General features: G+C 73.5%; 52 protein-coding genes (1 of these 52 only partly in view). 7 read left to right on the top strand and 45 right to left on the bottom strand.

Going from position 1 to position 57,083, the window contains the following annotated elements; translation table 11 throughout:
* From ACFFHC_RS07050 to mraZ, 21 genes are all read right to left on the bottom strand, one after another.
* Positions 1-245 carry the start of a hypothetical protein gene (locus tag ACFFHC_RS07050; RefSeq protein ID WP_379804122.1) on the bottom strand. Its footprint begins 901 nt before the window's first position, so 245 of the gene's 1,146 nt are visible here — the first part of the coding sequence; its start codon is at positions 243-245; its stop codon lies off the left edge, out of view.
* Between the two features lie 110 nt (positions 246-355).
* Positions 356-1,285, bottom strand: a complete 930-nt coding sequence (locus ACFFHC_RS07045; RefSeq protein ID WP_070703905.1) for an RluA family pseudouridine synthase — start codon at positions 1,283-1,285, stop codon at positions 356-358.
* A complete protein-coding gene (gene lspA / locus ACFFHC_RS07040; protein WP_237769719.1) occupies positions 1,282-1,782 on the bottom strand; it encodes a signal peptidase II in 501 nt (166 codons plus the stop codon). Before lspA ends, ACFFHC_RS07045 begins: the two co-directional genes overlap by 4 nt.
* 59 nt (positions 1,783-1,841) lie before the next feature.
* On the bottom strand, positions 1,842-2,582 hold the full coding sequence (locus tag ACFFHC_RS07035) for a TraR/DksA family transcriptional regulator (protein ID WP_238138230.1): 741 nt from the start codon (positions 2,580-2,582) through the stop codon (positions 1,842-1,844).
* Between the two features lie 212 nt (positions 2,583-2,794).
* Positions 2,795-3,691 (bottom strand): DivIVA domain-containing protein, encoded by an 897-nt coding sequence (locus ACFFHC_RS07030; RefSeq protein ID WP_101850102.1) that lies wholly within the window; start codon positions 3,689-3,691, stop codon positions 2,795-2,797.
* A gap of 109 nt (positions 3,692-3,800) precedes the next feature.
* Entirely contained in the window at positions 3,801-4,094 is a 294-nt protein-coding gene (locus ACFFHC_RS07025; protein WP_070705481.1) for a YggT family protein, read from the bottom strand.
* 2 nt (positions 4,095-4,096) lie between these two features.
* Positions 4,097-4,645, bottom strand: coding sequence for a cell division protein SepF (locus ACFFHC_RS07020; RefSeq protein WP_070705480.1), 549 nt, complete (start codon positions 4,643-4,645; stop codon positions 4,097-4,099).
* Positions 4,646-4,771: 126 nt separating this feature from the next.
* On the bottom strand, positions 4,772-5,548 hold the full coding sequence (locus ACFFHC_RS07015) for a YggS family pyridoxal phosphate-dependent enzyme (protein WP_070705479.1): 777 nt from the start codon (positions 5,546-5,548) through the stop codon (positions 4,772-4,774).
* A complete protein-coding gene (locus tag ACFFHC_RS07010; protein WP_379804112.1) occupies positions 5,545-6,405 on the bottom strand; it encodes a purine nucleoside phosphorylase YfiH/LACC1 family protein in 861 nt (286 codons plus the stop codon). The genes ACFFHC_RS07015 and ACFFHC_RS07010 overlap by 4 nt, the downstream gene beginning before the upstream one ends.
* A 126-nt stretch (positions 6,406-6,531) precedes the next feature.
* Positions 6,532-7,743, bottom strand: a complete 1,212-nt coding sequence (gene ftsZ, locus ACFFHC_RS07005) for a cell division protein FtsZ (protein WP_101850105.1) — start codon at positions 7,741-7,743, stop codon at positions 6,532-6,534.
* A 261-nt stretch (positions 7,744-8,004) separates the two neighbouring features.
* Positions 8,005-8,799, bottom strand: coding sequence for a cell division protein FtsQ/DivIB (locus tag ACFFHC_RS07000; RefSeq protein ID WP_101850106.1), 795 nt, complete (start codon positions 8,797-8,799; stop codon positions 8,005-8,007).
* The gene (gene murC / locus ACFFHC_RS06995; RefSeq protein WP_141494766.1) at positions 8,796-10,316 is read right to left on the bottom strand and encodes a UDP-N-acetylmuramate--L-alanine ligase; all 1,521 of its coding nucleotides are present in this window, start codon (positions 10,314-10,316) and stop codon (positions 8,796-8,798) included. Before murC ends, ACFFHC_RS07000 begins: the two co-directional genes overlap by 4 nt.
* A complete protein-coding gene (gene murG, locus ACFFHC_RS06990) occupies positions 10,313-11,413 on the bottom strand; it encodes an undecaprenyldiphospho-muramoylpentapeptide beta-N-acetylglucosaminyltransferase (RefSeq protein WP_070704956.1) in 1,101 nt (366 codons plus the stop codon). Before murG ends, murC begins: the two co-directional genes overlap by 4 nt.
* A gap of 68 nt (positions 11,414-11,481) precedes the next feature.
* The gene (ftsW, locus tag ACFFHC_RS06985; RefSeq protein ID WP_141494765.1) at positions 11,482-12,837 is read right to left on the bottom strand and encodes a putative lipid II flippase FtsW; all 1,356 of its coding nucleotides are present in this window, start codon (positions 12,835-12,837) and stop codon (positions 11,482-11,484) included.
* Positions 12,830-14,410 (bottom strand): UDP-N-acetylmuramoyl-L-alanine--D-glutamate ligase, encoded by a 1,581-nt coding sequence (gene murD / locus ACFFHC_RS06980; RefSeq protein WP_101849703.1) that lies wholly within the window; start codon positions 14,408-14,410, stop codon positions 12,830-12,832. The genes ftsW and murD overlap by 8 nt, the downstream gene beginning before the upstream one ends.
* Positions 14,410-15,486, bottom strand: coding sequence for a phospho-N-acetylmuramoyl-pentapeptide-transferase (gene mraY, locus ACFFHC_RS06975; RefSeq protein WP_070703191.1), 1,077 nt, complete (start codon positions 15,484-15,486; stop codon positions 14,410-14,412). The genes murD and mraY overlap by 1 nt, the downstream gene beginning before the upstream one ends.
* Positions 15,483-16,922 carry a UDP-N-acetylmuramoyl-tripeptide--D-alanyl-D-alanine ligase gene (locus tag ACFFHC_RS06970; protein ID WP_101849702.1) on the bottom strand — a complete coding sequence of 480 codons (1,440 nt, stop codon included), beginning with the start codon at positions 16,920-16,922 and terminating at the stop codon, positions 15,483-15,485. The genes mraY and ACFFHC_RS06970 overlap by 4 nt, the downstream gene beginning before the upstream one ends.
* Complete coding sequence (locus tag ACFFHC_RS06965; RefSeq protein ID WP_379804102.1) at positions 16,919-18,892, bottom strand: peptidoglycan D,D-transpeptidase FtsI family protein; 1,974 nt, start codon at positions 18,890-18,892, stop codon at positions 16,919-16,921. Before ACFFHC_RS06965 ends, ACFFHC_RS06970 begins: the two co-directional genes overlap by 4 nt.
* Before the next feature lie 20 nt (positions 18,893-18,912).
* On the bottom strand, positions 18,913-19,515 hold the full coding sequence (gene ftsL, locus ACFFHC_RS06960) for a cell division protein FtsL (protein WP_070703829.1): 603 nt from the start codon (positions 19,513-19,515) through the stop codon (positions 18,913-18,915).
* Positions 19,512-20,507 carry a 16S rRNA (cytosine(1402)-N(4))-methyltransferase RsmH gene (rsmH, locus tag ACFFHC_RS06955; protein WP_070703832.1) on the bottom strand — a complete coding sequence of 332 codons (996 nt, stop codon included), beginning with the start codon at positions 20,505-20,507 and terminating at the stop codon, positions 19,512-19,514. Before rsmH ends, ftsL begins: the two co-directional genes overlap by 4 nt.
* 210 nt (positions 20,508-20,717) lie before the next feature.
* Entirely contained in the window at positions 20,718-21,149 is a 432-nt protein-coding gene (gene mraZ, locus ACFFHC_RS06950) for a division/cell wall cluster transcriptional repressor MraZ (protein ID WP_070703834.1), read from the bottom strand.
* Positions 21,150-21,470: 321 nt separating this feature from the next.
* On the opposite strand from mraZ, the gene ACFFHC_RS06945 reads away from it, so the two are divergent.
* From ACFFHC_RS06945 to ACFFHC_RS06925, 5 genes are all read left to right on the top strand, one after another.
* Positions 21,471-22,424, top strand: a complete 954-nt coding sequence (locus tag ACFFHC_RS06945) for an AAA family ATPase (RefSeq protein ID WP_070703836.1) — start codon at positions 21,471-21,473, stop codon at positions 22,422-22,424.
* A gap of 25 nt (positions 22,425-22,449) precedes the next feature.
* Positions 22,450-23,754: a DUF58 domain-containing protein gene (locus tag ACFFHC_RS06940; RefSeq protein WP_180802244.1), complete on the top strand. Its 1,305-nt coding sequence runs from the start codon at positions 22,450-22,452 to the stop codon at positions 23,752-23,754.
* Positions 23,751-26,138 (top strand): transglutaminaseTgpA domain-containing protein, encoded by a 2,388-nt coding sequence (locus tag ACFFHC_RS06935; RefSeq protein ID WP_379804093.1) that lies wholly within the window; start codon positions 23,751-23,753, stop codon positions 26,136-26,138. The genes ACFFHC_RS06940 and ACFFHC_RS06935 overlap by 4 nt, the downstream gene beginning before the upstream one ends.
* 376 nt (positions 26,139-26,514) lie before the next feature.
* Positions 26,515-26,871, top strand: coding sequence for a hypothetical protein (locus tag ACFFHC_RS06930; RefSeq protein ID WP_379804090.1), 357 nt, complete (start codon positions 26,515-26,517; stop codon positions 26,869-26,871).
* 398 nt (positions 26,872-27,269) lie between these two features.
* Positions 27,270-27,683 carry a bifunctional DNA primase/polymerase gene (locus tag ACFFHC_RS06925; RefSeq protein WP_379804085.1) on the top strand — a complete coding sequence of 138 codons (414 nt, stop codon included), beginning with the start codon at positions 27,270-27,272 and terminating at the stop codon, positions 27,681-27,683.
* A 692-nt stretch (positions 27,684-28,375) separates the two neighbouring features.
* On the opposite strand, the gene ACFFHC_RS06920 is transcribed toward ACFFHC_RS06925, so the two are convergent.
* The 23 genes from ACFFHC_RS06920 to ACFFHC_RS06810 form a co-directional block, all read right to left on the bottom strand.
* Entirely contained in the window at positions 28,376-28,843 is a 468-nt protein-coding gene (locus tag ACFFHC_RS06920) for a hypothetical protein (RefSeq protein ID WP_379804081.1), read from the bottom strand.
* A 15-nt stretch (positions 28,844-28,858) separates the two neighbouring features.
* Positions 28,859-29,701, bottom strand: coding sequence for a phage major capsid protein (locus tag ACFFHC_RS06915; protein WP_379804078.1), 843 nt, complete (start codon positions 29,699-29,701; stop codon positions 28,859-28,861).
* Between the two features lie 172 nt (positions 29,702-29,873).
* Complete coding sequence (locus ACFFHC_RS06910) at positions 29,874-30,449, bottom strand: hypothetical protein (RefSeq protein WP_379804075.1); 576 nt, start codon at positions 30,447-30,449, stop codon at positions 29,874-29,876.
* Positions 30,446-30,715, bottom strand: coding sequence for a WhiB family transcriptional regulator (locus tag ACFFHC_RS06905; RefSeq protein WP_379804129.1), 270 nt, complete (start codon positions 30,713-30,715; stop codon positions 30,446-30,448). The genes ACFFHC_RS06910 and ACFFHC_RS06905 overlap by 4 nt, the downstream gene beginning before the upstream one ends.
* Before the next feature lie 271 nt (positions 30,716-30,986).
* Positions 30,987-32,402, bottom strand: a complete 1,416-nt coding sequence (locus tag ACFFHC_RS06900; RefSeq protein ID WP_379804072.1) for a DNA primase family protein — start codon at positions 32,400-32,402, stop codon at positions 30,987-30,989.
* The gene (locus ACFFHC_RS06895) at positions 32,399-32,770 is read right to left on the bottom strand and encodes a hypothetical protein (protein WP_379804069.1); all 372 of its coding nucleotides are present in this window, start codon (positions 32,768-32,770) and stop codon (positions 32,399-32,401) included. Before ACFFHC_RS06895 ends, ACFFHC_RS06900 begins: the two co-directional genes overlap by 4 nt.
* The gene (locus tag ACFFHC_RS06890; RefSeq protein WP_379804065.1) at positions 32,767-33,054 is read right to left on the bottom strand and encodes a hypothetical protein; all 288 of its coding nucleotides are present in this window, start codon (positions 33,052-33,054) and stop codon (positions 32,767-32,769) included. The genes ACFFHC_RS06895 and ACFFHC_RS06890 overlap by 4 nt, the downstream gene beginning before the upstream one ends.
* Positions 33,055-33,104: 50 nt before the next feature.
* Complete coding sequence (locus ACFFHC_RS06885) at positions 33,105-33,395, bottom strand: hypothetical protein (protein ID WP_379804062.1); 291 nt, start codon at positions 33,393-33,395, stop codon at positions 33,105-33,107.
* Positions 33,396-33,532: 137 nt separating this feature from the next.
* Positions 33,533-34,045, bottom strand: a complete 513-nt coding sequence (locus ACFFHC_RS06880) for a hypothetical protein (RefSeq protein ID WP_379804059.1) — start codon at positions 34,043-34,045, stop codon at positions 33,533-33,535.
* Complete coding sequence (locus ACFFHC_RS06875) at positions 34,042-34,965, bottom strand: tyrosine-type recombinase/integrase (RefSeq protein WP_379804056.1); 924 nt, start codon at positions 34,963-34,965, stop codon at positions 34,042-34,044. The genes ACFFHC_RS06880 and ACFFHC_RS06875 overlap by 4 nt, the downstream gene beginning before the upstream one ends.
* 112 nt (positions 34,966-35,077) lie before the next feature.
* The gene (locus ACFFHC_RS06870) at positions 35,078-36,748 is read right to left on the bottom strand and encodes an RNA polymerase sigma factor (RefSeq protein ID WP_141494406.1); all 1,671 of its coding nucleotides are present in this window, start codon (positions 36,746-36,748) and stop codon (positions 35,078-35,080) included.
* Positions 36,749-37,101: 353 nt separating this feature from the next.
* A complete protein-coding gene (locus tag ACFFHC_RS06865) occupies positions 37,102-37,512 on the bottom strand; it encodes a universal stress protein (RefSeq protein ID WP_070705302.1) in 411 nt (136 codons plus the stop codon).
* Positions 37,513-37,550: 38 nt separating this feature from the next.
* Positions 37,551-38,657: a DUF4192 domain-containing protein gene (locus ACFFHC_RS06860; RefSeq protein WP_070705301.1), complete on the bottom strand. Its 1,107-nt coding sequence runs from the start codon at positions 38,655-38,657 to the stop codon at positions 37,551-37,553.
* Positions 38,658-38,742: 85 nt separating this feature from the next.
* Positions 38,743-39,462 carry an EcsC family protein gene (locus ACFFHC_RS06855; RefSeq protein ID WP_141494400.1) on the bottom strand — a complete coding sequence of 240 codons (720 nt, stop codon included), beginning with the start codon at positions 39,460-39,462 and terminating at the stop codon, positions 38,743-38,745.
* A 53-nt stretch (positions 39,463-39,515) separates the two neighbouring features.
* Entirely contained in the window at positions 39,516-40,589 is a 1,074-nt protein-coding gene (locus ACFFHC_RS06850; protein WP_070705299.1) for a PAC2 family protein, read from the bottom strand.
* A gap of 85 nt (positions 40,590-40,674) precedes the next feature.
* Positions 40,675-44,928: an ATP-dependent RNA helicase HrpA gene (gene hrpA / locus ACFFHC_RS06845; RefSeq protein WP_238329897.1), complete on the bottom strand. Its 4,254-nt coding sequence runs from the start codon at positions 44,926-44,928 to the stop codon at positions 40,675-40,677.
* On the bottom strand, positions 44,921-45,316 hold the full coding sequence (mnhG, locus tag ACFFHC_RS06840) for a monovalent cation/H(+) antiporter subunit G (protein WP_141494401.1): 396 nt from the start codon (positions 45,314-45,316) through the stop codon (positions 44,921-44,923). The genes hrpA and mnhG overlap by 8 nt, the downstream gene beginning before the upstream one ends.
* On the bottom strand, positions 45,313-45,639 hold the full coding sequence (locus ACFFHC_RS06835; protein ID WP_379804048.1) for an MrpF/PhaF family protein: 327 nt from the start codon (positions 45,637-45,639) through the stop codon (positions 45,313-45,315). The genes mnhG and ACFFHC_RS06835 overlap by 4 nt, the downstream gene beginning before the upstream one ends.
* On the bottom strand, positions 45,636-46,148 hold the full coding sequence (locus tag ACFFHC_RS06830; protein WP_070705141.1) for a Na+/H+ antiporter subunit E: 513 nt from the start codon (positions 46,146-46,148) through the stop codon (positions 45,636-45,638). Before ACFFHC_RS06830 ends, ACFFHC_RS06835 begins: the two co-directional genes overlap by 4 nt.
* On the bottom strand, positions 46,148-47,737 hold the full coding sequence (locus ACFFHC_RS06825; protein WP_070705142.1) for a Na+/H+ antiporter subunit D: 1,590 nt from the start codon (positions 47,735-47,737) through the stop codon (positions 46,148-46,150). The genes ACFFHC_RS06830 and ACFFHC_RS06825 overlap by 1 nt, the downstream gene beginning before the upstream one ends.
* The gene (locus ACFFHC_RS06820) at positions 47,734-48,321 is read right to left on the bottom strand and encodes a Na(+)/H(+) antiporter subunit C (protein WP_070705143.1); all 588 of its coding nucleotides are present in this window, start codon (positions 48,319-48,321) and stop codon (positions 47,734-47,736) included. The genes ACFFHC_RS06825 and ACFFHC_RS06820 overlap by 4 nt, the downstream gene beginning before the upstream one ends.
* The gene (locus ACFFHC_RS06815; protein WP_379804038.1) at positions 48,318-51,329 is read right to left on the bottom strand and encodes a Na+/H+ antiporter subunit A; all 3,012 of its coding nucleotides are present in this window, start codon (positions 51,327-51,329) and stop codon (positions 48,318-48,320) included. Before ACFFHC_RS06815 ends, ACFFHC_RS06820 begins: the two co-directional genes overlap by 4 nt.
* A gap of 58 nt (positions 51,330-51,387) precedes the next feature.
* Positions 51,388-52,605 (bottom strand): DUF445 domain-containing protein, encoded by a 1,218-nt coding sequence (locus ACFFHC_RS06810; RefSeq protein WP_238138184.1) that lies wholly within the window; start codon positions 52,603-52,605, stop codon positions 51,388-51,390.
* A 65-nt stretch (positions 52,606-52,670) separates the two neighbouring features.
* Between ACFFHC_RS06810 and ACFFHC_RS06805 the strand changes: the two genes are divergently transcribed.
* Positions 52,671-54,482, top strand: a complete 1,812-nt coding sequence (locus ACFFHC_RS06805; RefSeq protein ID WP_070705890.1) for an AMP-dependent synthetase/ligase — start codon at positions 52,671-52,673, stop codon at positions 54,480-54,482.
* On the opposite strand, the gene ACFFHC_RS06800 is transcribed toward ACFFHC_RS06805, so the two are convergent.
* On the bottom strand, positions 54,473-55,366 hold the full coding sequence (locus tag ACFFHC_RS06800) for a hypothetical protein (protein WP_141494402.1): 894 nt from the start codon (positions 55,364-55,366) through the stop codon (positions 54,473-54,475). The two genes, ACFFHC_RS06805 and ACFFHC_RS06800, sit on opposite strands and share 10 nt — an antisense overlap.
* A 227-nt stretch (positions 55,367-55,593) precedes the next feature.
* Here ACFFHC_RS06800 and ACFFHC_RS06795 point away from each other — a divergent pair, with 227 nt between their 5' ends.
* Entirely contained in the window at positions 55,594-56,970 is a 1,377-nt protein-coding gene (locus tag ACFFHC_RS06795) for an L-serine ammonia-lyase (RefSeq protein WP_379804031.1), read from the top strand.
* The last annotated feature ends 113 nt before the right edge of the window (positions 56,971-57,083 follow it).

Raw genomic sequence — 57,083 nt, 5'->3', positions numbered from 1 at the left:
ACCACGGCGTCGGCGTTCTCCAGACCCGCAGTGGGGTGCTCGGCGACCACGTCCCCGGCATCGTCCACCAGCACCACCTGACCGTGTGGGTGCCCCCCATCGGCGTCCAGGGAGGTCTCGACCACGGCCACCGACCACGGGGGCAGCGACGTGGTCTCCTCCTGGGACCCCTCTCCGCTGCACCCGGCCACCAGACCGACCACCGCCCCCAGACCCACGACCCGTCGTGCCCACACCCATCGCATCGGCGCTCTCCCGTCCCGGCGCACCTCCTGACGGTGCCGCTCGTCCCGAGCAGTAGACGCTGCAGCGCCGGTGGGAGCTCTCCCCCTCAGGGGGGGGCGGCGGGCGCGACTCAGCCGCGGAGCTGGTCGATGGCCGCCTGCAGGTCGTCGGGGTACTCGCTGGTGAAGGTGACCCACTCCCCCGAGCCGGGGTGGGTGAAGCCCAGCTCCACGGCGTGCAGCCACTGGCGCTCCAGCCCGAGCCGCTTGGCCAGGGTCGGGTCGGCCCCGTAGGTGGGGTCACCCGCGCAGGGGTGGCCCATCGCGGAGAAGTGCACGCGGATCTGGTGGGTGCGCCCGGTCTCCAGGTGCACCTCCAGCAGGGAGGCCGCGCGGTGTGCCTCGAGCAGCTCGTAGTGCGTGATGCTGGGGCGCCCGGTGGACATGACGGCGAACCGGTAGTCGTGCCCCGGGTGGCGGCCGATGGGGGCGTCGATGGTGCCGCTCAACGGGTCCGGCAGGCCCTGGACCACCGTGTGGTAGGTCTTCTCGACCGTCCGGTCGCGGAAGGCCTGCTTGAGTACCGTGTAGGCACGCTCGGACTTGGCCACCACCATGAGCCCGGAGGTGCCCACGTCCAGGCGCTGCACGATGCCCTGGCGCTCGGCGGCGCCCGAGGTGCTGATGCGGTAGCCCTCCGCGGCCAGCCCACCCACGACGTCCGGGCCCTTCCAGCCCACCGACGGGTGCGCGGCCACGCCGGCCGGCTTGTCCACCACGATGATCTCGGTGTCCTCGTGCACGACCCGCATGCCGGGGATCGGCTCGGTGCTCGGCAGCACGGGCTGCGCCTGGTTCTCGGCCGGGAGGGTCACCGTCACCAGCTCGCCGGCCAGCAGCCGGTCACCCTTGCCCAGGGCCTTGGAGCCCATGACCACGCCGCCCTCGGCGGCCACGTCGGCCACCCGGTTGCGGGAAAGTCCCAGCAGCCGGGAGAGCCCGGCGTCGACGCGCTCGCCGTCCAGCCCGTCGGGGACCACCACGGTGCGGGTGTCGCTCATGCTCGCTCCTCCTGGTCGGCGCGGGTCGTCGCCTCGGTCTCGTCGGCCTGCGCGGTGGGCTCCACGCCACGCAGGGCCTGCAGCACGATGAGGGCCGCACCGCAGGTGACGCCGATGTCGGCCACGTTGAAGATCGGCCAGTGCGGCAGCATCAGGAAGTCCACCACGTGGCCGCGCCCCACGCCGGGCGCCCGGACGAGGCGGTCCACCAGGTTGCCCGCCGCGCCGCCGGCCACGAGGCCCAGCGCGAGGGCCCACAGCGGGCTCACCACCCGCGTGCTGAACCACAGGATGGCGCCGGTGACCAGCGTGGCCAGCACCGTGAACACCCACGTGGTGCCGGTGCCGAGGCTGAACGCCGCGCCGGGGTTGAACACCAGCCGAAGCTGCAGCAGCTCCCCCAGGAGGGGTCGGGTGACGCCGCGCTCGAGGCCGCTGAGGGCCCACTGCTTGGTGGCCTGGTCGAGGACCACCCACAGCGCGGCGAGACCCGCCACGAGGGGCAGGAAGCCCCCGCGGCGGGTCGTCGGACGAGTGGTCTGGGTGTGGGACGCGTTCAGCGTCGCTCCTGGTGCTGCTTGCATGGCATGCACAGGGTCGCACGCGGGAAGGCCTGGAGCCGCATCTTGCCGATGGCCTGGTCGCAGTTCTCGCACCGGCCGTAGGTGCCGTCGGCGATGCGCCCCAGCGCCGTGGTGGTCTGCAGGAGCATGGAGCGGGAGTTCTCGGCCAGCGACATCTCGTGCTGGCGCTCGCTGCTGAACGACCCGGCGTCGGCCTCGTCGCCCTGCGAGCCCTGGCTGCTGCTCACGAGCTCGTAGAGGTCGCTCTCGGCGATCTCCAGCTCCTGGGTGAGGCGGGCGAGCTCGGACTCGAGCTCGGTGCGCACCTCGGCCAGCTCGGCCTTCGACCAGGGCTCCTCGGCCTGGCCGACCACGAGCTCCTTGGCCTTGGCCGCCTTGCGACCCGTGAGGCGCTCGCCGACGGTGGACTTCTTGGCCGGTGCCTTCTTCGCGGTGGTCTTCTTCGCCGTGGCCTTGGTGGCGGGGGACTTCTTCTCGGCAGCCTTCTTGGCAGCCTTCTTGGCGTCGGCCTTGGCCGTGGACTTCTTGCCGGCGGCCTTCTTGCCGGCGGCCTTCGTGGCGGTCGCCTTCTTCGCCGTCGCCTTCTTCGAGGCCCCCTCGGCCTTCGCGGCCGCCGGGTCCTTGGTGGCCTTGGCGCCGGCCTTCTTCGCCGTCGCCTTCTTGGCGGTCGCCTTCTTCGTCGGCGTCTTCGTGCTCGCGGTCGTCGTCGCCACCGCATCTCCTCGGTTCGGCGGGCCGAACCGATCCGGCAGACCCCTCGCGAGGGGCGTCGCCTGCGGCCCTGGTACCCGTGCTCGGCGCTCCGTTCCCGGAACGATTGCGGGAACCATAGGCCGCAGCAGCGGGTGGGCCAAACCCCTCACCGGATCGTGCCCAAATCGTCACCTCGTGTTCGGCGCGCGTTCACCGGGGACGCGAACCGACCTCAGCCCCAGAGGGAACTGGCCCCCGTGACGCGCGGCGCGGAGGCCGGACGCCCCTCCACCGGGGCCTCGTCGACGCCCTCGACCGGCCCCGAGGACGCCACCTCGGACGGCGCGGGCGCGGGCGCGGGGGTCGGCTCCGGGGTCGACGGGGCGGCCAGGTGACGGCGCTGCTCGGCCGCCCAGTCCGCGAACTCCTGGGCGCGGTCCCGCAGCATCGCCTCGGCCTCACGCAGCCGCTGGCGGGCGTCGGTGATGCGCACCTCCAGGGCCTCCAGCCGCCCGGTGGTGTGCTGCTCGCGCTCCCGGGCGGACTCCTCGGCGGCCCACACGTGCTCGTCGTGCAGACGCTGCGCGGCCCGCAGCAGGTCGCCCGCGGCGGCCCCCTCGTCGCCGGCCCGCTCCACCCGGTCGGCGGCAGCCGCCAGCCCGGCCACCCGCTGCTTCACCCGCTCCAGCTCGGCCTCGGCCCGCTGCTGCTCCTGCCGCACGGCCTGGATGCGGTGGTGCGCCTCGAACTCCGCGGTCTCCGCGGCGTGCATGGCGGCCATCACCCGCTGGTCGGCCTCCTGGCGCGCCGCCTCCGGCGAGCCCAACCCCGCCCCGGCACCCGCCGGAACGAACCCGTCATCGGCCATCTCGGCGGACCCCATGCCCTCGCCCCAGGCGGTCCCGCCCGGCTGCGCGGCCTCCACCGGGCCCTCCCAGCCCCCCGCGAAGGCGGGCGCACCCCCCTGCTCGTACACCTTGTCGCGCAGCGCCTCGTTCTCCGTGATGAGTCGACGCAGCTCGGCCTGCACGCCGTCGAGGAACTCGTTCACCTGCGCCTTGTCGTAGCCGGGGCGCAGACGCGTCTCCTCGAACTCGCGCTCGAACAGGTCGTCGGGGTTGAGGGCCATGCTCGTCCTCCTGAGGGGTCGACTTCCCGGCGAGTCTGCCACGACGACGCCCCGCCGACCGAGGGTCGACGGGGCGCGTGTGGACGGGCACCCGGGGGCGCCCACCTCCTCAGAGGAAGGCCAGCGGGTTCACCAGGTTGAGCAGGAGCATGGTGCCCAGCGCGAGCACGAGGAAGCCCAGGTCCAGCTGGATCTGTCCCAGGTTCAGCGGCGGGATGGCGCGACGCAGCGCCTTGAGCGGCGGGTCGGTGAGGGTGAAGACCCCCTCGGCCAGCACCAGCACCGGACCCGACGGGCGCCAGGACGGGGCGAACGAGCCGACCCAGTCGAACACCATCCGCAGCAGCAGCGCCCAGAGGAACAGGAAGAGCGCCAGGTGCACCAGCGCCAGCACGACCGCCACGGTCAGGACTGGGCGGTCGGGTCGCCCTGGCCGCCCTCGGAGGAGACGCCCTCCGGGGAGAGCAGGAACACCTTGTTGGTGATGCGGTCGATGGAGCCGTACAGGCCGAAGACCAGGCCGGCGGCGAAGTCCACGAGGCGCTTGGCGTCCCCGTCGGAGAGGTCGGTGAGGTTCATGATGACCGGCACGCCCTCACGGAAGCTCTCGCCGATCAGCTTGGCCTCGTTGAACGTGGCCGGGTGGATGGTGGTGATGCGGTGGATGCCACCCATGGGAACTCCTGCGGTGCGACGGGACTCGGGACGGGCCGGGGACGGGGCGTGCTCACGACGGTCCGGGACGGCCGCGACGGGGCGCGCCTCGGGACGGCTGCGGCGCTCGGGATCGGGCTCGTCACCCAGGGCGTGCGCGCCCGAACCCTCCCGGCGGGCGTCGCGCTCGTCGACCTCCACGGCGTCCTCGTCGTAGCGGTCGTAGTCGTCGTAGCGGTCGCGCTCGTCGATCTCGGCGAAGCCCAGCAGCTCCATCGTCCTGTTGAAGACACCGGCCATGTCTCGCTCCTAGCTCCCGGCGGGTCGTGACGGGCATCGGGTGGGTGGTCCGGGCGCCGACCTGCACCCCACCCCGGGGGGGCACGGGCACCGGCACCACCGGGCACGCCGACGCGCGGGCCAAGGCTAGCCCAGCGCCGGACGGGCCCCCATGATTGCCGACCCCACCCTCACGTGTGTCGCCCCGGCGGCCACCGCTGCCTCGAGGTCGCCGCTCATGCCGGCCGACAGCATCGCGGCGCCGGGGTGCTCGGCCAGCACCTCCTGGTGGAGGCCCGCCAACGCCTCGAAGGCCACGGCCGGCTCCACCGAGGGGGGCGCCACCGTCATCAACCCGCACAGGTCCAGCGCCTCGGCCTCGGCCACCTGCTGGCACAGGGCCAGCAGCTCCCCGGGGTGCACTCCCCCGCGGCCGGCATCCTCCTCGGCTCCCTCCAGGAGCGGGGCGAGGTCAACCTGGACGCAGACACCCAGCCGCCGCTCGTGGCGCTGGGCGGCGCGGTCCAGGGCCCCCACCACCTTGGGGCGGTCCACCGAGTGCACGAGGTCGGCGTAGCCCGCCACGGACCCCGCCTTGCGGCTCTGCAGCTGGCCGATGAAGTGCGTACGCACCTGCTCGGCCAGGAAGCGTTCGTCCTCGGTCAGCAGCGTGGGCCACTCGGCCGCCTTGGCGCTGGCCTCCTGGTCGCGGTTCTCCCCGATGTCGCGCACGCCCAGCCGCGCCAGGCGCGCCACGTCGTCGGCGCCGAAGAACTTGGTGACCACCACGAGCGTCACCTCCGAGGGGTCGCGACGGGCGTCGCGACAGGCCGCCGCGATGCGGTCGCGGGTCGCCTCCAGCCCGGCGGCGAGCTCGGCTGTGCGCTCGTCGGGGTGGCCGGTGCCGTGGTGGTCGGTGCTCACGCGCCCTCCTGGTGGGTCGGTGCCACGAGCCGCACCGCGCCGGCCAGGCGCCCGGTGCCGCGGTCGCGGCGGTGGCTGAACAGGTCGTGCTCCTCCATCGTGCACCCGTGGACCCACTCGCGCAGGTGCACCCCGGCGCGCGCCAGCTGCTCCACCACGCCGGTGGCCACGTCGATGCTGGGGGTCCCCCAGGCGGTCCGCGCCGCGGACACCGGCTCGGTCCCCAGCGCATCGGCGCGCATCTCCTCGGGCACCTCGTAGCAGCGGCCGCACACCGACGGACCCACCACGGCCTCCAGGCGGTCGGCGCCACGCTCGCGGAGGGTCTCCACCGTGCGGGTCACCACGCCGGCCAGCATCCCGGGGCGGCCGGCGTGGGCCGCGGCGGCCAGCCCCCGCTCGCGGTCCACCAGCAGCACCGGCGTGCAGTCGGCCACGACCACCATCGCCGCCCCCGGCTCGATGCCGGCGGCCAGGCGCCCCGCGGCGTCCACCACGAGTCCGTCGGACTCCGGCAGCACGTGCGACCCGGCCGGCACGTGGGCGGTGGACTCGGCGTCCACCACGCGCACCCGCGCCCCGTGCACCTGGTGCATCCAGTGCAGGTCCTCCAGCCCCACGCCCAGGCCGCGGGCCACCGAGCGGCGGTGGGCGGTGACGCGTCCGGCGTCGTCGCCCACGTGGTCACCGAGGTTGAACCCGGCCATCGCGCCCTCGCCCGGGAAGTGGTCCACCGCGCGGCGGGTGAACAGCCACTCCACCCCCCACAGGTCGTCGGCCGGGGGCAGCGACTCCTGCCACCACACGGGGGCCGGCGCCAGGGGTGCCGGGCGGGCCGGGCTGCGGAACGCGGTCACGGCGTCTCCTTCTCGGGGGGCGGCTGGGGTCGGGGCCATTGTGCCCACCGCACGTCACAGGGGCCGCTCCCGGTGCGGGAGCGGCCCCTGTGGTCGGCCGGCGGGCGGGGACGGGCCCCGCGTCGCTCACTTGAGGAAGTCGGGCACGTCCAGGTCGGACTGGCGCGGCTTGGGCTGCGCGGCCGGACGCTGCTGCGCCGGCTTCTGCGGCGCGGCCGCGGTGCGCTGGGCGGCCTGGCGCTGCTGCGGCGCGGCGGCCTGCGGGCGCTGCGCCGGGCGCGGGGTCCCGCCGAAGCCGGCCCCCAGGTGGCCACCGGCACCGGCAGCACCCTGCGCGGGCTGGGCCACGCGGCCGGCGTTGCCGTTGGTGGCGTCCTCGCGCGGGGTGGGCTCGCCGCCGTCGAACCCGGCGGCGATGACGGTGACACGCACCTCGTCGCCCAGGGAGTCGTCGATGACGGTTCCGAAGATGACGTTGGCCTCGGGGTGGGCGGCCTCCTGCACCAGGCGGGCGGCCTCGTTGATCTCGAACAGGCCGAGGTCGGAGCCACCCTGCACCGAGAGCAGCACGCCGTGGGCGCCGTCGATGGAGGCCTCGAGCAGCGGGCTGGAGATGGCCAGCTCGGCGGCCTCGACCGCACGGTCCTCGCCGCGGGCCGAGCCGATGCCCATGAGCGCCGAGCCAGCGCCCTGCATCACGGACTTCACGTCGGCGAAGTCGAGGTTGATGAGGCCCGGGGTGGTGATGAGGTCGGTGATGCCCTGCACGCCGGAGAGCAGCACCTGGTCGGCGCTGCGGAAGGCGTCGAGCATGGTGACGCCCTTGTCGCTGATGGACAGCAGGCGGTCGTTGGGGATGACGATGAGGGTGTCGACCTCCTCGCGCAGCGCACCGATGCCGGACTCGGCCTGGTTGGCGCGACGACGACCCTCGAAGGTGAACGGGCGGGTGACCACACCGATGGTCAGGGCACCCAGCGAGCGGGCGATGCGGGCCACGACCGGGGCGCCACCGGTGCCGGTGCCACCACCCTCACCGGCGGTCACGAAGACCATGTCGGCCCCCTTGAGGACCTCCTCGATCTCGTCGGCGTGGTCCTCGGCGGCCTGGCGACCCACCTCCGGGTCGGCGCCGGCACCCAGTCCACGGGTCAGCTCACGGCCCACGTCGAGCTTCACGTCGGCGTCGCTCATGAGCAGCGCCTGCGCGTCGGTGTTGACGGCGATGAACTCGACGCCCTTGAGACCCACCTCGATCATCCGGTTGATGGCGTTGACACCACCGCCGCCGATACCGACGACCTTGATCACGGCGAGGTAGTTCTGCGGGTTTGCCATGGAGGTGTGGCCTTTCCTGAGTCGGGCGCCGCGGCGGCTACCGGGTGGACGGAGATCCGGACCGGCGGAGCGGATCAACCTTCTACTTCACGGTGAGGTACTCCCCACCGCACGGGACGTGGGTCGTCGAACACCGTGCGGAGCACTGTACGCGGTCGACACCCGTCCCCGGGTGATGGCGTCACAGTATGTCGCGACCCGGTCTCGTGCCACTCTCATGGTGCAGTTGAGGGTCACGCCTCCGCTGCACCTCGCACCCGGTCACTCGGTGACCACGACGGAGCCCGCTGCCGTGGCGTCCAGCGTGGCCCCGGGCGCGGGCGGCTGCTCGGCCAGCAGCGCCCGCACGGCCTTCTCCCGGGTGGCCAGGTCGGCGGCGTCGGTGACGTGGCCCCAGCGCACGAGGTAGCTGTCGGGCAGCACCGTGGACAGCCCCTCGGGGGCCACCCGGTACTCCCGCACCTGGTCGCGGGTCTCGCCCGAGAGCAGGTGCAGGGTCGGCAGCGACCGGGCCAGCGCCTCGGCGCGCTCCCCCGCGGGGACCCCGGGGGCCGGCACCACCTCGGGCAGCGCCGCGGCGTCCTCGCCCCCGTCGCCGGACAGGCGCGCGATCTCCCGGCCGTCGGCGTCGAGCACCACCTGGTCACCACCGGAGGAGGTCCGGGCCACGGCCTCCTCGAGGTGCACCGTGATGCGCACGGTGCCGGTGAGGCCGCGCCCCACCTCGGCGGAGTCCACCCCGGGCAGCTCCTCCACCGACCGCTGGGCCCGCTCCCGCGGCAGGTCCACGACGCGGTCCCCCGAGCGCAGGCCCGAGGCGCGCTGGACCTCTTGGGCCGAGGCGACCTCCTCGGCCCACGGGGCCGTGCTCTGCGGCGCGTCCACCTGCACGCGCACCTCGCGCACCACCCACCAGCCCGAGCCGTAGGCCACCCAGGCCCCGAGCGCCAGCAGGACGGCCAACACGAGCGGCACCACCCACCACAGGGGGGACCGCTGGCGGGCACCGGGCTCGGGGCGCACCACCCGACGCTGGCGCGTACCGGGGCGGCTCACCGGCGCTGCTGCAGGGCGGTGAGCACGCCCTCCCCGGCGGTGGTGATGCTGCCGGCCCCCACGAGGAGCACGAGGTCCCCGGGGCGGGCCAGCGCGGCCACGGCCTGGGGCAGCTCCTCGAGCGAGTCGACCGCGCGCCACGAGGTGGTGAGCCGGTCGCCCACGAGCGCGCTCGTCACGCCCTCCAGGGGCTCCTCCCGGGCGCCGAACACCGGCAGCAGGAGCACCTCGTCGGCGGCGTCCAGCCCGGCGGCGAAGCCCGCGGCGAAGTCGCGGGTGCGGGAGTACAGGTGGGGCTGGAAGGCCACGAGCACCCGGTGGCCGGCCTCGTGGGCCAGCGCCGCACCGGTGCGGACCACCGCATCCACCTTGTCCGCGTTGTGGGCGTAGTCGTCCACCACGAGGACGCCATCGGCCTCTCCACGCACCTGGAAGCGTCGCTTGGCCCCGGCGAAGCCCGCCAGACCCGCCAGGGCAGCAGCCTCGACCTCGGGTCCAGCCCCACCCTCAGGGGCCTCGAGCGTGGCGTGCACGGCCACGGCGTAGGCGGCCGTCGCGTTGAGCAGGTTGTGCAACCCGGGAACCTTCACCCTCAGATCAAGGGTTCGACCCGAGATCCCGTCTCGCAGCGTGGACTCCCAGGCCATCCCCCGGTGCGAGGGGTCCACGAGGTGCAGGTCCGGCACGGTGGTGCCGTCCCCCTCGAAGCCGTAGGTGAGCACGCGCAGGCGTCCCCGCTGCCGGTCCGCCGCGGCCCGCGCACCGGGGTCATCGGCGCAGGCCACGAGCACCCCGCCGTCGGGGACGGTGTCGAGGAACTCGTCGTAGGCCCGCTGCACGGTCTCGAAGTCGCCGTAGAGGTCGAGGTGGTCCGGGCGCACGTTGGTGAGCACCGCCACCTCGGGCCGGTAGCCGAGGAAGGAGCCATCGGACTCGTCCCCCTCGATGACGAACTCCGGCGCGGTGCCGACCGCCGCGTTGCGGCCGCTGTCCACGAGGTCGGCGCCCACCGCGTACCCGCAGTCGGTGCCCACCGAACGCAGCGTCCAGGCCACCATCGCCGAGGTGGAGGTCTTGCCGTTGGCCCCGGCCACCACCACCCGGCGCCGCCCCTGCGTGGCGAGGGCCAGCGCCTGCGCCTGGTGGAGCACCGGCAGGCCGCGACGACGTGCCTCGGCGAGCTCCGGCACGTCCTCCTTGGTGGCGCTGGAGACCACGACGGCGCCCACGCCCTCCAGGCGGGCCGGGTCCCAGCCCACCTGCGCGTCGATGCCGTCGGCCCGGAGGGCGGCCATGACCGGCAGGTCGGCCGGGTCCGAGCCGCTCACCTGCACCCCGCGCGCGGCGAGCAGCCGCGCCACGCGCGAGACCCCCGAGCCGGCCACGTTGAGCAGGTGGATGCGGCGCCACCGGTCGAGCGAGGGCAGCTCGGCGCGGAAGTCGAAGCGGGTGGGCACGCCGGCCACGGTGCCTCCCGCCGGGAGACCCGTGTCTCCGGCGGTGTCCTGCAGGCTCATCGCACGGCCTCCTCGACCAGGCGCACCATGTCGTCGGCGGCGGTGGCCGACCCGAGCGAGGCCGCGGCACGTGCCATCGCCTCCAGGCGCGGGGCGTCCAGGGCCAGGCGGGTGAGCTCGCCGGTGACCCACTGCGGCGTCACGGCGTCGTTGTCCACCACCACACCGCCGCCCTCGTTCACCACGTCCGTGGCGTTGCGGCGCTGCTCCCCGTTGCCGATGGGCAGCGGCACGTACACCGCGGGCAGGCCCACGGTGGTCACCTCGGTGACCGTGTTGGCCCCGGCCCGGCAGACCACCAGGTCGGCCGCGGCGTAGGCCAGGTCCATGCGGTCGCAGTACTCGCGCACCACGTAGCGCGGGCCGTCGGCGGCCACGGGGCGGTCGGCCAGCGCGGCCGGCACCTTGCCCGCACCGGTGAGGTGCAGCACCTGCACGCCGGCGGACAGCAGCGCGTCGGCCGAGGAGGCGAAGGACTCGTTGAGCTGCGCCGCTCCCAGCGAGCCGCCGGTCACCAGCACGGTGGGCCGGTGGTCGGCCAGGCCGAACTCCGCCAGCGCCTCGGCCCGGGAGGCCGCGCGGTCCAGGCCCGTGATCTCCGCCCGCAGCGGCATGCCCAGCAGGCGCGAGCCGCGCAGGCGGGTCTGGCTGAAGGTGGTGGCCACGTAGGGCGTCAGGCGCGCCCCCAGCTTGTTGGCCAGTCCGGGCACGGAGTTCTGCTCGTGGATGACGATGGGCACCCGCCGGTTGCGCGCCGCGAGGTAGACCGGCGTGGAGACGTACCCGCCGAAGCCGACCACCACCTGGGCGCCGGCCTCGTCGATGACCCGGCCCGCGGCGTCGACCGCGGCCTTCAGCGCACCGGGCAGACGCAGCATCGCAACCCCGGGGCGACGTGGGAAGGGCACCTTGGGGATGGTGCGCAGCGTGTACCCCCGCTCGGGCACGAGCCGGGCCTCCAGGCCCTCGGCAGTGCCGACGCAGGTGATGCGCACGTCCGGGTGGTGCCGACGCAGCGCGTCGGCGGTGGCGACGAGCGGCGAGACGTGGCCCGCCGACCCGCCACCGGCGAGGACGACCGAGGTCACAGGGGTCATGGGGTGCCTCCTGGAGCAGCTGACGGACCGGGCCACGGGGCCCGGCGGGGTGTACCGGGACGAGTCTTTCAGGGCCGGCGCCGTGGGCCGCGCACCGACCGGGTGCCCGGCGCGGTGCGGCGCCCGGGGCGCGCCGGGGTACCGCGCGGGGCACGGCGCGGCGTGGACCGGCGGGAGGAGGCCGACGCCGCGGCCCGGGCCGGGGCGGGACGACGCGCGGCCGGCCCGCCGGGGCCGCGGCGGGCCGGGGCACCGAGGCGGCGGGCGCCCGGCACCTGGTCGCGGGCGAAGGCCACGAGCACCCCCACTGCGCAGAGCGCCGCCACGAGCGCCGAGCCACCGGAGGAGACCAGCGGCAGCGGCACCCCGATGATGGGCAGCAGGCCGATGACCGAGCCGATGTTCACCATCGCCTGGCCGAGCAGCCAGGCCATGATGCCGGCCGTCGCGATGCGCACGAAGGTGTCGCGCGTGCCGGCGATGACGCGGTAGCAGACGTACCCGATGACGGCGAACAGCCCGATCACCAGGCAGGCACCGAGCATGCCCAGCTCCTCACCGATGACGGCGAAGATGAAGTCGTTGTGCGGCTCGGGCAGGTAGAACCACTTCTCGCGGCTGGCCCCCAGACCGACGCCCCACCAGCCGCCGTCGGCCAGGGCGTACTCGCCGTGCACCTTCTGGTAGCAGTTCTCCTGCTGGGCGCTGGAGCAGTCGTTGAGCCACACCGCGATGCGGGCCATGCGGTTGGGCGAGGTGACCGCGAGGACCACCGCCAGCAGGGCGGCCGCGGCGAGGCCTCCCCCCATCCACACCAGGGACACCCCGGCCACCCACAGCATGCCCACCGCGATGGCCAGCAGCACCAGCGCGGACCCGAGGTCGCGGCCGGCGAGCACCAGCCCCAGGCAGCCCGCCACCACCGGCACCACGAAGGGCACCACGAGGTGGAGCAGCTCGCGCAGGCGGGGCACCTTGTGGGCGAGCAGGAAGGCACCGCCGAGCACCAGCCCAAGCTTGAGCAGCTCCGAGGGCTGCATCGTCTGGCCGCCGATCATGATCCAGTTGCGGTTGCCCTTGGCCGCCACGCCCAGCGGCGTGAACACCAGTACCTGCAGGGCCCCCGTGCCCACCAGGGCCGGGAAGGCCAGGCGGCGGAGCCAGGCCACGGGCAGCAGCGCGAGCACGGTGGCCCCCACCAGTCCGAGGCCGGCGAAGGTGGCCTGCTTGACGAGCTCGGCGTAGACCGACCCGCTCTCGGTGTAGGCCGACACCGACGAGGCGGAGAACACCATCACCAGGCCGATGACGAGCAGCGCCAGCGGTGCCAGCACGGCCAGGCGGGCCACGGTCACGGGACGGTCGAGCCACTCCTTGAGGGCCTGGCGGCGCCCCGCGTCGAACGGGTGGGCGCCCTCAGCCATCGAGGGGGACCTGCCCGTCCCCGCCGTGCAGGCGGCGCACCTCGCGGGCGAACAGGTCGCCGCGCTGGCCGTAGTCGGAGAACATGTCGATGGAGGCCGCGGCGGGCGAGAGCAGCACGAGGTCGCCGACTCCGGCGCGCGCGGAGGCGGCGGACACCGCATCGGCCATGGCCTGCTCCGGCTCGGTGCCGGTCACCCGGTCCACCGGCACCTGCGGGGCGTGGCGGGCCACGGCGCCGGCGACGGCGTCGGCGTCCTTGCCCAGCACCACCACGGCCTTGAGACGGTCGGCCACGTCGGCCACCAGCCCGTCCACGTCGGCACCCTTGAGGTCTCCCCCGGCCACCCAGACGATGCTGGACGAGGCCGTGAGCGCCGCGGCGGCGGCGTGCGGGTTGGTGGCCTTGGAGTCGTCCACCCAGGTGACGCCCTCGGCCACGAGCACGGTCTCCATGCGGTGCGGGTCGGCGCGGAAGGCGCGCAGCCCCTCCCGGACGGCGGCCGGCGGCACACCGTGGGCGCGGGCCAGGGCTGCGGCGGCCAGCGCGTTGGCCACCAGGTGCGGGGCCGGCGGCACGCCGTCGCGGGTGAGGTCCTCCAGGGTGCCCAGCTCCAGGGCGGTGGTGGCGCGGTCGGCGGTGAAGGCGCGGTCGGCCATCACGTCCTCCACCAGGCCCAGCTCGCTGAGCCCGGGGGTGCCCACGGAGAAGGCCACCGCACGGCAGCCCTCCACCACGTCGGCCTGCTCCACCAGGGCGCGGGTCACCTCGTCCTGGGCGTTGTAGACCGCGGCCACCTGCGTGTTGTGGTGGATGCGGCCCTTGTCGCCGGCGTAGGCCTCCAGCGAGCCGTGCCAGTCCACGTGGTCGGGGGCGATGTTGAGCACCACCGAGGCCTGCGGGGAGACCGTCCACGTGTGGTGCAGCTGGAAGCTGCTGAGCTCCACCGCGATGGCGCCGTGGCGCGTCGGGTCGAGGATGGCCTCCATGATGGGCTTGCCCACGTTGCCGGCGGCCACGGCCTCCTCACCGTTGGCCCGCAGCATGGCGGTGAGCATGCGCACCACGGTGGTCTTGCCGTTGGTGCCGGTGACGCACAGCCACGGGGCGGCACCCTCGGCGGGGCGCATCCGCCAGGCGAGCTCCACCTCGCTCCACACCGGCAGACCGGCAGCGCGGGCCGCGGCCAGCAGTGGGGTGTCCGGGCGCAGGCCCGGCGAGGTGACGACCACCTCGGTGCCGGCCTGCTCCAGCATCGCGGCGCAGGCCTCCTGGGCACCCCCGCCCCGGGCGAACCACGGCCGGCCCGCCTCACCGGTGGCCAGCTCGGCCCCGAGGATCTCCAGCAGCCGCACCCGCTCGGCGAGATCGCTCCCCTCGGCGGGCTCCTGGCCCTCCACGGCGAGCACGGACGCACCCTGCTCGAGCAGCGCGTCGGCGGCAGCGAACCCGCTGAGCCCCAGCCCCACCACGAGCACGCGCAGCCCGGACCAGTCGGCCTCCCGGCTGGTCAGGGAACCACCGCGCGGCTCCGGGCTGGTGAAGTCCGTCTCGGTCGGCACCAGCCGCGGCATCAGCGCACCAGCCAATCGGTGTAGAAGAGCGCCAGTCCGGCGCCGACGAACAGTCCGCCGAGGATCCAGAAGCGGATCACGACGTTGACCTCCGGCCACCCCAGCAGCTCGAAGTGGTGGTGGATGGGGGTCATCTTGAACACGCGCTTGCCGGTGGACTTGAACGAGGTCACCTGGATCATCACCGAGAGCGTCTCCATGACGAACACGCCGCCGAGCACCACGACGAGCAGCTCGGTGCGGCTCAGGATGGCCACGCCGGCCAGCGCGGCGCCGATGGCCAGCGACCCGGTGTCGCCCATGAAGATCTTGGCCGGGGAGGCGTTCCACCACAGGAAGCCGATGCAGGCGCCGGCGATGCTCGCGCAGATGATCGCCAGGTCCAGCGGGTCGCGCACCTCGTAGCAGCCCTCGATGGCGTGCGTGCCGCAGTGCTGCGAGAACTGGAAGAAGGTGATGAGCGTGTAGGCGGCGAAGACGATGGCGGCCAGGCCCGTGAGCAGGCCGTCGAGCCCGTCGGTGAGGTTGGTGCCGTTGGACATGCCGCCGATGACGAGGTTGGCCCAGAGCACGAAGAGCACCGCGCCGACCACGCCGCCGAGGCCCGCGAGGTCCAGCGGGGTGTCGCGCGCCCACGAGATGGCGGTGCTGGCCGGGGTCTGGCCGAACTGGTCCTCGCGGGTGAGGGCCAGCACGGCGAAGGCGGTGGCCACGCCGAACTGCCCGAGCAGCTTCTGCTTGGCCGTGAGGCCGAGGTTGTGCTTGCGGGCGATCTTGGTGAAGTCGTCGAGGAAGCCCACGGCGCCGATGCCCAGCATCAGCAGCATGATGAGCCAGCTCGACCAGGTGGGCAGTTCCCACAGGGCGAGGTGGGCCGACGCCCAGCCGGCCACCACGCCGGCGAGGATGACGAAGCCGCCCATGGTGGGCGTGCCCAGCTTGACGTTGTGCGAGGTGGGCCCGTCGTCACGGATGTACTGGCCGTAGCGCTTGGCCTGCAGGTAGCGGATGAAGGTGGGCATGCCCAGCAGCACGACCAGCAGGGCCACCCCGGCGCCGACGACGACGCCGATCACGCGACGACCCCCGCCACCTGGTCGCCCAGCACGCGCATGCCGGAGTCACGGGAGGACTTGAACAACACGACGTCCCCGGGACGCAGTCGTTCCTCCAGCATGGTGCGAGCCTCCTGCGAATCCGTGGCGATGACGACCTCGGGGCCATCCTGCCCTGTGTCGGCGGTGAAGTCGTGGACTCCGTCGGCAACCGGGCGGGCCGTGTCGCCCACGACCACCACCACGTCGATGCCGCGCTCGGCCGCCGCGCGCCCCAGCTCGCGGTGGCGGGCCTCGGAGGCCTCCCCCAGCTCGAGCATGCCGGCCAGCACGGCCCAGGTGCGGCGGCCGTGGGCCATGTCACCCAGGGCGGTGAGGGCGGCCCGCATCGACTCCGGGTTGGCGTTGTAGCCGTCGTTGATGACCATCACGCCGTCGGGGCGGTCGGTGACCTCCATGCGCCAACGGCTCACGGCCTCGGCACGGCCCAGGGCGGCCACGGCATCGGCCACGGGCACGCCCACGTGGCGCACGGCCAGCAGCACGGCCAGCGCGTTGGCGGCCATGTGGGCCCCGCGGACGCGCAGGTGCACGGCGTGGCGCTCCACGGCCTGCGGGTCGCCCGCTGCGGGGCGCAGCGCGACGGTGAAGCGGGCCCGGCCGGCCTCGTCGAGCTCGAGCCCCTCGGCCCAGGCGGTCACCGACTCGTCGGCGGCCGCGCGCTCGGGGTCCAGGGAGAAGGTCTGCACGGCACCGGAGCGGACGCGCTGCGCCATCGCGGCCACCAGCGGGTCGTCGGCGTTGAGCACGGCCAGGCCGTCGGCGGGCAGGTCCTCCACGATGGCGGCCTTGGTGTCGGCGATGCCCTGCTGGGACCCGAAGCCCCCGATGTGGGCCGAGCCCACGTTGAGCACGATGCCCACCCGGGGCGGCACGACGGCGGTCAGGTACGCGATGTGGCCGGGCCCGGAGGCACCCATCTCGGCCACGAGGTACTGCGTGGTGGGCTCGAGCCGGCAGACGGTGAGCGGCACGCCCACCTCGGAGTTGTACGACTCGATGGGGGCGATGGTCTCCCCCGCCTCGGCGAGCACCTGGCCGAGCAGGTCCTTGGTGGAGGTCTTGCCGGAGGAGCCGGTGACGGCCACCACCTGCAGGTCGGGCAGCTCGTCCACCATCCACCGGGCGAGGCGCACGAAGGCCTCCTGGGTGTCGGCCACGAGCACGTGGTCGCCGGGCACCTCGCGCTCGGCGAGGGTCAGCACCGCCCCGTGGGCCAGGGCGCCCTCCACGAAGTCGTGCCCGTCGGCGTTCTCCCCCCGCCGGGCCACGTACAGCGACCCCGGGCCGGCGAGGCGGGAGTCGGTGACCACGCCGCCGTCGACGACGCGGTCGGCATCGCCCACCAGCGTTCCGTCGACGACCTGCGCGAGCTGTCGGGAGGTCAGCGGGATCACGGGGTCTGCTCCTGGGGGTCGGAGGGGGCGGTCGGTGCATTCTCCCCCGAGCCGGTGGCGGGTGCACCCGGGGAGGGGGTGGTACCGGTCGAGGGGGCGTCGGAGGGCGTGGCGCCGGACGAGCCGCCGTCGCCACCCCTGGGCGCGCGCTCCACCAGCTCGCGGGGGTCGAAGGTCAGCGGCGGGTGCTCGGCCCGCTCGGCCGAGGGGGCCACCCCCTCGTGGCGCAGGGCGAAGCCCATGAGGTCGGAGAAGACGGGGCCGGCCACCACGCCACCCCAGGGCGCGACCTCGGGCTTCTGCACGGTCACCGAGACCACCAGCTGCGGGTCGTCGGCGGGGGCGTACCCGGCGAAGGAGGCGGTCACGCCGTCGTAGCGACCCTTCTCGGGGTCGTAGCGCTGGGCGGTGGAGGTCTTGCCCGCCACGGCGTAGCCGGGCACGGCGGCCTGCGGGGCGGTGCCCTCCTGGGTGGGCACCGCGGTGAGCATGCGGGTCATCTCGTCGGCGGTGCGCTGGCTCACCACGCGCTCGCCGGCGTCCTTCGGTGTCTCCTCCCACGGCCCGTCCTGCTCCCGGGTGGCACGCACCAGGCGCGGCGCCACGCGCACCCCGCCGTTGGCGAGGGTCTGGAAGACGGTGTTCTGCTGGATGGCCGTGCCGGAGACGCCCTGTCCGAACATCGCCGTGTAGTACTGCGTGTCGCTCCACTTCTCCGGCGGCGCGAGGATGCCGGCGGACTCACCGGGGAAGCCCAGGCCGGAGGAGCGCCCCATGCCGAAGGCGCTCAGGTAGTCGTGCAGGCGGTCGCGCCCCAGCTCCTCGCCGGCCATGATCGTGCCGATGTTGGACGAGGTGGCCAGCACGCCGGCGAAGGTCAGGTAGCGGGTGCCGTAGTCGTGGGAGTCCTTGAACTTCTTGTCCGAGCGCGGCAGCCGGTTGGGCACCACGAGCTTGGTCTCCGGCGCCACGAGGCCCTCCTCCAGGGCCGCCGAGGCGGTGACGACCTTGCCGGTGGAGCCGGGCTCGAACACCTCGGTGAAGATCGGGTTGTTGCGCTCGGTGGGGTCCTTGACACGGCCCGTGGGGTCGAATCCCGGGTAGGACGCGGCGGCCAGCACGTCACCGTCGGTGCGCTGCACGATGGCCGTGCCGGAGATGCCGCCCATCTTCCGCACCTGCTCGGCCAGCAGCTGCTCGGCCTTGAACTGGATGTCGGAGTCGATGGTCAGCTGCACGTCGCGGCCGGGCTGGGCCTCGCTGATGTCCATCGCCGTGGTCGCGATGCGTCCCCCGGCGGCCGACCGCTGGTAGGCCAGGGTGCCCGGGGTGCCGGCGAGCGTCTTCTCCTGCATCGCCTCGACGCCACCGGACCCGACCTGCTGGGAGTTCACCCAGCCGATGAGGGGCGCGGAGGTGGAGCCGAGCGGGTAGGTGCGCACGCTGGAGGGCTCGGACCGCACGCCCGGCAGGCGCAGGTCGTCGACGGCGCGCCAGTCCGAGGGGGTGACGTCCTTGGCCACGTAGAGGAAGCGGCCCGGCGCCTCGTCGATGGCGCGGCGCAGCTCGCGCGCCTCCGCCTGGTCGAGCCCGAGCTCCCGGGCCAGGGCCTCGGCGGCGCCCTTCGAGCCGGGGGCGATGCCGCGCTTCGGGCTGCCGTCGTAGTTGCGCAGCAGCTCCGGGTCGGCGGTGACGTGGCGGGTGGGCACGCTGCGTGCCAGCACGGTGCCGCCGTCGTCCACGACCGACCCCCGGAGGGCCGGGACGCGCTCGGTGACCATGCGCGAGGACAGGGCCGTCTGCGCCAGCGCCGGCCCGTCCAGGGCCTGGAGGCGGAACAGCTGGCCGACGAAGAGGGTGAGCACGAAGGCGGCCGCCACGAGCATGACCCGCGCGCGCCGCACCGGGTGGCCCGGTGCGGCGCTGCTGGTCCGGCGTCGCGCGCGGCGGCGACGGAGGGTGGTGGCCATCCGTGCTCCCTCCGGGGTGGTCAGTGGCGGTCCGCGGTCTTCGACGAGGGCTTCGCCGCGTCCTTCGGGCCCTTGCCCCGGGCGGCGCCCTCGTCCTCGGAGTCCTTGCCGGCCCCCTCGCCGCGGGCCGGGTCCTTGCCCTTGGCGGAGTCCTTCGAGGCGTCCTCCTTCGTGGGTGCGGCCTCGGCCACCTCGGCCTCGCCGACGACGCTCCCGGAGGCCGGGTCGACGTACCCCATCGTGCCAGCCGGCACCATGCCCAGGTCCTCGGCGCGGCGCGAGACCTGCTCCGGGGAGTTCATCTCGTCCACCTGCGCCTCGAGGGCCAGGCGGGTCTCGGCGGCCTGTCGCTGCGAGCTCTCGGCCTCAGCCAGCTGGAAGGCCCCGGCCCCGCGGGCGGTGTTGAGCAGCAGCGCGGCCACCATCGCCAGCAGCACGAGGACGGCGCAGAGCACGGCAAAGACCTTGCGCGAGCAGGAGGTGACGTAGCCCCGCGCGGTCCGCACACCCGTACCCGCGGCGGCCCCGACGGCGCGACCCCACGCGGCGGGACGCAGCGCGTCGGTGCCGGGCAGGGACCGTCCTCGCAGGCCTCGGGGGCCGCTCCACGGTGCGGTGGTCATCGGTTCTCCCTCCGGGACGGGCGGTCGGCGGTACGGGTGCGCTCTGCCACGCGCAGGCGGGCGGAGCTGGAACGGCGGTTGGCGGCGCGCTCGGCCTCGTCGGGCTGCTCGGCGCCACGGGTCACCAGGCGCAGCCAGGGCGCATGCTCGGGCAGCTCCACGGGCAGGTCGGGCGGCGCGCTGGAGGTGGCCCCGGCGGCAAGGGCCTGCTTGGTGAGACGGTCCTCCAGCGAGTGGTAGGAGAGCACCGCCAGGCGACCACCCACGGCCAGGTGGTCCAGCGCGCGGTGCACGGTGGTGGCCCAGATGGACAACTCGCTGTTCACCTCGATGCGCAGGGCCTGGAAGGTGCGCTTGGCCGGGTGCCCCCCGGTGCGCTGGGAGGCGGCCGGCACGGTGCGCTCCAGCAGCTCCACGAGACGGGCGGAGTCGGTGAACGGCTCCACCTCGCGCTCCCGGAGCACGGCGCTGGCGACCCTGCCGGCGAAGCGCTCCTCGCCGTACTCCTTGAGCACACGGGCCAGCTCCCCGTGCTCGTAGGTGTTGAGCACGTCGGCGGCCGAGGCGCCCACGGTGGGGTTCATGCGCATGTCCAACGGGGCGTTGCGGGCGTAGGAGAACCCGCGGTCCACCTCGTCGAGCTGCAGGGAGGACACCCCGAGGTCGAAGAGCATCGATTCGGCCGCGTCCACGCCGTGCAGGGCCAGGGCCTCGGGCACCTCGTCGTAGGTGCCGTGGTGGGCCACGAAGCGGTCGCCGAAGCGGGCCAGGCGCTCGGAGGCCAGCGCGATGGCCTGCGGGTCGCGGTCGATGCCGACGACCCGCACGTGCTCGAAGCGCTCCAGCACCGCCTCGGCGTGGCCACCCATGCCGAGCGTCCCGTCGAGGTGCACCGGCCGGTCCGCCGCCTCCAGGGCCGGGGCCAGGAGGTCGAGGATGCGCGGCAGCATCACCGGCACGTGGCGGGTGTGCGTGGGCTTCTCGGCGGTCATCGGTCCTCCTCCCCGGTGGGGCGGTGCTGGTCGGGTGGTGCGGGGTGATGCGGCGGGGTCGTGGCGGTCGGTCGGTCCGGTGGGGCGGTGTGGGGCAGGTGGTGCGCGGTGGTGGGCGGTGGGCCCTGCCGAGCTGGTCCCGGCCGGCTGCTCCCGGCACCGGGGAAGGTGTGCCGGGGGCGGCGCGGCAGGGGCCGGCGCGGCAGGACGTCACAGCAGACCGGGCACCACCTCCTCGGACTGCTCGGAGAAGGCCTGCTCGGTCTTCTCCAGGTACTCCTCCCAGGCCGCGGTGTCCCAGATCTCGGCCCGGTTGCCCGTCCCGATGACCGTGCAGTCGCGGGAGAGCCCCGCGTACTCACGCAGCGCCGGCGGGATGACCACGCGCCCCTGCTTGTCGGGCACCTCGTCGGAGGCACCCGAGAGGAACACGCGCTGGAAGTCGCGGACGGCCTTGCTGCTCACCGGGGTGGACTGCATGGCCGTGGCCAGTCGCTCGAACTCCGCCATCGGGAAGACGTAGAGGCACCGCTCCTGCCCGCGCGTGACCACCAGGCCGTGGGCGAGCTTGTCCCGGTACTTGGCCGGCAGGAAGAGCCGGCCCTTCTCGTCGAGGCGAGGCGTGTACGTCCCGAGGAACATGGACGGCTCACCTCGTCTCCTGGTCAGGCGCGCTCGGTCGCCGGTCACGACGGCGTCATCAATGGGCACCTCCAGCGTACTCCACTTTGCTCCACCACGAACCCCCTCCGCTCCCCCACTCCCCCCCGCCCCACGACATCGGCGACATAGTGCGAAATCCACGCGCCGGACCCACGGGCACCCCGGCGCGTCCAGCCTCGACCCCGGCGCCACACCCCCACGAGAACAGGCCAGATCCTGCCCCGTGGAGCGCGGTGGTGGAGGAAAGTGGAGGAGGTGTGGAGCACCCCCCAGCGCGCGCCCGTACGGCACCATGTGCGCATGTCGACCCACATCCCGCCCCGCTCGGCCGCCGACGTGCGCTCCGGCGCCGAGGCCCTGCGCCGCGCCGTCTCCTCGGTGGTCCACCTCGACGACGAGGTGCTCGACACCGTCCTGGTGACCCTGCTGTCCGGGGGGCACCTGCTGCTCCACGACGTGCCCGGCGTCGGCAAGACCACCCTCGCCCGCGCCCTGGCCACCGCCAGCGGCGGCACCGTGGGCCGCATCCAGTTCACGCCCGACCTGTTGCCCGGCGACGTCACCGGCGTGAGCGTCTGGCACGCCGACCGGGGCGAGTTCCAGTTCCACCCCGGGCCCGTCTTCGCCAACGTCGTCATCGCCGACGAGATCAACCGCGCCTCGCCCAAGACCCAGTCGGCCCTCCTGGAGGCGATGGCCGAGCACACCGTGACCGTCGACGGGGCCACCCGCCCGCTGCCCGAGCCCTTCCTCGTGATGGCCACGCAGAACCCGGTGGAGATGGAGGGCACCTACGCCCTGCCGGAGGCCCAGCGCGACCGCTTCGCGTGCGAGACCTCCCTGGGCTACCCCTCGCGGGAGGCCGAGATCGCGATGCTGGACGAGCAGGTCGGCGACGACCCGCTGGCGCGGCTGCGCCCGGTGATGAGCGTGGCCGACCTGCAGTCGCTCGTGGCCGCCGCGCGGCGCGTGCACGCCTCAGCCGCCCTGCGCGGTTACGTGGTGGACCTGGTGCACGCCACCCGCAGCACCCCCGACGTGGTGCTCGGCGCCTCCCCGCGCTCCTCGCTGCACCTGCTGCGCACCGCGGCCGCCCACGCGGCCCTTCAGGGGCGCGAGGCCGTGACCCCGGACGACGTGCAGCGCGTGGCCCCGTGGACCCTGCCGCACCGCCTCATCGTGGAGCACGACGTGGACGCCCGGGACGTGGTCCGCCAGGTGCTCGCCCAGGTGCCCGTGCACCGCACCGCGTGATCCCGGTCGCCCCCTGATGGCCTCCGTGTCCTCCCGCCGCCTGCCCGGGTTCACCCTGCGCGGGTGGGTGCTGGTGTTCTCGGGCCTCGTGCTGGTGGGCACGGGGCAGTACTTCGCCCTGGGCGACCTCAGCCGCCTCGGCGTGCTGCTGGTGGTGCTGCCGCTGCTCACCTGGCTGCTCGGGCTGGGCGCGGCCCGGACCACCCACTCCGACCTGTCGACCGAGCCGGCGGCACCGCGGGCGGGTGACGCGGTGCAGGTGCAGGTGGCCACCCGGTCCACCTCTCCCCTGCCGTCCCCGCCGGTGGTGGCGCACCTGCCGCTGCACCCCACCTGGGGCGAGCCGGTGGAGCTGGGGACGATGGTGGTGGGCCCCCGGGCGACGCAGCGCACCGTGGACCTGCGGGCGGGGGCCCGGGGCCGCTTCGAGCTGGGACCGGTCCTGCTCGACCGCTCCGACCCCTTCGGCCTGACCCGCCAGGCGCTCACCCGGTCCGGCGAGGCGCTGGCGGTGGACGTGCTGCCGCGGGCGGTCGACTACCCGGCGACGCGGGTCCGGCGCCTCGTGCAGGACGCTGCCCAACGGACCCTCAGCGCCCGTCCCACCTCCGACTCCCTGGACGCCACGGCGGTGCGCGAGTACGGCCGGGGCGACGACGTGCGCCGCGTGCACTGGCGCAGCACCGCCCGCGCCGGCGAGCTGATGGTGCGCCACGACGACACGGAGCTCGTGCCGTGGGTGCTCGTGGTGCTCGACGAGGCCGCCGCGTGGGGAGAGCCCGCCTCCGACGGTGGCGACTGCCCGGGGCCGGCGGCCTTCGAGGGGGCGGTCCGGGTGGCCGCCACCCTCGTGGAGGCCACGGCCCGCGCCGGGCTGCGCGTCCGGCTGCTCACCGCATCGGGCTGGCAGGAGCGCCTGCACGAGCGCGACCTCACCCGCGCCGAGGCCCTGGCCCACCTGGCGCGCGTGGCCCCGCGGGGCTCGCGCCCGGCCGGCTTCACCGAGGCCGCCCTGACCGCACCGCGCCGCGGCGGCGTGCCCTTCCTGCTCACCGTCGGGGACACCACCACCGCCCTGGGCGACCTGGCCGCCCGCCACCCCCGCCACACCGGCAGCGCACTGCTGGTGACCGACGCCCCCTCCGGCCGCGAGACCGCCGTCTTCGGACTGCGCCGTGCCGGGTGGCGCGTGGCCACCTGGGGCCCGGCGCCGGCCGCGGCCGCCGGCGGCACCCCGCCGGGCGCCGAGGCGGCCCGCGCGGCCGACGCCCAGGTGCGTCGCGCCGTGGACCTCCTGACGCGCACGACCTCCCGAGGTGAGACCCGATGAGCTCCCCCCTGAACTCCCCCGCCGGGGCACCCCACGACGGCGCGCGCCCCGGCACCCCCCGCCGTGGTCGTCCCTGGGAGCGCACGCAGCCGGTCTCGGCACTGCTCGTGACAGGGCTCCTGCTCACGGTCTTCTGGCCGGCCACCCACCTCTTCGCCGACGGCGGGTGGTGGGGGTCCACGGTGCGCCTCGTGCTGGCGCTCGTGGCCACCTCGGCCGTGGTGCGCCTGCTCACCGGCTCAGCCGTGCTGGGCAGCCTGGTCCAGGGGCTGGTGGCCCTGGTGTGGCTGCTGCGCGGGACGCTCGCCGGCACCCTCGCCCTGGGCGTGCTGCCCACGCCCGCCACGGCCACCGCCGTGGCCGAGCACGTGCGGGCCACCGGCGAGCTGCTCGCCGTGGCCTCGGCCCCGGTGCCCGCCGACCCCTCGCTCACCTTCTGCCTGCTGGCGCTCGTGGCGCTGGTGACCGTGCTCACCGACTCCGCCGTGCACACCGCCCGCTCGGTGCTCGTGGCCGCCATCGCACCGCTGCTGGTGTTCGTGACCCTGGCCGCCAACCGCACCACCCACGAGCCGTGGTGGTGGTTCCTCGTGCTGGCCCTGCTGTTCACCGCCCTGCTGGCCCTGCACCGCTCCTCGGAGACCGCCGACGACGCGGCCCGCGGCCAGGGCGTGACGGGCGCCCCGGGGCGTGGCGTGCTGCTGGCGACGGCCGTCGTGCTCACCGCCGCCGCCGTGGCGGCCGCCCTGGTGGTGCCGGCGACGCTGCCGCAGCGCGACCAGCAGCTCTCCGGGCGCGGCCTGGCCGAGAACACCTCCCTGACCACGGTGGACTTCACCGAGTCCATGGACCTGCGTGCCGACCTCACCAGCGGTGACGAGCGCCCGGTGGTGCTCTGGCACAGCTCCTCGGACGACCCGGGCCCGCTGCGGATCACCGCCACCGATCGGTTCGCCGACGACCGATGGCAGCCCGTGGAGGGCCGGGCGGCCGCCGAGGTGCTGCGCGACCCGCGGGCGGTGCAGGGCACCGTGCCGGACAAACTGCCGCGGGTGGACTGGGCCGACGTGCTCAAGAGCTCCACCGAGCAGTTCGCGGTGACCGCCGCCGGCATCCGGCCGCCCTTCCTGGCCACGCCCTCGTTCCCGGTGGACCTGCGCTCCCCCGTGGCCGTCACCGGTGACCCGCGCACGGACGCGGTGTGGGTGGCCGAGGAGGCCCAGCGCTACGAGGGCGCGGTCCTGGAGCCGCGCGTACCGGAGAAGCTGCGCACCGACGGCGGCCAGAACGCCGACGACGTGACCGCCGCCAGCCTGGAGGTGCCGCAGGAGCTGCAGGCCGCCGTGAGCGAGGCCAACGCCGAGGCGGTGGACCCGCAGGCCGCCCCCCTGGACAAGGCCCGCGCCATGCAGGCCTGGCTGCGCAACGGCGACTTCCGGTACTCGCTGGACGCCGCCGAGCCGCAGGCCGGGGAGTCGATGGTGGAGGCCTTCCTGCGCGAGCGGCGCGGCTACTGCACCCAGTACGCGACCACGATGATCATGATGGCCCGGCAGCAGGGCATCCCGGCCCGCATGGCCATGGGCGTGCTGCCGGGTGAGGAGACCGGCGAGCAGCTGGGCCGGGGGTCCGACGTGGGCCCCGAACGCCTGGTCCGCCGCAACGACGCCCACGCGTGGCCGGAGCTGTACTTCGAGGGCGTGGGCTGGCTCCGCTTCGAGCCGACCCCCTCGAGCCGCGCCTCCGCGGCGCCGGAGTACAGCCAGCCGACCGCCGCGCCGAGCACGCTGCCCTCGACCTCGCCCTCCCCCAGCGAGGCCTCGCCGTCGCCGAGCGAGAGTTCGTCCGACGCCTCGGCGTCCCCCTCCCCGTCGTCCTCCTCCGACGAGGCCTCCCCCTCGCCGTCCTCGGAGGACGCCGGCCAGTCGTCCACCGGCGCCCCGGCCTGGCTCGAGTGGGTGCTCACGGCCCTGGGCGTGCTCCTGCTGGTGGCCCTGGCGCTGGCGGTGCAACCCTGGCGGGCGCGCCGCGCACGGGCCCGCGTGCTCGAGCGCGAGGACTCCCCCTGGTCGGCGGCCTGGGAGGTGCTGCGTCTGGACCTGCTGGACCGCGGCATCACCACCCGCGCCGCGGACACCGTGCACGGCCAGGCGGCCCACCTGCTGGCCCAGCGGCCGGGCCTGGACGACCGTCCCCTGCACGAGCTGGCGCAGCGGGTGGACGACGCCCGCTACGCCCGCCCGGTCGAGGGCGGCGCCGGACCGGAGGCCGAGCGGGCCGAGGCCGACGCGCTGCGCGAACAGGTCGTCGCCTCGCTCGACGCCACCGAGGGCGGCGTCGACCGTCTCAAGCGGGTGCTCTTCCCCGCATCGGCCGGCGCCTGAGCCGGGCACCCACCGGGACCGTCCCCCGGACCGCACGCGCGAAGGGCGCCACCCCACGGGTGGCGCCCTTCGCGCGTGGAGGCCGCGCGGCCTCAGTCCAGGTAGTCCCGGACTGTGGACGCCTTGAACACTGTGCGACTGCGCGGAATCTGCGCCAGTTGAGGTACACCGTCGGAGCGTTGTAGTGCGAAATATCCCCGACTAACGGGGCGGCCCCGCAGGTGCTGGAACACCTCGGGGCCAGACGACAGGGATAGGAGCCTGCCGTGGACGCGATCCTAGCGACCCTTGAAGCAACCTCCGGCCTCGCGCACCTCCTCGGTGCCGTGGTCATCTCCGCCGTGACCGCCTGGGCCGTCGTGCCCGGTGATGACGCATGACCGCCCCCTACAACTGCCCGGACTGGTGCGCCGTCACCCCGGCGCAGCACGCCGCCCGCGCGGCCAGCACCGGCGCGTACGCCCACGAGGCGGACGTGACCATCTGGGGCGTGGACGGGCACCTGCCGGTCGGTCGAGTGACCCGCCTGGACGGCACCGACGACGCACGCGGCTCGGTCGTGCTGTTGGGCAACCTCGCCGCCGACGAACTGACCCCGGCGCAGGCGCGCAGCCTCGCTGCCTCGCTCCTCATTGCTGCCGACATGGCCAGCGACCCGCAGCGCCCGCACCCGGCCGCCGTGAACTGGCGTTACCGGCCCTCGGACCACCCGTACATGCGCGACGACGCCTGACAGGTGCAGCACTAGGCGCGGCACGGACAGGGCCAGCCGCGCGCCCCTAACGGGCAAACCAACCAGCGCCCCCGGTGATTGACCTCAGCACCCGCAACCGGGCGGGTGCGGCCTAGGGCCAGGCAGTGCACGGCCTCCCCGGGCTTGACGGCAGCCTGCCGCCCCTAGGGCGGTGGGCTACAAGCCGTGCCCGGGCGGACAGGGTAGGTCGGTTCGTTGGGGGGGGTCGCCACAGCCCTGCCCCCGCAGGGGTCCGGGCCTTGCAGGACCACCCACCCGCCCGCACCCTGGGAGACACCGTGACCATGCGCCCCACCACCTGCCAGCACTGCGGTACCCCCCTGCCCGCCCCGGCAGCTCGTGGACGTGCGCGCCTGTACTGCGCCACCCGGTGCCGCGTGGCCGCGCACCGTGCCAACAACTGCCCCTTCCCGGCAGCCATGCGCGGGCGCAGGTGGACCCGCGCCGACGGCAAACGGCCCGTGCAGGTGAACGGACGGCCAGCATCGAGCACCGACCCGGCAACCTGGGCCACGTTGGCCGACGTGCAACACGGCCCCGGTGACGGGTACGGCGTCATGCTCGGTGGCGGGCTGGGTTGCTACGACCTGGACCATGTGACCGACGACGAAGCACGCGCGATCATCGCCACGGTCCCCGAGCGGATCGTGTTCATCGAGCGGTCGGTGTCCGGTCACGGCGTCCACGTCTTCGTGAGCGCGCCGGAAGGGCGCGGGACACGGCGCGGCAACGTCGAGCGGTACACGCGGGCGAGGTTCATCCGCACGACCGGGAACACCGTCACGTGGTGACCGACGCGCAGACCACGGGCCAGTCCCCGCCGCTCACCTCGCCAGTGGTGCGGTCCACGGTGGGGGTGGGGCGCGGGGCAGGTGTCGCATTTGCGACACCTCGCAGGTCTCGCGCCACGGTCCCGTGGTGGGGGTGGGGCGCGGGGCAGGTGAGGTGTTACCTCGGGTAACACCTCTGGCGTCTTGGGAGACGGTCTCGTGGTGGGTGCCAGTCACGCCTGCGATGGCCCTGGTGGACATGCCCTCGCCTGCCGGCGCGGGCAGGGGCTGGGGGGGTGTCCCCCTCCCCCTGCCCGCGCCGACCTACTTCGGGCAGTCGAGTTCTCTCCCCGACTCATTCCACATGGCCCCGCAGCGTGCCCGCTACGCCCCCTCGTGGCCCCTCTGGGCGCCGAACACGCCCCCTGAGCCTCCGCGCGTGCCCCTCACAGCCCGTCTCCTCAGCGGCGTTTTTTCCACCACCGAGCCTGTAACGAAATGCCAGGCGGTCCCCGGACAGGCCACGGGAACCGGGCCGGGCAGGCAACCGGCCCGCGGGGCGTGAACGGCGCCCACAGCGGGCACCAGAGGCACCCAGCGGCCCATCCCCCGCTGTGGACAGCAGCTCGGTGTGTGTAAACCGACTGCCCGTTGTAGGTCGGCGGCCTCATGGGGTAGGGGGTGCCTCCCCACCCCATGAGGCTGGAGGCGGCTCAGGTCGCCAAGAGCGCCCCGCACGTGCAGCGCTCTGCGCCGAACGTGAACGGACAGCGGTCCGTGTGTGCTGCGCGCCATCCTGCATTCGGCGTCGTGTCCAGCTGGAACGCGCGCCCGTCGCCCGACTCGCCCGTGAACGCCGCGCACAGGTCGCGCAGCTGGGCAATCTCGTCCGGCCAGAACATACCGCGCCGGGCCGTCTTGGTGTCGATGGTGCGGGAGAACGGGCCGGTGGTCTCCTGGACCACAGACCCGCTCCCCGCGTCATGCCAGCGCAGCACGGCGCCACGCAGGATGGACTTCACGAGCGCCACTCGCTGCGGGTCAGCCGTGAACCCCGGGTCAGCGAGACAGGGGGCGGCTAGCACGGCCTGCGCCTCCGCGTCCTCGATCATCGCCGCAGCCCGCGCCGGGTCGATGCTCACGAACGCGGCCAGGTCATCGGCTGCCAGGTACTTGCCCACGGTCACCCCCTACCGTCACTCAGCGCCGATGGTCAGCAGCTGCAGCCGGGCGGGGCGCACGATGCTCCACCCGATGCGCCAGGTCGCACGGATGCCCACCGAGTCGGCGGTGAAGAACGCGTCCTCACTGCGGGCCAGCTGCATGGACCCGTAGGCGGCCACCACCTCCGAGCGGTCCAGCATCAGCGCCTTGCCCTGGGCGACAGCGGCGTGCACGATCACCGGCACACCGGCCAGGGTGCGCTCGGCGGCCTCGTGGGGACCGGCCAGCACCGACACATTACTGCCCGTGCCGGACGGGATGCGCGACAGCGCGGCCCAGTCCTTGGGGTTCATCAGCAGGTGCGTCGCCTGCCCGCCGTCCGCTTCGATCGCGGCTACTGCGTCGTACACGGCGAACAGGTTCGGCTCGGTCGCGCCGCCGAGGTCGCCAGCGGTGGCGATCCCGGACACGTTCAGCAGTCCGGTCGGGTCGGTGGCGTTGTTGAGGAACGCGGCGTCAGCCTTGGCGATCACCGAGCGGCGCAGCGAGTTCGCCATGCGCTCGGCGGCCCCCGACTGGCTCACGACCTCGCGGGAGACGCGGGTCACGACGGCGATCTTGTCCGTGGTGATCTGCACCTGGGCGGCCTCCACGTCGGACAGGCCGATCTCGGCACCTTCGGGCACGAAACCGGCGGTGGGGTCGTTGGCGACGTAGGGCACCAGCACGGCGGGCGCGTCGCCCTCCACGCTTCCCGCACGGGTCGCGCACCGGGTGATGAGTGCCTCTGTCAGCAGGTCGTCGGGGTTGAAGCTCGAGACGACGTTGGGCCGCCATGCCTCGGCTGCAATGGGCGTGGTCAGGGTCGATGCCATTGGGGAACCTCCTTGGGAGTGCGTCCCGGGTACGCAAGAGGCCCGGGCGCGCGCGAATGGTCTGAACCTCGCGGCGGCCACGGGCCTGCCGGGGCGCCCCTCAGGGGCGGCGGTGACGGAGAGCTAACCACCTGGGCTGCGTCCCCCGTCACCGCCGATCATATCGCGTTGACTACATGCGGCGTCCGGCGATGGTGGCCGCCATCTGGTGTGCCGCCCCGAGACCTCGCACGGGAGCGCTTACCCCTTGGGCGGCGTCCGGCTTGGGTGCCCGGCGCACCGGCACGAGTCCGAGCGCAGAGATCGCCTTAGAGGCGGCCTGGGAGACACGCTCCGCGTCCACCGTCCCGTCTTCGTTCAGCAGGTCGGCCAGGTCGGTGCCAGCCGCCCACAAGGCGTTCGGCTTGGACATGTGCTCGGCGGCCATTCGCTCGGCCTCGGCTCGCTGCAGGGCCTCCACGCGCCCCGCCAGGGCGTCACGCTCGGCCTCAGCGTCGCGCAGCTTGCGCCTGTACTTGGCGGCCTCAGCGTTGGGGTTGCCGTCATCCTCGGCGGTCTGCACCTCGGGGGCCTCCTCGGCGGTGGTGGGGGTCTCCTCGGTGGTGTTCTCGGTCGTGGTGTCAGGGGTGGGCACCGGACGCCCACCCTTCTCGTCGGCGGTGGTGTTCTGGGCGTCGGTGTCGGTGTTCTGGGTCATGTCGTGCTCCTTCATCTCGGACTGTCGGGCGCTGGTCTTGTTGGCGGTCATCGGGTCCTCTCCTTCTTGGTCGGTCGGTTTCGCAGGGGGCGGGTCCGGTCTTCCCCTCCCCAAACGTGGTGTGCCTCGCGGGTGTCGTCGGCGGCAGCAGCGCACGCCTCCAGCACCGTGCACGACTGGCAGCCGTGCACGGCGGCCTCGCGCTCGTCGGCGTCTTCGCTCGTCCACCACTCGCCGCGGGGGCCGTGGCAGGGGATCGTCTGCCCGCGCCCCTGGGCGTCGAGCAACGCGAACGTGAGCAAGCCGTGAGCAGTCACGCGGGGATCGGTCACGACACCTCACCGCCACGACAGGTCGGGTGAACGTCGTCGTCGAGCGGGTGCAGCCGGTGCAGCGGCCAGCGGCACACCGCGCACCACCTGCCGGTGTCCGTCCACTCGTGGCCGGCAGAGTCGAGGATCACGCGACGATCCCCAATCCGCTTGATAGTGCGGATTTTCAGCGAGGGGTGTAGGGAGGTGCAGGGTTCCCCGTAACTTTTCCTATCCCCCGCACGCGAGGAAGTTTGCGGAAACCCTTCACCACCCTTCACCACCCCTCACCCCCAGCGGTGAGGTCGTCCTGTGCGTACAGCCCGATGCCCTGCCGGGTCATGCCCTTCTTTAGGCGCTTGGCCGGGAATCCGAGCCGGTCCAGTTCGTTGCCGAACGCCTTCTCTGACATCGGCTCGGCACCCTCGGAGTGCGCCCACGGCTGCCATGCGGTGTACAGCTCGCGGGTCGTGGCCGTCGCGCCGGGGGCGGTGTAGCACCGCTCGGCTACGAAGCGACCCACCGCGTCGGAGTCGTTGCGGTAGTCGTCGGTCGCGCGCACCACGGACGCCGGCTCACGCATCCCGCCGTTCTGGTAGTCACGCCAGCCGTCCACGGCCCACGCCAGGACGGCCTCGGCGGCCGCCTCCAGGCGCATGGGCAGGTCGGGGTCGCGCTCCTCGGGCGGGACCACCACGCCGAACGGCACCACCCGCAGCCGTCGCCACGTCGCAGCGTCGTTGCCCTTCACCTTGGGCAGGTGATTGGTCACGTAGACCAACTGGTGCGAGGGCTTCCACGTCACCGGCTCGCGGTACAGCCGGCGCGCGGTCAGGGCGTCACCGCCGGTGAGCCGCTTCATCGTCGGTTCGTCGAGCTTGCGGCCCTCCTCGGTCTCCGAACCGACCACCAGCCGCGCACCCATCAGTTCCATGAGTTCGGGTCCGGCATTGCGGTGGCCCTTGTCGGAGGCCATCAGCAACGACGGGTCGATCACGGCGGCGTAGTCACCCAGCGCGTGGTTGAGCGCGTCGTACGCCGTGCTCTTGCCGTTGGCACCCTCACCGATGAGCACCGGGAACAGGTGCTCCCGCACGCGCCCGTACAGGGCCTGCCCGACCACCCGTTGCAGGTACTCCCGCACGGCGTCGTCCGGCAGCACACGGGCCAGGAACCGGCCCCACTCGCCCGCCTGGGCGTCGGGGTCGTACGCGGCCCGGCAGACCTTGGTCAGCCGGTCGCGCGGGTCGTGCGCCTTCAACTCGCCGGTGTCGAGGTCGAGCGTCCCGTTCGCGCAGTTCAGCAGCGCCGGGTCCGCGTCAAGGTCGTCCACCGTGGCGGCGAACGTCTCCAGCGCGGCGGCCAGGTCCAGCACGCCCCGCACACCGGCGGCGGTCTCGCACTTGCGCACGTCGGCCTCCAGGGCGGCATCCTTGCGCGCCTCGGACCACGCGGTGTCGAGCACGTCGAGCACCGCACGGGTGGCGGCCCCGGTCACGTCCTCGGCCCACCGCTTGCCGTCCCAGTGCAACCAGCCGATGCCGTGCACGTGCAGCAGCCGGTCGGCGTAGGCATCGGCCAGCCTGTAGGCCATCCGCACCTGTCCACGGGAACGGTCATCATGCGCTCCCAGCTGCGGGCCGCCCCACGGGTCCGGCACCGGGCCGTGGTGGGTCTCCTCGGGCTTGCTCACCGGCTCACCCCCTGGAAGTCATCCACGGGCCACACCGGGGCCGGAACCGGCTCCACCGGCGCATCCGGCACGGTCCAGGTGGCGGGGCGCTCGGCCACCGGGTCACCCCGGCGGGCGGCCCACCAGTCCGCACGTGCTGCGGCGTCGCGCACGTCAGCCTCCAGGTCGCGGGCGGGCACCTTCGCGTGGTTCCGCACGGCCTCCACGGCGGCCTCGTGGCACTGCCGCGATGCCTCGGCCACCGCCTCAGCGGCACCGTCGCGGTACCCGTGGTTGCGGCCCACCGCGTAGGCCAGCAGCTCGCCGGGCGTCATCTCGGCGTAGTTGGGCGCGGCCAGGTGGGCCGGCATCGTCTCGGGGGTCATCATCGGCCCACCGCCTCGTCGTCCATGCATGCCAGGGCGTCGAGCGTGGCCGCGTGGTGGTGCGTCACTCGCAGGTCTGCCGTGAACAGGACGGCACGGTGGCCATTGGCGCGGGCACGGCGGTACTTGCGCCGGGCTGCATCGAGGGTGAACGTCACCGTGCGACGCCACTTGCCGCGGCTGTTCTCCACGGCGCAGACCACCACCACATCGGAGCGGCCGGCGTAGTCCTCCAGCGCCGCCATGACGGCCTCGGACGGGCTAGACTGGGGGTAGTCAACAGCCATGATGTGAGCGCCCCTCGGATCGCCCGCCGGGGGGCGTTCGCATGTCCAGCTCATGCCGCACCACCCCCCACGGCTCGCAGCTCGGCCTCGGCGGCCTTGGCTGCCTCGCGGGCCTCACGGGCCTTGCGGCGGGACTGAGCGGACTTCAGCGCTAGACGCTGGAAGTAGGCGCGGCGCAGGGACTCGGCACGCTTGGGGTCTCCCCCAGCCTGAGCCAGGAACTTTTCGTCCAGGGCGCGGCGTGCCGGTGCGGTGCGCTTGGCGCGGTCCTCGGTGTTCCCCCATGAGGCGTGGGCGGCCATGCTCGCGGCCAGCCGGCGCTCGGAAGTGATTTCGGACATGATCGGTGGACCCCTCTCGGGTCTCACCGGGTTGCCCATGTCCCGGGGTCTGCCATTACATGACAGGCTCGCTCGGCATTACTTGCCTTGTTCGCAAGATATACGCACAGCGCAACGAAATCAAACGGGGCAGAGAATCACTCCACGAATCGCCACGCCACCCTGCGCCCGTCATCGGAATGCAGGGGTGTCCACGACTGCGGTTCGTGGTCCTCTTCGGTCACGATGACCTTCCCGCGCCCCTCTGCGATGTCCCGTTCCACGCGGTCGGCGTCAAGGGCGACACCGTTCAAGTGGTCGCAGTTGACGGTGTAGTTGCCCGGCTGCCCACCGGGCATCACAGCGGGCTTCCACCGGCGGTCTCCGTCGGTGGTGTGGTTCCGCCTGCCCGCCTCGGTACTCCGGGCCGCATTCACAGACGGCGCCAACTTGTACCCGGGCTGGTAGAACACCATGCCCACCGGCGCGGGCAGCTGCAGAACGTCCAGCAACAAGCACCCGCGGGTCTTGCAGCGGTAGGTCAGCACTCGGTGATGCTTCAGCCGCCCGGTGGCCTTCAGCGCCTCGTAGGCGGCCTGCCCCAGCCGTCGCCGCTCCTCGCGGGCGTCGAGCATCTGCGAGAACGCGGTGAAGCCGTCCGTATCGGTCACAACTCCCCCAGATCGAGCCGTCGGGACTCCTCAGCGGCACGGGCGGATGCTTGGGCCTTGGTGTAGCGCATCAGCATGTCGGGCCGGGTCCACCCGGCCATCGCCATCAGCCCCGACTCGCTGCCGCCCTTGCTCAACCAGCGGTGCGCGGCGGTGTGGCGCAGCTTGTGCGGGTGGAATCCGGTGATGCCTGCGGCCTCGGCACGCATGGCGAGGGTCTTGTGCAGAGCGTCGTAGGAGAACGCCTTGCCCCGGTCCCCCAGCCACAACGCCGGGGACTCGGCCAGGCGGTGCTCGCGGCGGTGGCGCAGGTAGCGGTCAACGGCCAGCACGGCAGCCGGACTCAGCGGGACGACGCGGCCCTTGCCGCCCTTGCCGCGCCGGATGATCGCGGTGCCCTCGGCCAAGCCGAGGTCATCGCGCTGCAGCGCAACAACCTCACCGGCCCGCGCGCCGGTCTCGAACATGAGCCGGATGATCGCCTCATCGCGGCGGTCTCGCAGCGCCTGGGACCGGCTCGCGCCCTTCGGCGGCACGCACGCCTTCACCAGCGCGCGCAGCTCGGCGTCGGTGAGCGGCTCAATCACCTGTTGGTCGAGCTTCGGCGCCTTGACCCCCACGAACGGGTCGTCATGCAACTCCCCCTCGTCGGCCAACCAGGCGGAGAACCGGCGGACGGCCAGTTGGCGGGATCGCGCGGTGGCGGCAGCCGCGCCACCGTCCAGCAGCTCGGCCACCCACGCCCGCAGGCTCGCGCGCTCCATCGGCGGGGCCTCGTTCGTCTCGCACCAGTCAAGGTACAGCCGCAGGCCGTCGCCGTAGACCTTCAGCGTCTGGGGACTCTTGCGGTCGGCACGCAGCGCCAGCGCCCAAGACTGCGCCAGGTCGCGGCAGGCGGGCACATCGAGGGCGTCGGTCATGACCCCATCCTAGCGTTATCTGGACTAGTAGCGCTATGCGGTGCTACTGTCTCCCCTGTCAGGCACGAACACCGCGCCATGACGGAAAATCTCAGCAGCACCGCACGCAATCTCAGTCCAGGTAGTCCCGGAGCACCTGCGAGCGGCTCGGGTGGCGCAGCTTGGACATGGTCTTGGACTCGATCTGGCGGATGCGCTCACGGGTCACGCCGTAGACGCGGCCGATCTCGTCGAGCGTCTTGGGCTGGCCGTCCGCGAGGCCGAAGCGCATCGAGACCACGCCGGCCTCGCGCTCGGAGAGCGTGTCGAGCACCGAGTGCAGCTGCTCCTGCAGCAGGGTGAAGGACACCGCGTCGGAGGGCACCACGGCCTCGGAGTCCTCGATGAGGTCACCGAACTCGGAGTCACCGTCCTCGCCCAGCGGGGTGTGCAGCGAGATCGGCTCGCGGCCGTACTTCTGCACCTCCACGACCTTCTCCGGGGTCATGTCGAGCTCCTTGGCGAGCTCCTCCGGGGTGGGCTCGCGGCCCAGGTCCTGCAGCATCTGGCGCTGCACGCGGGCCAGCTTGTTGATGACCTCCACCATGTGCACCGGGATGCGGATGGTGCGGGCCTGGTCGGCCATGGCGCGGGTGATGGCCTGACGGATCCACCACGTGGCGTAGGTGGAGAACTTGTAGCCCTTGGTGTAGTCGAACTTCTCGACGGCGCGGATGAGGCCCAGGTTGCCCTCCTGGATGAGGTCCAGGAAGAGCATGCCGCGGCCGGTGTAGCGCTTGGCCAAGGAGACCACGAGGCGCAGGTTGGCCTCGAGCAGGTGGTTCTTGGCGTTCTTGCCGTCCGAGGCGATCCACCACAGCTCGCGCTTGAGCTTGGCGTCGATCTTCTCGTCGGAGTTCAGGCGCTGCTCGGCGAACAGGCCGGCCTCGATGCGCTTGGCGAGGTCCACCTCCTGCTCGGCGTTGAGCAGGGCGACCTTGCCGATCTGCTTGAGGTAGTCCTTCACGGCGTCGGCGGTGGCGCCGGCGGTGACCACCTGCTGGGCCGGGGCGTCGGCCTCGTCGTCGGCACGCAGCACGAAGCCACGGGACTCCGACTCGTCGTCGGCGGTGGCCTTCTGCGGCGCGGCCTGCGAGGTCTCGCCGGCCACCAGCTCGTTGGTGTCCCTGCCCTCGGCGGCGGCCTTCTCCTCGGCCTCGTCCTCGGCGGCGATCTCGTCGAGCTCCGGGGCGTCCGCCGAGGCGTTGCGGGCGGTCGTCTTCGCCTTGGCCGTGGTCTTCTTGGCCGGGCCCTTGGCCGTGGTCTTCTTGGCCGTGGAGGTCTTGGCCGCGGCGGTGGCCTTGCGGGTGGTGGTGGCCTTCGCGGTGGTCGACTTCGCGGTGGTGGAGGTGCCGGTGGTGCTCTTGGCCGTCGTGCTCTTGGCCGTCGTGGTCTTCGCGGCAGTCGTCTTGGCGGTGGAGCTCTTGGCGGTCGACTTCGCGGTGGTGGACTTGGCCGCGGTCGTCCGCGTGGTGGTGGTGCTGGCCTTGGGGGTGCGCTTGGTGGTGCTCTTGGCGCGCGTGGTGCGGGGCTTCACACCACGCTGCTGCTGGGCCAGCTCGGCGGCCATCTCCTGGTCGAAGTGCAGCTCCACGCCCTGGGAACGCAGGTTCTTCATGAACCGCTGCGCCTGGGTGGCCGTGAGGTCGGCGCCCTCGATGGCCTCCTTGACCTTGTTGGTGGCCACCTTGCCGTCGGCGACGGCCTTCTCGACGAACTCGGCGAGGCCCGGCTTGTCGATCATCTGCTTGCCCAGGACCGCGGTCACGGGCTCGCTGACGGCGGGGGTCTCGGTGGTCGCCTCGGCGGCGGGGTCGGACGCGGGAGCAGTCACGGAGCAGGGTCCTTCCTGGTGACACGGGCACGGCGAACCACCGGGCACGAGATCATGGGGATTCACGGACCGCCCCGAGTGGGCGACCGTCCGGCGACCCGAGGAGACCGACGGACCGGCGACGTGGTGCGACCACCGGTGAGCGGATCGGCCTCGCGGCCTGATGGAACACCCCCATTATAAAAAACCACCCCGCGCCCTGTCGCGCGGGGTGGCCCCGGGGGCGGCCACGGGGCCCTCCCGGCGACGTCACGTGGGCCGGCTCAGACGGCCTTCACCGCGATGACGGGGCACGGCGCCTCGAGCAGGATGCGCTGGGCGTTGGAGCCCAGCAGCAGCTTGCCCACCGGCGTGCGACGACGCAGCCCGATGACGATGACGGCCGGCTTGCCGTTGGTCTCGGCCTGCTCGGCCACCTCGACGAGGTCCTCCGCGGGGTCGTTGCCACGGTCGAAGTCCAGGCGCTCCAGCGGCACCCCCGCCTCGGCCAGGGCGGACTCGGCGTTCTCCAGCTCGCGGACGAACGCACGGGTGGAGTCCGCACCGCTGCCCTTGCCGGTGCGCGCGGAGTGCACCACCTGCAGGGGCTCCGAGCGGCGGATCGCCTCGTCGACGCCGAAGCGGAGCGCCGCACGCCCCTCGTCCGAGGCGATGTAACCAACGATGACTGCCATGCTCTGGGCCTCCTGTGGGTGGGTGAGTGGGCCCCAGCCTAGAGCCCGGCGACCCGCGCCGCACCGGGCCCCGCGGGACAGGCCGCGACACCCCCGTCCAGGGGGATGCCGTGGTGCACCAGCCGCAGCAGAAGCCCCGCCAGCGTGTGCCCCGGCTCGGCGTCCAGCGCCCGCTCCAGCAGGAAGCGGGCCACCACCCCGTCCCCGTTCCACCACGCCCACAGCCCGGCCGTGCACAGCAGCGGCCCCGCACAGGTGGAGGGCACCCGGGTGGCCAGCCGGCGCAGGTTCCCCGTGAGCGGCCACGCGGTCCACCGCATCGGGTGGTGGTGCTCGGCGGGGTCCCCGAGGGCCTTCTCCACCGCGGCCCAGGCGGAGGCGTCGAGCACGTCACGGGGCACGTCCCCGGGCGTCAGCCAGGCCACCAGGGCGTCGCGCACGTCCACCTGCCGCACCGCCCACAGGGCCGCCGCCACCTCCTCGTCGGTGAGCTCGGCCCCCTCCTCCCCCACCAACCGGGCCCACTGCGCCAGCGCCTCGCGCCGCAGCCGGGCCCGTCCCTTGCGGCCGGCCCACCGCTCGCGGGCCGCGTGGAGCGCCTCGGGGGTGAGCTCGTCCTCCTCGGACTGCACCCAGGGCAGCAGCAGCTCCTCGGCCGAGGCGTGCACCATCGCCCCGTCGGCGATGAGCGCGGTGGCCGCGGCGGACTCGTGGAGGCTGGGCACGGGGCGCGGCTCCCCGCAGAACGGGTCGTCGCAGGGGCACTCCGGCCGCCACCAGGAGCCCTCGCAAACCAGGGCCGCGCCCAGCACGTCCACGCCGGCCTCGAGGAACCAGTCCTCCGCCCGTGCCACCAGTCCCCCGACGTACTCCTCGTCCATCGGGTCCGACAGGTAGCCGATGACGGTGAGTCGGTCGAGACCGGCGCGCACGAGGGCCGGCAGCACCAGGGCCACGAGGTCCTCGGCGTCGGCGGCGGGGTCGCCCCACGCCTCGCGCGGCGGCAGGGCGATGCGTTGCAGTGCCACCCTGCCGGTGGGGGTCGGGCACACCAGCACCACCGCGTCGGTGGGGGTGAAGCCGGCCAGCAGCGGCACCACGGTGAGCAGGTCGGGCAGGTCTCGGACTCTGGGGATCGTCGTCATGCCCCCATGCCACCGGCCCCGGACCCGCTCGGGGACGGGTCCGGGGCCGGGGCTGTGGACGAGCAGAGCCTGCCCGAGGCCCTCCTCAGGCGCCCTGCTGCGGGAACTCCTCGCGCGCGTGGTCGATGATGCGGTTGAACATGTACACGTCCAGCCCGGCACCGATGACGCCGCCGGCCAGCGGGATCGCCTTGCCCAGGCGGGCCAGCACCTTCTCGCCGGTCTGCGCGAGCAGGCGGAAGCCCACGGCCTTGTTGACCACCATGAGCACCGGGGCCGGCAGCTGGCGGCTGGCCAGCGAGGCCAGGCGGCCACCGGAGACCAGGGTGCCGGGGATGCCGGCGGAGGTCAGGATGTCGCGGGCGTCGGCGCCCACCAGGGTGAGCAGCACCGCCGAGCGCAGCTCGGGCTGCTGCACGTCGTGGCCGCGCAGGTGCGCGATGGCCGCCACCGCCCGGGTGGTGAGCAGGTAGAACTCCACCACGTTGGCCGGCAGCGCCACCGGCATCGTGATGAGGCCACCGAGACCGGTGACGAAACCACCACCGGCGATCTTCTTGAAGTGCGAGGAGGCGATGATCTTCTCGGCCTTCGCGCGGTCGCCGCCGGCGGCCACGAGCGCCTTCTCGGCCACCTTCTGGGCGCCCTCCACCGGTCCCACGCCGTCGATGCCCACCTTCAGCAGGCGGTCGGCCAGAGCGTTGGCGGCCTTGTCCACCATGCCGGGGTCCTCGGTCCGGGCGGCCGCGGAAGCGCGTCGCTCCATCTCCTTGTCCTTGCTGCTCTGGCGCGAGAAAAGTCCCATGGCTCCTCCTGAGGTGGGGGACGGCGGTCCGGTGCTCGAATCTAGCCGACGGGTCAGCGCCACGAGGTGGAACCGCCGGCGCTCGGGGGGTGACCCTCGTCGCCGTCGGGCTCCTCCGGGTCGCCCTCGCCGCGGGCGTCGTCGGCGCGGGGGCCGCGGTCGGATGCCCCCTTGTCGGTGGGCTCGTCGTCGCCGGGCTCGTTGGGGGCGTCCTTCATCGTGGCGCCGGAGGCCAGCCACTCCTCGAGGTCCGAGGCGATCTCGTCCGGGCTGGGCAGCTTGGCCACGTCGTGCGCGGTGAGGCTGCGACGCTGCTGGGAGCCCATGAACTCGTCGAACTGCTGCTCCATGGTGCGCACCACCTCGAGCGCCTCGGGGTTCTGCTCCACCAGCTCGTCGAGTTCACGTCGGTTCACCGCCGCGCGCTCCTCCAGGCCGTCCATCGGTACCTGGATGCCGGTGGACTCCGAGAGCGCGTGCAGCGCCGCCACGGTGCCGTCGAGCATCTCCCGGTCGGCCAGGTAGCCCGGCACGTGCACCGCGAAACCGATGGTGTCGAAGCCCTCCTCACCGAAGCGCAGGTGGGCCAGGCCGTCCACGCTGCCGGGCACCTGCATGGTGCCGAAGACCGACGCGTGGTCGGCGATGAGGCGCTCGTCCGAGGCGTAGGCGGTCAGGCCCGTGGGGCGGGTGTGGGGCACCTGCATCGGCGCGCCGTGGGCCGAGACCAGGGTGCGCACGCCGAACTCGCGGGCCAGCACCTGCAGCGCGGCGATGAAGCGCTCCCACTGGTAGTCCGGCTCGGGGCCGTTGACCAGCAGGAAGTGCCGGCCGGCCGGGTCGGTCACCCGGTGCACCACGAGCGTGGGCGCCGCCACCGAGATGTACCGGTCGCGCTGGAAGGTCAGCAGCGGGCGGCGCGCCCGGTAGTCCAGCAGGGCGTCCACGTCGAAGGTGGCCACCACGCGCGACTCCATGGTGGCCAGCACGTGGGCCACGGCGTTCTTCTCCACGTCCCCGGCGTCCACCAGTCCCCCGGTGGCCAGCCACATCACGTCGGTGCGCACCGAGCGCGGGTCGATGTCGGTGGGGTCCTCGATCCGGAACAGTGCGGTGGGGTCCTGCACGCGGGGCCTCCCTGGGTCCGTGGTCCTGCGGCCGCCGTCGCGGCGGGGCTCGCGGGCCCCGGGGGGTCACCGGGGCCGTGTGGGGTCAACGCCGCTGGCCGCGGCTCTGTTCCAGCGCCACCTCCACGGCGTCCATGGCCGCGTAGATGCGCTTCTCGCTCACCGCGTGCGCGGTGCCCAGCTGCTGGGCGAACAGGCTGACGCGCAGTTCCTCGGTCATCCACCGCAGGGCCCGCACGTCGGGTCGCAGGCGCTCGATGGCGTCCAGCCCGGCCAACAGGTCGCGCCGCTCGCGCTCCACGGTGTCCACCACGGCCTGTCGGTCGGCGTCGCGGGCGAGGTCGGTGGGCGCCTTGGTGGCGCGCACCTCCATCGCCCGCAGGTAGCGGGGCAGGTGACGCACCTGGGCGTACCCGGCCTCGGTGAGGAAGCCCGGGTGCACCAGACCCTTGAGCTGAGCGGTGAGGTCCGCGGCCAGCGGGGCCAGCCGGGGCGCAGTCATGCCCTCCACGGCGCGCTGCACCGCGGGGACGGCGGCGATGACGGGCCCGGCCGCCGCCACCATCTCCAGGATGCGGGGGGCGGCCTGCTGCTTTGCGGTGGCCAGCAGCTCGGCGAAGGCGGCCTCGTCGCGCACCGTGCCGGCGGTGGCCAGGCGCTCGGCGATGACCGAGTCCACGGCGGCGGCCAGTGCGTCGTCGAGCACCGCCTGGGTGGACCCGTGCGGGGCGGCGCCCAGAGCCAGCTTGGTCTGGTTGTCGACGCTGCGCAGGATGCGGTTCCACGGCGGGGTGAACCCGGCCAGCACGAGGCGGCGCAGGCCCAGTGCGTGCTCGTGCGCGGCCTGCCGCGGGTCGGCGAAGACCTGCACCCCGGCGGTGGTGCCCTCGTCCACGAGGGCCGGCCAGCCCTGCACGGCGCCGTCGTCGAAGTGGTCGGGCAGCTCGCCGATGCTCCAGCTCGTCAGGCCCGATGCGGTGAGCCCGGCGGCGGCGCCGGAGACGGCCTGCTGCAGCGACCCGGCCAGCTGGGCCTGCAGGGCGGTGAGGTCGGTGCCCTCGCCGAGGACCTTCGGCCCCCTGCCGCGGCGGCGCGGGCCGCCCTTGCCCCCGCGCTGGGGGCCGGACCCCTTCGGCCCCGGCTTCCCGGGTCCGCCGCCCGTACCGGTCTTGCCCGGCGCGGTGTCCTCGACCACGCGGAAGGTCATGCGCAGGTGCGCCGGCACGGTGGAGGCGTCGAAGTCAGCCGGGTCCAGCGGCGTACCGGTGCGCCGGGTGAGCGCCCGCGCCAGGGCGGCCGGGAAGCTGCCACTCCCCCGCACCGGCTGCGTGGCCGCGGCCCGCTCGTCACCCTCGAGCTCTGCTCGAAGGTCACCCAGGGCGGCCGCGGCGTGGTCCGGGGCGGGCACGAACGAGCGGCGCACTGCCTTGGGCAGGGAGCGCAGGAGCGCCACCGCCAGCTCCTCGCGCAGGCCCGGGACCTGCCAGTCGAAGCCCTCGTCGCGCACCCGGTTGAGCTGGCTCAACGTCAGGTGGACGGTCACACCGTCTGCCTCGGTGCCGGGCTCGAACTGGTAGGTCAGGGGCAGCTCCAGGTCGCCCTGCTGCCAGGTGGCCGGGAAGTCGGCCAGGTCCACGGCGGTGGGGTCCTCACCGGTCACCTCCTCCACCGACAGGTCCAGCAGGGCCGGGTCCTCGCGGCGGGCGGTCTTCCACCAGCTGTCGAAGTGCACCCCGGAGACGACCTCGGCGGGCAGCCGCTCGTCGTAGAAGCCGAAGAGCGCCTCGTCGTCGAGCAGGTCGCGGCGGCGGGAGCGCGCCTCGAGCTGCTCGATCTCGGCGAGGACCTTCTTGTTGTGGCCCCAGAAGGCGTGGCCGGTGTGCCAGTCCCCTTCCACCAGGGCGTGGCGGATGAAGAGCTCGCGCGCCAGCGCCGGGTCGACCCTCGCCAGGCCCACTTGCCGCCCGGCCACCAGCGGGATGCCCAGCAGGGTCACCCGCTCGTCGGCCACGGCCGAGCCCCGCTTGGAGGACCACCGCGGCTCGGAGTACTGCCGCTTCACCAGGTGCGCGGCGGCCTCCTCCACCCACGCCGGGTCCACCGTGGCATTGGTGCGCGCCCACAGCCTGGTGGTCTCCACCAGCTCGGCCGAGACGATCCAGTCCGGACGGGTGCGGAAGAGCCCCGAGCCGGGCTGGATGGAGAAGTGCGCCCCCCGGGCGCCCAGGTAGTCCCGGGCCTCCCGGTCGCGCAGGCCCACCTGGCTGAGCAGGCCGGGCAGCAGGCTGCGGTGCACCACCTCGGCCTTGGCCGGGTCCACCGGCGCGAAGCCCTCGTCGCGCTGCCGGGCGCGGTCGGACTCCACGCCCACCGACGAGTCCGCCCAGCCCAGGCCCTTCACCACGCTGCGCAGCTGATGGTGCACGTCCACCCACTCGCGCAGCCGCAGGTAGTGCAGGAACTCCGCGTGGCACAGGCGGCGGAAGGCCGAGCCCGACAGCGTGCCCTTGCGCTCGCGCACGTAGGCCCACAGGTTGAGCAGGGCCACGAAGTCGGAGTTCTCGTCCTTGAACCGGGCGTGCAGCTGGTCGGCGCGCTCGCGCTTCTCGGCCGGACGCTCCCGCGGGTCCTGGATACTCAGCCCGGCCACGATGACGAGCACCTCGGCCAGCGCCCCACGGCGGTGGGCCTCGAGCAGCATCCGGGCCAGGCGCGGGTCGGCCGGGATGGACGCCAGCTGGCGCCCCTCCTCGGTGAGGCGCACGACACCGCCGGAGGAGGCGGTCTGCCGGGTCACGGCCCCCAGCTCGTGGAGCAGGCGCAGGCCGTCGGTGACCAGCCGGGAGTCCGGCGGGTCCACGAAGGCGAAGCGCTGCACGTCGCCCAGCCCCAGGTGCGCCATCTGCAGGATGACGCTGGCCAGCGAGGTGCGCTGGATCTCCGGGTCGGTGAACTGCGGGCGCGCCTCGAAATCCTCCTGGGAGTACAGGCGGATGCAGATGCCCGCGCTCACGCGTCCGGAGCGGCCCGCACGCTGGTTGGCCGAGGCCTGGGAGATCTTCTCGATGGGCAGGCGCTGCACCTTGAGCCGCTGGGAGTACCGGCTGATGCGCGCCGTGCCGGTGTCCACGACGTACCGGATGCCGGGCACGGTGAGCGAGGTCTCGGCCACGTTGGTGGCCAGCACCACGCGGCGCTTCGTGTGGGGCGCGAAGACGCGCTGCTGCTCGGCGGCCGAGAGGCGACCGTAGAGCGGCACGATCTCTGTGCCCGGCAGCTTGAGCCCCTCGAGGCCGTCCACGGCGTCGCGGATCTCCCGCTCGCCGGAGCAGAACACGAGGATGTCGCGGTCCTGCGGGCGTGGGTCGTCGGCGGGCACGTCCTCGGTCCAGAGCTCCTGCACCGCCTCGGCGATGCCGGTGACCTGGTCGATCTCCTCCTCGGAGTAGGTGCTCTCGTCGTAGCCCTCGGGGTCCTCCAGGGCGTGCGGGTTGGAGGCGTCCAGGGTGCTCAGCGGGCGGTAGCGCACCTCCACCGGGTAGGTGCGCCCGGAGACCTCCACCACCGGCACCGGGCCGCCCACGGCGTCGGCGAAGTGGTCGGCGAAGCGCTGCGGGTCGATGGTGGCCGAGGTGATGATCACCTTGAGGTCCGGCCGCTGGGGCAGCAGCTGGTGCAGGTAGCCGAGGATGAAGTCGATGGTGAGGCTGCGCTCGTGCGCCTCGTCGATGATGAGCGTGTCGTAGGCGCGCAGCTGCCGGTCGAACTGCATCTGGTTGAGCAGGATGCCGTCGGTCATCACCTTGACCAGCGTCTGCGGGCTGGTCATGTCGGTGAAGCGCACCTGGTAGCCGACCGGGCCGGTGGGGTCCTCGAGCTCGACGCCCAGCTCGTGGGCGATGCGGTCGGCCACGGAGCGGGCCGCGATGCGGCGGGGCTGGGTGTGGCCGATCATGCCGGTGACGCCGCGCCCGAGCTCCAGACAGATCTTGGGCAGCTGAGTGGTCTTGCCCGATCCGGTCTCGCCGGCCACCACGACCACCTGGTGGTCGCGGATGGCGGCCGCCAGGTCGTCCTTGCGGTCGACGACTGGCAGGTCGGGCCAGGTGAGCTCCGGTACCGAGGCGCGGCGGGCCTCGACCTGCTCGGGGGTCAGCGGGCGCGGACCCCGCGGAGCGCGGGCCCCACCGCGGGGTCCGCGTCCTCCCCCACGACCACCACGGCCGCGGCCCCGACCACGACCCCGACCACGACCTGCGCCGGCGCCACCGGCGTCACCACGGCCCCGTCCCGGCGCACCGCGACGGGGGCCACCGGGCTGCTCGGGCCCCTCAGCCATCGGCCCGGGTGGCGCGCGCACCGGCCCCGGCGGCGGACGCGCTGGACGGCGTGCCGGCCTGCCCGTCGGCGGCGGCAGGGTCCTCGTACAGCGGCAGGCGCACCTGCCCGGTGCGCAGGGCACCTCGGCCCACCATGTGCGCCGAGACCGGGGCGGTGAGGAACTGGAAGAGCACGGTCAGGGCCACGGCACCCCACACCGCCCACTCGCGCACCACGAGGCACAGGCCCAGGCCCAGCAGCACCAGGCCCAGGGTCTGCGGCTTGGTGGCGGCGTGCATGCGGGTGAGCACGTCGGGGAAGCGCACCAGCCCGATGGCGGCCACGAGCGAGAGCAGCGAACCCACGAGCATGAGCACGCCGCCGACGATCTGCAGGACGTCGGTCACGAGGGCCTCCCGTCGGCGGACATGTCGACCCGCTCGTCGCGGGCCCAGCCGCGGTCGCGGTCGCGGGCGGCGTAGCGGCCGGCGGCCACCGCCCCCAGGAAGGCCACGAGCGACAGCGAGACCATCACCGTGGTGACCTGCGGGAACTGCCACCAGGCACCGATGAGGCAGAAGAAGCCGAAGAGCACGCTCACGAGCACGTCGGAAGCCACCATGCGGTCCAGCCCCGCGGGTCCCCGCACGATGCGCACCAGGGCCAGGCCAGCGGCGGCCACCAGCACGGCGGCCGATCCGGCCAGCAGCCAGGTCGCGATCTCGTTCATCGGTCCTCCCGGCGGTAGTCGGCGTCGAAGGCGGCCAGCACGCGGCGCTCCTGCTCCAGGCACTCCTGGCGCACGGCCTCGGCGTCGGCCTCGTCCTTCACGCCCAGGCAGTGCACGTGCGCCACCCGGGTCTCGTCGTCGAGGTCGATCACCATCGTGCCCGGCACGAGGGTGATGAGCTCGGAGGTGATGGTCTGGAAGAGCTCCTCGTCGGCGGCGAAGCGCACCGTGATGATGGCCGCGTCCGTCGTCCGGCCGGGAAGCAGGGCCATCATCGAGACGTCCCAGACCGCCTTGGCGAGGTCCTTGAGGAAGAGCACCACGAGCACCAGCAGCGCCCACGGCCGCACCGTCGCGTTGAGGTTGAGCCGCGGCAGCGGCGAGGCGAGGGTCACGAAGAGCCCGACCACGAGGCCGCCGAAGAGGATCATCGGCGAGTACGAGCCCCACGCCACGACCCACACGACCACGAGCCACAGCAGCGGGAGGAGCTGGAGTCGGCGCACCATCAGTGACCCCCCTGCTCGGTCGGGTCGAGCGGGGCCGGGTAGTGGCTGCCCGCGGTGTCCGCGGCGTCGGCCACGGCCTGCACGTAGCTGCTCCGGTTCACCAGGTCGGCCGCGGCGCGCTCGCTCACCCCGTAGATCGGGCCGGCGAAGACCGTCAGGCCGATGCCGACGAGCACCAGCACACCGGTGGGCAGGAACAGCCCGGGGCCGATGGGCACGGCCTGCTGCCCCATCCCCTCGGCGCGGTTGGGGGCGCCCCAGAAGGACTTGGCCCAGGTCTTGGCGATGGCGTACAGCGTGAGCAGCGAGGTGACCACGCTGCCGGCCACCAGCAGCCACAGCATCGGGGTGCCGATCTGGGCGGCGGCCCGCATGAGACCGACCTTGCCGATGAACCCGGAGAACGGCGGGATGCCCGCGAGATTCATGGCCGGGACGAACCACAGCAGCGCGATCCACGGCGCGGTGCGGATGAGGCCGCCCAGACGGTCGAGCGTGCTCACGCCCGTGCGGCGCTGCACCATGCCCGTCACGAGGAACAGCGTGGCCTGGATGAGGATGTGGTGGATCACGTAGAAGATCGCCGCGGCGATGCCGGCCGGCGTGCCGATGGCCAACCCGAAGAGCATGTAGCCGATGTGGCTCACGAGGGTGAACGAGATCATCCGCTTGACCTCGGTCTGCGCCACGGCGCCGAGGATGCCCACCACCATCGTGAGCAGCGCCGCCCAGAGCATGAGCTCGTGGAGGATGCCGCCTGGGAAGACGAGGGTCTGCGTGCGGATCATCGCGTACACGCCCACCTTGGTGAGCAGACCGGCGAAGACGGCCGTGACCGGCGCCGGCGCCGTCGGGTAGGAGTCCGGCAGCCAGGAACTCATGGGGAACACGGCGGCCTTGATGGCGAAGCCCACCAGCAGCAGCGCCTGCAGCATCACCTGCGTGCCCTGGGGCAGCTCGGCCATGCGCTGGGAGACCTGCGCCAGGTTCACCGTGCCGGTGGCGGTGTAGACCATGGCCACGGCGAAGAGGAACACCGTGGAGCTCAGCAGCGAGACGAAGGCGTAGGTGACGCCGGCGCGCACGCGGGAGACCGTGCCGCCGAGCGTGAGCAGCACGAAGCTGGCACCGAGCAGCACCTCGAAGCCCACGTACATGTGGAACAGGTCGCCGGAGACGAAGGTGGTGGCCACGCCGGCGGTCATCACCAGCAGCGAGGGGTGGAAGATCGGCAGCGGGGCCTTGCCGCTGGCCTCCTGGTCGAAGGACTCGCGCCCCTCGGCGTTGGAGTACCAGAGCACACCCAGGATGATCGTGAAGCCCACGATGAGCATGAGCGCCGAGAGCCGGTCGACCACCAGCACGATGCCCTCGTAGGGCACCCAGGCACCGGTGGCCACCACCTGCGGGCCGCGGGTGTCCGCGGCCCACAGCAGCAGCACCGAGCCGGCCAGGCAGGCCGCCACCACGGCGGTGGAGATGATGCGCTGCACCAGCGTGTGCCGCCCGGCGGCGAGCGTCACGCCCGCGGCCAGCAGCGGCAGCATCACCAGCAGCGGCGCGATGAAGGAGAGGTTCACCTCGCTCATCGGCGGCCTCCCCTCGAGTCCACGGGCGGTTGGTCGTCCTCGAGCGGCTGGAAGGCCCGCGCGCGGTGGCGGCGGATCTCCCGGCGGCGCTCCTTGAAGCGGCGCACGGCCAGCTCCATGTAGTGGTCGCCCTCGGCGTCCACGTCCACGTCGTCCACGTCGTCGGGCGTGAGGTCGTCGTCGCCGGCGAAGTCCGAGCCGGACATGTCGCTGCGGTCGGCCCGCAGCACGATGCGCAGGTCCTCCGGGTCGTGGGTGACGCGGTCGGTGCCGGCCAGCTGCCACGAGCGGTGCGCCAGGGCCAGCAGGAAGGCCACGAGCCCCAGCGAGATGACGATCGCGGTGAGCATCATCGCCTGCGGCAGCGGGTCGGCCATGTCCTCGCCGGGCACCTGCCCGATGATCGGCGGCTCCCCGGGCGGGGACGCGGCACCCAGGAAGAGCAGGTTGACGCCGTTGCCCACCAGCACGAAGCCGATGAGCATGCGCACGATCGAGCGCGCCAGCATCAGGTACACACCGCAGCCCACGAGCACGGCACCGACGCCGAGGAGGGCCAGGGAGGGGGTCATCGGCTCGCTCACGCGTCCACCTCCGGTCGTTCGACGGGTCGGTCGGTGTGGCGCAGGCCGTAGCGGTGGAACTCGTCGTCCGCGTGGCGGCTCAGCGCGTCACGGTGCCCCTCGCCGCGCTCGGACTCGATCTGCTGGTCCACGCCGGCTCCGAGGCTCGTGAGCAGGCCCACGCCCATGCCGACGACCACGAGGTAGACCCCGACGTCGAAGAAGGCGGGGGTCACCAGGTGCAGGTGGCCCAGCACCGGGACGTCCAGGTTGAACACCCACGACTGCAGGGGCTCTCCCCCGGCCACCATGCCGAGCACACCGGTGGTCACCGCGAGGCCCAGGCCGGCGCCCATGAGGGTGCCCGAGAGCACCGGGGCCGCGGCGCGCAGCTCGTCGGCCTCACCGGCCAGGTAACGCACGGTGAGCGCCAGCGTGGCGATGAGGCCACCGGCGAAGCCGCCGCCGGGCGCGTCGTGGCCCACGAGCAGCACGTACAGGCTCCACACCACCATCGAGTGGAAGACCAGGCGGGTGACCACCTCGAGCACCGCCGAGCGGCGGGTGTGCTTCATGTTCACCGCGTCGGCCAGCCAGCGGGAGCCCTCGGTGTCGGCCTCCAGGTGCATGGTGCGGCGGGTGCGGGTGGCCGAGGCGGCCACGCGGGCGGTCTCCAGCACCTCCTCGCGCAGGAAGACCAGCGAGGCCACACCGGTGGCGCAGACGAGCACCACGGCGATCTCACCCATGGTGTCCCAGCCTCGGGTGTCCACGAGGATCACGTTGACCACGTTGTGGCCACCGCCCTTGGTGTACGCGGTCTCCAGCAGGCCGGCGCTGGCCGGGACGTGCGCGCGGGAGGCCGCGGAGACCAGCGCCACCAGGGTGAGCACACCGGCCACCCCCACGGCGATGAGCACGCGCAGCACCTTCTCCACCCGGCGCGGGGTGTCCGGGAACTGGCCGGCCATGCGGCGCAGCACGAGGATGAACACCACGATGGAGATGCTCTCCACCATGAGCTGCGTGAGCGCGAGGTCCGGGGCGCCGTAGAGCATGAAGAGCGCCGCCGAGCCGTAGCCGGTGACGCCGGCGAGCACCACCGCGCGCAGGCGGCGGGTGGAGAGCGCGGCCAGCACACCGGCGGCGGCGGTCACCACGGCAACACCCAGCTGGGCCCACGAGTCCATGAGGCGGTAGTGCTCGGGCATCGGCACGTCCTGCATGAGCAGGACCCCCACCGGCACGGCCACGGCCACCACGAAGATCATGCCCAGGGTCACCGGCAGCGAGCCGCGCTGGAACAGGCCCGTGACCGCCAGCGCCCCCCGGTCCACCGCGCGCATGGTCAGCTGGAAGCCGCGCTCGGCGCCGGGCAGGCCCAGGGCGGCCACGCCGCGCTGGAAGCCGTTGACCTGGCGGCGACGCAGGTGCAGCACCACACCGACGGCGTAGGTGAGCAGCGTGAAGGCCAGGACCACGGTCCAGCCGTGCCAGAGCCCCAGGTGCAACGGGTGCTCCGAGGCCGGCCAGAAGGACGCGTAGTTGCCCACCACCGGCTCCAGCAGGGGGCCGCTGGCCAGGCCGAGCACGATGGTGCCGACGGCCAGCAGGGCGGGGCTGGCCTGGAGGAAGAAGCCCGGGGCGTGCACCGGTGTGGCCGGCTTGGTGCGCTGGGTGCGGAAGGCGCCGCACAGGAAGCGGGCCGAGTAGGCGAAGGTCATCATCGAGCCGACGAGCACGACCAAGAAGGCCACACCCTCCCGCGTGGCCCAGCCGTGCACCGTCGGGTCCAGCGCCGTGTAGGCGCCCTCCTTGCTCACGAAGCCGAGCAGCGGCGGCAGGCCCGCCATCGAGGCCGCGGAGACGCAGGCGGTGGCGAAGAGCAGCGGCATGCTCCGCGACAGGCCCGAGAGGCGGCGCAGGTCGCGGGTGCCGGTGCAGTGGTCGATGGCGCCGACCACGAGGAACAGCGAGCCCTTGAACAGGGCGTGGGCCAGTAGCAGCACCAGGCCCGCGCGGGCGGCGTCCTGGGTGCCGTGGCCGACCACGAGCACGAGGAAGCCCAGCTGGCTCACGGTGCCGTAGGCCAGCACCAGCTTGATGTCCACCTGGCGCAGCGAGCGGTAGGCACCCACCAGCATCGTGGGGCCACCGAGCAGCAGCACGGCCCACTGCCACACCTCGAGGTGGGCGAAGGCCGGGGCGAAACGGGCCACCAGGTAGATGCCGGCCTTCACCATGGCCGCCGCGTGCAGGTAGGCGCTCACCGGCGTGGGCGCGGCCATGGCGCCCGGGAGCCAGAAGTGGAAGGGCACCTGGGCCGACTTGGTGAAGGCACCCACGAGCAGCAGCACCACCGAGGTGGTGACCAGGGCGTCCGCCTGCGGCGGGTGCGCCAGCAGGTTGCTGATGGAGTAGCTGCCCGTCGCGGCCCCCAGGCCGATGATGCCCACGAGCATGGCCAGCCCACCGCCGGCGGTGATGACCAGCGCCTCCATGGCCGCCGAGCGGGAGTGGCGCGAGGTGATGCGGTGCCCGATGAGCAGGAAGGACAGGATGCTGGTGAGCTCCCAGAACACGTAGAGCACCAGCATGTTGTCGGTGGTGACCAGGCCCAGCATCGCGCCGGCGAAGGCGGTGAGCGAGCCGGCGAACAGGCCCAGCCCCTCCTCGTCGTCGGAGAAGTACCCGGTGCAGTAGAGCAGCACGAGCGTGCCCACGCCGGCCACCACCATCGCCAGCAGCCAGGACAGGCCGTCGAGGCGGAAGTCCAGGTCCATGCCCAGCTGGGGCACCCAGGTCCACGACTCGGTGACCGCCGGCGGCAGTCCGGCCGACCCGTGGCCGACCCCGTGGTGGGGGTGGTCGGTGGCGCCGGCGTGCACGGTCGCGGCCTGGCGCACGAGGTAGACCACGGTGGCCAGCGACGGCACCGAGAGCGGGATGAACGCCCGGGAACCCATCGCGCGGACGAGCCACGGCGCGGCCAGGGCGGCCACGAGGTGCGCGAGGATCAGCACGAGCACGGGGCGCCTCCTGGGGTGGGCCGGTCGGGGGTGGGTCGCACGGATTCTACGAGGCGGCTCACAGGACCTGGGTGAGGGCGTGCAGCACCAGCCCCACGAGTCCGCCCACGACCGTGCCGTTGATGCGGATGAACTGCAGGTCCTTGCCCACGTAGGCCTCGAGGAGCTCCGCGGTCTGCGTGGCGTCCCAGCCGGCCACGGTGTCGGAGATCACGCCGGCGAGCTCGGAGCCGTGCCGCTCCACGAGGGCACCCACCACCTCGGCGCTGCGCTCGTCCAGCGAGGCGCACACGGCCGGGTCGGCGGCCACGCCGCGGGCCGCCTCGGCGAGCGCCGTGGCGGCACGGCGCGGCAGCACCCCGTCGGGGTCGGCGAGCGCCTCGTCCAGGACCACCGCCAGGCCCTCCCACAGCTCGGCCACGGTGGTGGCCGCCGAGGGGTCGGTGAGCACCCGTTCCTGCAGGCGCGCCATCGCCTCGGCGGTGCCGGGGTCGTGCTGCAGGTCCCGGGCCAGGTCCCCCAGCAGGTCGTCGACGCTGGCGCGGACGCGGTGGTCGGGCTGGCGCTGCACGTCACGCGCCCAGCCCAGCAGCTCGGCGTGGATGCGTTCCACCACCGCGTCGTCCACCCACTGGGGCGACCACCACGGCGCCCGGGTGCGCACGATGAACTGCACACGCTCGGGGTGCGCGGTCAGCCAGTCCACGGCCTCGTCCACCACGAGGTCCACCAGCCGGCGGTGCGCCCCGGTGCGCAGCACCTCCTCGAGCCAGCGCCCGGCCAGCGGGGCCAGGGGCTCGCGGGCCAGGCGCGGCAGCAGGTGCTCGCCGGCCACCTCGGCCACGGTCCGGCGGTCGGCGGCGGCCAGGGCGCGTCGGGCGGCGGGCAGCAGCTCCGTCACCACGGAGCGGGCGTTCTCCTCGCGCCCCACCCAGCGGGCCGCGCGGGCGCTCACCCCGGCGCGCACCCACCGGTCGCGGGCGGTGGGACCGGTGAGGAAGTTGGTGGCCACGAAGTCCTCGAGCGCCCGGCCGATGTCGTCCTTGCGCCGCGGGATGATCGCGGTGTGCGGCACCGGCACGCCAAGGGGGTGGCGGAAGAGGGCGGTGACGGCGAACCAGTCGGCCACCGCGCCCACCATCGAGGCCTCCGCGGCGGCGTGGACGTAACCCCAGGCGCCGTCGTCGGGGGTGAGCAGGAAGACCACCGCCGCCAGCAGCAGCAGCCCGGTGGCCACGGCCTGCATGCGGCGCACGGCCGCCCGGTCCGGTGTCATGGCGCCATGGTTCCACGCGGTCCTCCCCGGCCGGGCGGGCGCCCCGGGTGCGTACCCTGACCCGCATGTCGACGCTCGCACCGCTCAGCCAGCACCTCCGCGACACCGCCGCGGCCCACCCGGGGGTGGTGGCCCAGCGCGAGCTCGTCGACGGCACCTGGCAGGAGTGGACCTACGCCGAGTTCGCCGAGCGCGCCACCGCCCTGGCCGCCCACCTGGTGTCCCACGGCCTGGGCACCGGGGACCGCGTGGCCCTGGTCTCCCCCAACTGCCCGGCCTGGTCGGTGGTCGACTACGGCGCGATGTCGGCCGGCGCCACCGTGGTGCCGGTGCACCTGACCTCCGGCTCGGCCCAGAAGCGCTACGTGCTGGAGCACAGCCGCGCCACCGTGGTGGCCGTGCTGGGCGACGAGGAGCTCGCCCTCGTGGCCGACATGGTGGACACCGCGCACCTGCAGCAGGTGCTGGCCCTGGAGTGCTCCCCCGCCGCGCGGGAGGCCGCCGCGTCCACCACGGGGGCCCCGGTGGTGGACCTCGAGGAGGCGGTGGCCACCGGACGCGCCGCCGACGCGGCCACGCGCGCCGAGGTGGTGCGCCGCATCGAGCAGGCGGACCTGGACGACCTGGCCACGATCCTCTACACCTCGGGCACCACCGGGGTGCCCAAGGCCGTGCCGCTCACGCACCGCAACCTCACCACCCAGTTCGCCACCATCGCCGAGCGCTTCGACTACGCGCCGGGTCAGCGCTCCCTGAGCTTCCTGCCGCTCTCCCACGCCCTGGAGCGCGCGTGGACCGCGTTCGGCGTGCAGCAGGGCCTCACCATCGCCTACTGCCGCAACCCGCGGGAGGTGCAGCCGCTGCTGGCCGCCGCCCGGCCGCAGGTGATGGTGAGCGTGCCCCGCCTCTACGAGCGCGTCTACGCCGGTGCCCACGCCAACGCCGACAGGAACGGCGTCACACGGCGCCTCTTCGACTGGGCGATGCGGGTGGGACTGCGCCGCAACCTGGCCCGCCGCAGCGGCGAGCGCGTCCCGGTGGCCACCGAGGCCGCCTACCGCGTGGCCGACCGGCTCGTGCTGCACCGCATCCGCGACGTGCTGGGCGGGCCCAAGACGTGCATGGCCGCCGGCGGTGCCGCGCTGCGCCGCGAGGTGGAGGAGTTCCTGCTGGCCGCCGACCTGCTGGTCTCGCAGGGGTACGGCCTCTCGGAGACCTCCCCGGTGGTCTCCTGCCCCGGTGTGCGCACCTGGCGGTTCGGCACCGTCGGCCAGCCGATCCGCGGCATGGAGGTGCGCATCGTGCCCCAGCCCGACGGGCCGGACACCCCGGGCGTCGGCGAGATCCAGGTGCGCGGCGACGGCGTGTTCTCCGGCTACCTGCCCAATCTCGACGGCAGCGACCCCGCGCCGGGGGCGTTCACCGAGGACGGGTGGTTCCGCACCGGGGACCTGGGCCGTCTGGACGAGGACGGCTTCCTCTCCCTGACCGGCCGGTCCAAGGAGATCATCGTCACCGACGGCGGGCGCAACGTCGCCCCGGCCGCCATCGAGGGCGTGCTGGAGAGCGACGAGGTCATCGAGTACTCGATGGTCGTGGGCGACGGCCGCCCCTACCTGACGGCCGTGGTGTCGCTGGACGCCGCGGCGGTGTCCGAGCAGCTCGGCGAGGTCTCCGGCGAGGAGCTCCAGCGCCTGGTGGCCGAGCGGGTGTCCGCGCTCACCGCCGACCTCGCCCGCTACGAGCACATCACCAAGGTCGTGGTGGCCCCCGAGCCGTTCACGATGGAGGGCGGGGAGCTGACCCCCACGCTCAAGGTGCGCCGCACGGTGGTGGCCGAGAAGTACGCCCGCGAGCTCGACGCGCTCTACCGCTGAGGCGGCAGGAAGACCACGCGGTCGCTCAGCTCGAAGGCCTGCACCACGTCGAGCACGGTGTCCTGCGGGTCCTTCACGCCGAACACCACCGGGAAGCGGGCGGTCTCCCCGGGCTCCAGGTCCTGGGCGGGCTGGGAGTTGATGCCGTTGCCGGAGTCGAAGACCCGGGAGGCCGGCTCCCCGGCGCTCTGGGCACTGATACGGAAGTCGCTGAGCCGGAAGGACTCCGGGCTACGGTTGGTGAGCGTCACCTCGTAGCGCTCGAACTGGCTGAAGCCGTCGGTGCCGGCCGCCGCCGGGGAGGGGATGAAGGGCTCCCCCTCGGTCACGTGCGCGACGAGGCCGGACTCCCACCGGAACGCCTCGCCCCGGTGCGGGATGGAGGGCTCGCTCACCACCTTGCCCAGGGAGTCGGCGGCCCCGGCCTCGGCCGGCTCGGACGCGCTGTCCTCGGGGGACGGCGTCTCGGAGGGGTCGGTGCCCGTGGCGTCGTCGCTCTCGGTGGCGTCGTCGCTCTCGGTGGCGTCGTCGCTCTCGGTGGCGCCGTCGCTCTCCGACGGGGTCGGCTCGCCCTCGCTGCTCGTGGGCTCGGTGCTCGCGGGCTCGCCGGGGGTCTCCCCAGGCGTCGTCCTCGGCGCGCCGTCGCCGGTCGGCGCGGCGTCCCCCGTCGGGTCGGTCGCCCCCTCGGAGGAGGACGGGGAGGCCTCCGTGGGCGCCTCGGTGGAGGTGGCGCTGCTCGTCGGGTCGCTGCTCGCTCCCCCGATGCCGATGGAGACCCCACCGCACCCGGCCACGGCGCCGCTGGCCACCAGCGCCGCACCCGCCACCAGCAGGGTGCGTCCGCGCGCGGCGCGGGGCGTGGGGGTGGGGCGGCGCAGCGGCATCGGTGTCCTCCTGGTCGGGCCGGTCGGCCGGGGCGGGCCGCCCTCCCCCGGGAGTCGCGGCCAGGCACACCGGCGGCACCCCATGCTACGGCAGCACGCCGGGGCCTCCCGGGCGGCCGCGCCCCGGCGGGCGCGCGCCATCGTGCGCGCGGAGGGTTCGGTGAGACACTGTGCGACGGCCCGCGACCACCCCCGCGGGCACCGTCTACCCCCACCAAGGAGTGACAGTGGCGCTCAGCGTGTTCGACCTGTTCTCGATCGGCATCGGCCCCTCCAGCTCGCACACCGTCGGGCCGATGCGGGCCGCCGTGATGTTCGCGGAGAAGCTCGGCGAGGAGGGCGTGCTCGAGAAGGTGGAGCGCATCCACGCCCAGCTGTACGGCTCGCTCGGCGCCACCGGCGTGGGGCACGGCTCGGACAAGGCCGTCATGCTCGGCCTGGCCGGTGAGCGCCCCGAGGTCTGCGACCCGCGCGCCGTGGAGGACACCCTGCAGCGCATCCGGCAGGACAAGCGCCTGCCGCTCAACGGCGGCCGCGAGATCCGCTTCGACGAGGACACCGACCTCGTGCTCCACCGCCGCAAGACCCTGCCGCTGCACCCCAACGGCATGAGCTTCACCGCCTTCGACGCCGACGGCACCCAGCTCAGCGAGCACGTCTACTACTCCGTGGGCGGCGGCTTCGTGGTCAACGAGAACGCCGACGGCGAGACCCACATCGTGGAGGACGACACCCCGCTGCCGCACTACTTCACCACCGGCGACCAGCTGCTGGCTATCTGCCGCGAGACCGGCATGACCATCCCGCAGGTGATGATGGAGAACGAGAAGGTGTGGCGCTCCGAGGAGGAGGTGCGCGCCGGCCTGCTGGAGATCTGGCAGGTGATGCGCGAGTGCGTGCACAACGGCACCCACGCCACCGGCACCCTGCCCGGCGGGCTCAAGGTGCCGCGCCGCGCCCCCGCCCTGTGGGAGGCGCTGGAGCAGGCCGGCCGCGAGTCCACCGACCCGCTGTCGGGCATGGACTGGATCACCGTGTACGCGCTGGCGGTCAACGAGGAGAACGCCTCGGGCGGCCGCGTGGTGACCGCCCCCACCAACGGTGCGGCCGGCATCATCCCGGCGGTGCTGCACTACTACGTGGACTTCGTGCCCGGCGCCGACGACGACGGCGTGGTCGACTTCCTGCTCACCGCCGGCGCCATCGGCGTGGTGTTCAAGGAGAACGCGTCCATCTCCGGTGCCGAGGTGGGCTGCCAGGGAGAGGTCGGCTCGGCCTGCTCGATGGCGGCCGGCGCGTTCGCGCAGGTCATCGGCGGCACGCCCGAGCAGGTGGAGAACGCCGCCGAGATCGGCATGGAACACAACCTGGGCCTCACCTGCGACCCGGTGGGCGGCCTCGTGCAGATCCCCTGCATCGAGCGCAACGCCGTGGCCTCGGTCAAGGCCATCACCTCGGCCCGCACCGCGCTGCGCGGCAACGGCTCGCACATCGTCAGCCTGGACAAGGTCGTCAAGACCATGAAGGAGACGGGTGCGGACATGAAGGTGAAGTACAAGGAGACCGCGCGCGGCGGACTGGCGGTGAACGTCATCGAGTGCTGAGGCGCTCCCCCGCCCGCACTCCCCACCCGCCCCGCCCCGACCCGGCCCCGACGCAGAAGCCCGCCTCCGGTCCAGAGGTACGCCTCATGGCCCGTACCTCTGGACCGCAGGCG

Source organism: Kytococcus schroeteri (genome assembly GCF_042433515.1).
Classification (GTDB): domain Bacteria; phylum Actinomycetota; class Actinomycetes; order Actinomycetales; family Dermatophilaceae; genus Kytococcus; species Kytococcus schroeteri.
The sequence above is the reverse complement of the archived record's forward strand: the minus strand, read 5'-3'. Positions and strand labels throughout refer to the sequence as shown.

Bases quoted from the DNA above. Each gene is read 5' to 3' on its own strand.
- ACFFHC_RS06875 (WP_379804056.1), bottom strand. From the start codon at position 34,965: ATGACCGACGCCCTCGATGTGCCCGCCTGCCGCGACCTGGCGCAGTCT.
- ACFFHC_RS06895 (WP_379804069.1), bottom strand. From the start codon at position 32,770: ATGATGACCCCCGAGACGATGCCGGCCCACCTGGCCGCGCCCAACTAC.
- ACFFHC_RS06855 (WP_141494400.1), bottom strand. From the start codon at position 39,462: ATGGGACTTTTCTCGCGCCAGAGCAGCAAGGACAAGGAGATGGAGCGA.
- ftsW (WP_141494765.1), bottom strand. From the start codon at position 12,837: ATGGCTGAGGGCGCCCACCCGTTCGACGCGGGGCGCCGCCAGGCCCTC.
- ACFFHC_RS06825 (WP_070705142.1), bottom strand. From the start codon at position 47,737: ATGAGCGAGGTGAACCTCTCCTTCATCGCGCCGCTGCTGGTGATGCTG.
- murG (WP_070704956.1), bottom strand. From the start codon at position 11,413: ATGACCCCTGTGACCTCGGTCGTCCTCGCCGGTGGCGGGTCGGCGGGC.
- ACFFHC_RS06910 (WP_379804075.1), bottom strand. From the start codon at position 30,449: ATGACCGCCAACAAGACCAGCGCCCGACAGTCCGAGATGAAGGAGCAC.
- ACFFHC_RS06865 (WP_070705302.1), bottom strand. From the start codon at position 37,512: ATGGCAGTCATCGTTGGTTACATCGCCTCGGACGAGGGGCGTGCGGCG.
- ACFFHC_RS06835 (WP_379804048.1), bottom strand. From the start codon at position 45,639: ATGAACGAGATCGCGACCTGGCTGCTGGCCGGATCGGCCGCCGTGCTG.
- mraZ (WP_070703834.1), bottom strand. From the start codon at position 21,149: ATGTTCCTCGGGACGTACACGCCTCGCCTCGACGAGAAGGGCCGGCTC.
- ACFFHC_RS06810 (WP_238138184.1), bottom strand. From the start codon at position 52,605: ATGACACCGGACCGGGCGGCCGTGCGCCGCATGCAGGCCGTGGCCACC.
- ftsL (WP_070703829.1), bottom strand. From the start codon at position 19,515: ATGACCACCGCACCGTGGAGCGGCCCCCGAGGCCTGCGAGGACGGTCC.
- ACFFHC_RS06965 (WP_379804102.1), bottom strand. From the start codon at position 18,892: ATGGCCACCACCCTCCGTCGCCGCCGCGCGCGACGCCGGACCAGCAGC.
- ACFFHC_RS06830 (WP_070705141.1), bottom strand. From the start codon at position 46,148: ATGGTGCGCCGACTCCAGCTCCTCCCGCTGCTGTGGCTCGTGGTCGTG.
- ACFFHC_RS06870 (WP_141494406.1), bottom strand. From the start codon at position 36,748: ATGATCGACAAGCCGGGCCTCGCCGAGTTCGTCGAGAAGGCCGTCGCC.
- ACFFHC_RS06805 (WP_070705890.1), top strand. From the start codon at position 52,671: ATGTCGACGCTCGCACCGCTCAGCCAGCACCTCCGCGACACCGCCGCG.
- murC (WP_141494766.1), bottom strand. From the start codon at position 10,316: ATGAGCCTGCAGGACACCGCCGGAGACACGGGTCTCCCGGCGGGAGGC.
- rsmH (WP_070703832.1), bottom strand. From the start codon at position 20,507: ATGACCGCCGAGAAGCCCACGCACACCCGCCACGTGCCGGTGATGCTG.
- ACFFHC_RS07030 (WP_101850102.1), bottom strand. From the start codon at position 3,691: ATGGCCCTCAACCCCGACGACCTGTTCGAGCGCGAGTTCGAGGAGACG.
- ACFFHC_RS06885 (WP_379804062.1), bottom strand. From the start codon at position 33,395: ATGTCCGAAATCACTTCCGAGCGCCGGCTGGCCGCGAGCATGGCCGCC.
- ftsZ (WP_101850105.1), bottom strand. From the start codon at position 7,743: ATGGCAAACCCGCAGAACTACCTCGCCGTGATCAAGGTCGTCGGTATC.
- ACFFHC_RS06860 (WP_070705301.1), bottom strand. From the start codon at position 38,657: ATGACGACGATCCCCAGAGTCCGAGACCTGCCCGACCTGCTCACCGTG.
- ACFFHC_RS07020 (WP_070705480.1), bottom strand. From the start codon at position 4,645: ATGGCCGGTGTCTTCAACAGGACGATGGAGCTGCTGGGCTTCGCCGAG.
- ACFFHC_RS06930 (WP_379804090.1), top strand. From the start codon at position 26,515: ATGACCGCCCCCTACAACTGCCCGGACTGGTGCGCCGTCACCCCGGCG.
- ACFFHC_RS06890 (WP_379804065.1), bottom strand. From the start codon at position 33,054: ATGGCTGTTGACTACCCCCAGTCTAGCCCGTCCGAGGCCGTCATGGCG.
- ACFFHC_RS06800 (WP_141494402.1), bottom strand. From the start codon at position 55,366: ATGCCGCTGCGCCGCCCCACCCCCACGCCCCGCGCCGCGCGCGGACGC.
- murD (WP_101849703.1), bottom strand. From the start codon at position 14,410: ATGCCGCGGCTGGTGCCGACCGAGACGGACTTCACCAGCCCGGAGCCG.
- ACFFHC_RS06915 (WP_379804078.1), bottom strand. From the start codon at position 29,701: ATGGCATCGACCCTGACCACGCCCATTGCAGCCGAGGCATGGCGGCCC.
- ACFFHC_RS06945 (WP_070703836.1), top strand. From the start codon at position 21,471: ATGTCGACCCACATCCCGCCCCGCTCGGCCGCCGACGTGCGCTCCGGC.
- hrpA (WP_238329897.1), bottom strand. From the start codon at position 44,928: ATGGCTGAGGGGCCCGAGCAGCCCGGTGGCCCCCGTCGCGGTGCGCCG.
- ACFFHC_RS07045 (WP_070703905.1), bottom strand. From the start codon at position 1,285: ATGAGCGACACCCGCACCGTGGTGGTCCCCGACGGGCTGGACGGCGAG.
- ACFFHC_RS06935 (WP_379804093.1), top strand. From the start codon at position 23,751: ATGAGCTCCCCCCTGAACTCCCCCGCCGGGGCACCCCACGACGGCGCG.